This is a genomic window from Mesorhizobium sp. Arg314 (assembly GCF_053714275.1).
On the sequence record NZ_JBSKBP010000017.1, the window covers coordinates 1 to 57671 of the forward strand.

Below are 57671 nucleotides of genomic sequence, written 5' to 3' on the forward strand. Positions count from 1 at the left end.
CTCCCAGCATGAATGTTGAATCAGAACTGCGATGATTTGGGAATCCTACGACTCATATAAATCTCATCCCGCTCTAAAGCCTGGCAGCAGGGTTTGGTCGGATCTAGCGGCGCGGCCGTGACCGGCTCACGGATGTCAGGCGGCTGTGGCGGGTCCAAGCGGATGCTGTGGTTCATGGCAAAGTATGCGAACGGGGTTTCGCAAGAATTGAACCTAGGCATTCGTTTTCAAGCTATTGTGCCGAGACAGATGACTTTGGAGATCGGAACCGGATATGCAGCCGCAGGTGCCTATGCGAGTTCAATGGGTATCACGCCTGAGCAGTTCGTTGCTCGATTTGGAGCGCCTATGCCGCCACGTGAATTCGGCGATCGGGTCATTTCCGTGTCGGCGGACCCGAAGTACGCCGAAGGCATCGTGTTCGGCCTCAACGGCGATGCCGGTGTAACGATTATGGAGCGGGTGGCAGCTTGACCAAAGGCGAGCAGCCTCCGAACGCGAACCGACGGGCTGAGCTTCTCGACCTGGCGGGAGAGTTACGGCCTGAGCTTCATCGCTATTGTTCGCGTCTCATGGGGTCGGTGATCGAGGGCGAGGACGTTGTGCAGGACACACTCGCCAAGGCGCTAGTCGCTCTCGATGGGCTGGTCGAACCTCCCCTCCTTCGCGCCTGGCTGAAATCACGACATCGGTGCCTGCGGGTCGCCGGGCGGCAGCGGCCGCCATACCGCGACGCATCCTGCCTTCGCGGCCGAGGAGAGAAGGAACAAGGTATGCTGGAATTAGGCCGCTTCGCGTTAAGCGCGGCAACGAAGTGCGAAATGCGGCGAGGCTGAGCGGGGGGAAAGGCGGTAGCGCTCTCCCGCTACCAGTCCTCTCTAGGGCATCCAAAAAACCTAATAAAATCAACGACCTTCCATTGGCTCGTGCCCATAAGTCCCAATTCATCCCAGGATGTGGACTCATTTGTGGGTACGAGTCCTTCCGCGCGAGTCCACACTCTTGGATCGTGCTAGCGCAGAGCCCAATAGAGGCGCTTCATTGCCAAATTTGAGTGGGAACACACACGGAGAGATTAGCCGCCCAGCGATTGCAAAAGACGTCAGTTTACCGTAGCTATTGCACTCATTATGGTGCCAGTGACCGCAGATTGCGGTGATGGCGCCCTACCTTCGAACCAGGCGCGGGTAGGACGGCGTGGCGCATAATCCCTTGGTTTCAATCGTGGTTCTTGCGCACAACGCCGAAGTAACGCTGGCGCGCGCACTCGATTGCCTTCTCGATCAGGAAATAGTGGATTGGGAGGCCATCATCGTCGACGACGCCTCCACGGACCGCACCCCCGCGATCGCCGCCCGTTATGCGGAGCACGATAGCCGTTTTCGGGCGTTGAGGTCTTGTGCGTATAGCGCCGCCGGCGCGCGCAATAGCGGGATTTCGACAGCGCGCGGAAACTGGCTCATGTTTCTTGATGCGGACGATTGGGTGGATGCCAGCTTCCTGGCGAAAATGCTGGCCGCACTGGAAACCGCTCCCGATGCAGTGGCCGCCTATTGCGGTTCCCGGCGCGTGATGCCCGATGGCGAACTCACCCCGTCGAGCATCTCAACGCAGGTTGCGATCCAGCCCTTCGAAACATTCGCCCGCCAGTGTGCCATGCCCACCAACGCACTGCTGGTCGATCGGCAGACGATTGTCGAATTGGGCGGTTTCGACGTGTCGCTGCGCACCTGCGAGGACTGGGATATCTGGCAGCGCGTTGCGCGTCTGGGCGAACGTTGGGTGATGGTCGACGAGCCGCTCGCTTTCTACCGGGTCGGCCCGAACGCACTCTCCCGCAATTCGACGCAGATGCTGGTCGACGGGGAAATCGTGATCGCCCGCGGCTTTTCTCCTGATCTCAGGGTCAAACACCCGGCACCAGCTCACGCCAACGGAGCGATCGAGGCAAGCGGCCGCACCGCTTCCGAAGCACTCGCGTGGTTCGCGTTGTGGAACGCCGCGTCTGATTGCGGCAGCGGCTCGCGCTCGATCAACCCGCAGGCCCTGCGCGAGCTCCCGGCAGGACGTAAGTGGGCGCGTGAGATCGCCAAGGTGGTCCTCGATGGCCTTATGGTAGGAAGCCTATCGGTGCCGGCGCAATTGGCTGCCAGGTGGGACAGGTTCGGCGGCTCGCTCACCGAGTTGATCATCGAACTCGGCAAGGTCTGGGGCGATCCCGTAGCCGGTCGCCGCGTCCAGTATCACCTCGAGCAAATGATTCTTGACGTCGACGACCTTGCCGCGCCGCGCAGCCTGGCGCGGACACTCGGAATTCGCGTCGACGCTCGAAAGCCAACCCCGACCGAATTGCCGGACGGAATCGATCAGATTTATGCCTGCCTGATGATGGATGGCCAGATCGAGGCTCGCGTGCAGTTCGGCGCGCTCGGGACAGTGACAAGGCGTCATTGGATTGAATTGATCCTGAATTCCGTGCCCCCTGAGCGACGTGCAAACAGTCTCCCTGGCGATAAGCGCGCGGGCCGCCGGCCTGATCGGGACAGCCACTTCGGCAAACTCGCGCAATTGGCCGCGCAAGCGCGGCGGCTCGCTCGCTCGAGCGCCGAAGCTTCAGGGCCTCTTGCAGCGCCGCGCCGTGCAAAGGCCGCGGATGGGCAAGACAATGATCGCACGTCGTTCTGGAATCGCCATTTCGCGATCGAGGATCCGTGGAACTACGGCTCGGCCTATGAGCAGGAAAAATATCAGCGGCAGCTCGAGATTCTGCCTGCCGCCCCTATCGGACGGGCGCTTGAGCTGGCCTGCGCAGAGGGCCATTTCACGCGGCGACTGGCGCCGCGAGTGGACCATTTGACCGCAACCGACATCTCCGCCGTAGCCGTCGGGCGAGCGCGCGTGCGATGCGGCGATCAGCCGAATATCGAGTTCGGCGTGCTGGATTTCGTCGCGGACACGCTGCCGGGTGAGATGGACCTGATCGTTTGTTCGGAAGTGCTCTATTACCTGGATGATGCCGCCGAGTTGCGGCGCATCGCCAAGAAATTCGCTGACGCCTTGGCGCCTGGCGGCAGTTTCATCAGCGCACACGCATTCGTGTTGCGGGATAATGTTGAGAAGACGGGCTTCGACTGGAATACATTCGGTGCACAAGTGATCTCGGAGACACTGGCGGCGACCGAAGGTCTGGTTTTGGAGCAATCGATCCAGACCGAGCTTTACCGCATAGACCGCTTCCGCCGCGTATCCCCTGACGACGTGACGACGCAACCGACGATTGATCATGTGCCAATCCGCGCGCGCCTCGAATTCGGGGTAGCGCGAAATGTCGTCTGGGGCGGGGCGCGGGCCTTGCGCCGCGACGTCAGACGTAGCGAGCGGCGGCAACGTATCCCTATCCTCATGTATCACAGCGTCGCCGATGATGGTCCGGCCGCGCTCGCCCGTTTTCGGTGCACGCCGGCCGCGTTCGGCAGCCAGATGGCATGGCTGCGCGCCAATGGCTTTCACGCGATCACGTCCGAGCAACTGGAAACTTTCATCGCCAACCGCCAACCGTTCGTTGGCCGGCCAGTGCTCATCACCTTCGACGACGGCTTCCAGAACTTTGCCGACCATGCCTGGCCGGACTTGCGCAGCAACGACCTGACCGCGGAAGTGTTTCTGGTGACGGATCTGGTTGGTGACAGTGCACGGTGGGACGCCGCCATCGGTCCGCCGACGCCACTTATGGACGCCGGGACCGTGCGACGCCTCGCGGGCGAAGGTGCATTCTTCGGAAGCCATCTGGCGACGCATCGCGCGATCGATGGTCTGTCGAGTTCCGACCTGGCCGCCGAGCTCCTGCGCTCTCGTATGTTCATCGAACGGTGGACCGGTCGGCCAACCACTGCGTTCGCGGCACCCTTCTCTGTCACCGACCGACGGCTGGGCCGGCTGGCCAAGGAGTGCGGCTACCGGATCGGCTTCGGCGGCAGACACGGGCCGGCGGACCTCGATTGCGATCCCATCGACCTTCCGCGCATTGAGATTCGTGGGGATCGCTCGCTCGATGACTTTGTTGCCATTGTCGAGGCCGTGCTCGAATGAACCGTGACCCTGTCAGGGTCATTATTCCGCTGACAATGCGCAAGATGCGATCGACGAGACGCTCCGCAGCCGCTCGCAGTGCTATGGGCGCTCGAGATTATTGTTGTTGCTGACGCGACCAGACTGCAGCGATCGCCCGATGTCACGCGGACGCTGGCACGCGCGAGCAGGCAACGCGAAATTCCGCTGATGACTGACCCAGGCCGACATTCAGACGTCTACACCAGTGTGGCGCGGGCCGCCCTAAGTCTCGAGACAGACGACGGATTTCCATCCATTCGCATCCGGCAGGATTTTTTGGTAGGCTGCCGTAAGGCAAATTGGGGTTTCGGCGTGGTAATGGTGGTCGACGATCGTCTCCTCGAAGGCAAGATGACGGAGATCGAGCAAGCGCGAGCCTGGAGCCCGCGCGTCATTTCAAAATTCGAGACACTTATCAGGAGCAGCGACGAACATTCGCTCTATCGTGTCAATCCGTTGGCCTTCGCCCGCGACCGCGCAATCGCCGAGCCTGAAGCAATCGACCTCTTCCTCCACGCGGCCCGTTGCGGCCTGTTCGATATGAGCTGGGACGTGCTCTGTCCGCAATCCGGGATGGTGCTCGACAGTTTCGGCGCCCTGCGCACGCTGCAGACGCATTACGCCTGCGGCCTCTGCGACGTATCGGGCGATACCAACCTCGACGACTTTATCGAGGTCTCCTTCTCTGTATCGCCCCATCTGCGGCGCCTTCCGTTCCACGAGCCCCAGACGCTCTCTGTCGAGGATTTTCACTGGAAGCTACATTTCAGCAATGCCGGGCGGCTACCCGGGCAGGACGTACGCTTTTTGGACGTTCTGCGAGGCTTCGTGCGGGGCATGACGTTCCTGCCGCCAGGCACCACGACAATGCTGTGCGCAGACCTCGATCCCGGCTCCCTGTCGGGCGTCAACGTGCGGACACAGGCGGCATTCGCTGTACCTGTTTCAGGGGATCCGGTATTGGCGCCGACACTTCTTAAGATCAACTATGACGGCAAGCGTTTCTTGCCGGCGTTGCCGGCCGTGCCGCCCGGTCCGGTTGTCATTGAGGTTGCGAATACCGGACCCGGTCGTGGCGCGTTGCTTCTCATCAACTGGCCGCCTGAGCTTGTCGCGTTGACGACCAAACCGACGCTCGATTTCGATCCATATGTTTCCGGCGGGGCGCTACTTGCGCGGCAAACCTTCCGCCAGCTCTTCCGTTCCGAGCGTGTCGACGAAAAGGAGGGGCTCGGCATCCGGCAGATCACCTTCCTGTTCACGGACCTCAAGGGTTCCACCGCCATGTACGAGCGTCTTGGCGACCTCAATGCCTATGCCCTGGTCCGCGAGCATTTCGCTCTTCTCAATGCGGCGGTCCACCAGCATTCCGGCGCTGTCGTAAAGACGATCGGAGATGCAGTGATGGCAGTATTCTCGCGACCGTCGGATGCAATTTCGGCCGCCCTCCATATTTTTGAAGAAATCGATCGCTTCAACGGCGATAGTGTCAGGCCAGGGATTGTCCTCAAGATGGGTGCGCACTGCGGTCCATCGATTGCCGTCACACTCAACGACAACCTCGACTACTTCGGCCAGACTGTGAATGTCGCTGCACGCGTGCAGTCACTGGCGGAAGCCGGACAGGTCTGCATCTCCGAGGCGCTCTATTCCGCGCCCGGTGTGAGTGACCTGCTTGCCGGCCGAGACGTCGTCGCGTTTGATGCGCCACTTCGAGGTGTAGAGGGCGATGCAACGGTCTATCGCATTATGCGGGGATAGATGCGATTGCGTGCCGCAAACTTATCAGCGGTTGCCTCGGCCCAAGTAAAAACAAATACTTACAGCGGGTCCATCTACAAAAAAGCTGAATTGCTCTGGCGTTCCCAGCCAAGCCCCCAACGGCACGCGTACTGCAGTTTCACCACTGCCGTCGACATATTCCGCACGCCAGCCCGTCGGTGCTGATCTCAAGGTGTTTTGCGCGCCCTGATGCGGACGGGCATGAGCAAGCGGCAATATGGCAAGGCGTGAGGGTTCGTCTCGTCGACTAATAATAGAGCGAGTTCTGCGGACATAGCTGCATCGTCGGAACATACTCCCGCAAAGGTGTCTATTGGGCGACTTGGGACACGGCTGACATCAGTTCCTGCGGGTTTGGCGCCAAAAACATGTATCGCCCACCCTCTGGAACCTCCGTGAAGCTCCAGCGGACGACCCCCTGCCGGTCGAGCAGGAACTGACCGATCAGTTGTCCGTGTCCGGTTGCCATCATCTGCTGGTCGGCTTCGGTCACGTCGTAATGGTCCCTCTTGTCGAGGAATTCGCTGGCCGCAAAAGGGTCCATTGGACCGGGCAACTCGCCCGGTACGTCGACCCGCATATCCTTTGCCACTGCCATCGAGACCTTATACGGCCAGTTTGTCTCGTTTTCGGTGAATTCGAGATTGGGCAGACCAAAAGCACGATGCGAAGCGCGTTCAGGATCGGAGGCGGCAAGCAGATTCGGCATCGGGTGGTAGCGGAAGTAGAGACGCGCCCGCTCGATCGGCGTGTTGACCACCGTCAGGCTCCCCACGCCTTTTTCGCGCAGCTCCGGATCAAGCCGCGCCTGGGCAGCGATATGGCGCCGGCAAAACGCACAATGAAGACCTCGAAAAAGGCCGACCAGCACAGGTTTTTGTCCGCGAAAGTCGTCAAGCGCGATCTTGCCTTCCTGGGTAATGGCGTCGAGCACCACGTTCGGCGCACGGTCGCCCGGTTGAAGCGGTACCAAGTCAATACGCGTGGACATTTCCAACCTCCCACCCCGGCTAGTCGAGAAAAGGCAGCACCACAAGCGTTTCCGGGTCGAGCCCGTGCTGGGCGCAAATACCCTGCGCCAAGGAAAAGTAGCGTTCGGCCTCTGCCAGATTGTCGAGGTCGAGATTAAGCGTTGCAAGACCATCATAGCACGGAAACAGCAGTTGGGGTTCGCCCGTTTCGCGGGCTACGTCCAGTGCTTCGTTGAACAAACCAACCGCCAGTTCCGGATGGCCGTTGCACTGGTGGATCTGCCCAAGCACGATCAACGGCACCGGCAGGTGCTCGCGCTGGTCGAGTGCCCGGTCGATCTCGATGGCCTTTTCGGCAGCAGGCACGCCCTCGGTTGGACAGCGATCCGTGAAAGTACAACAAGCGACAGCCAGATTGGCGAGGAGGCGCGCCTGGAAGCCCAAATCACCAATATGGCGCGCCACCTCAAGACCGCGCCGACAGACCTCCATCGCCTTTGCCGGATCGATGGTCGTGTAAAGCACGCCGAGATTGGTGTAGCCGCGGCAGGCCGCGCCCAGTAGGCCGGCGGCTTCGGCCAATTCAATGCTGCGCTCAACCAGACGCACGGCTTCACGGTTTCGCCCAAGGCGAGCCAACGCAACGGCCTTCGTATTGAGTGCCTCGGCGGTCACAAGAGTGGCATCACACCCTACCTCTGAGACATGCTCCGTTGTCAGAGTGCCTACGCAATCCAGCGCCGCATCTGCCCATTTTGTCGCGAGAGCGTGATCTCCGCTACGGAACGCCTGTCGGCCCCGTTCTTGCCAGAGATGCGCCTGCTCTATCGGGGCATCCGCTCCATCGAGGAGCGCTGCTGCTTCAGCATAGCGGGATTCTGCAGTGTCCCGCTTGCCGACATCCCAGAGCAGCCGACCGATCTTACGCAAAACGCGTGCCGAAGCGACACGATTGCCTGACTCGCGATATGCCTGCAGCACCGTCTCGTAATGGTGGTGCGCAATCTCGCGGCGGCCTGCCGGGCCGCTCAAATCGGCAATGCGCTCTGCAATTGCCAGTTTGAGCGGTGTTTGCCCGATCGTGCCCAACGCAGTCAGTGCTCGCTCGTAGAAACGAAGGGCGTCGTCGTTGGCGTATATCATGCGAGCGCGATCGCCCGCCGCCTGCAGGTAATGCGCGCCCTTCTCCCGCTCGGCGCTCTGCGCGAAATGATGTCCGAGCACGGCCAAATCCTCGAGCCGTTCCGGCTTGTCGCCGCACAGTTGCTCCAAGGCGGCACCGACCCGCCCGTGGATGTCGGTCCGGCGCTGCAGGAGCAGATTCTGGTAGATCACGTCCTGCAGCAATGTTTGCGTAAAGCGGTAGCTTTGCGACGAGACCGAACCTGATCCGGCCACTTCCTCGATGATTTCCGCATCGCAAAGCAGTTCGCAGCCGGCTTCTAGCCGGCCGGGGTCGGCTGTCACGGTTTTCAGAAGTGTGGCATCGAAGCGCGGGCCGATTACCGCGGCTTCCTGGGCCAACCGGCGCACCTCTTGGGGCAGCCGGTCGACGCGAGCAAGCAACATTGCCTGGATCGTGGCGGGAATGCCGGTTGCGACTTCGCCTGCCACAGCCCGCCATCGCTGGCCCTCGCGCATCAGGACACCGCGATCGATAAGGCCGCGAACGATCTCCTCTACAAAAAGGGGGTTGCCGCCCGCGCGCTCGAGAATCTGGTCGACAATCCCTCCTGAGGAATTTACCCAGCTCTCGCCGAAAAGCGCCGCCAGCATGCTGCGTCCTTCGTCGCTGTTGAGCGGCGAAAGCCTGAGCGCAGTGTGACTGACCCGACTTGAGTCGAGCTGGTCGTTGTCCGGCGCCGGACGATGCGTGACCAGCAACATCAATCGCGTGCGTTCCAACCTGTCCATCACGAAACGCAGTGCCTCGAGCGACACGGCGTCGGCCCAGTGCAGGTCTTCGACGACAATCAACAGCGGCGACAACGCAAGCCGCCGTTCGATGATTGAGCGGACTGCGTAGAGAATTTGCCGCCGCAGCTGCTCGGGCTCGACATGTCGCAAGGTGGCATCGGGGTCGCCAAGGCCAAGCACATGGTAGAGCAAAGGCATCAGCCGCTTCGCCTCCTCGCCCTGCAGGCCGAGATCGGCAAGCAAGGCTGCGAGCTTCCCCCGCATTTCGTCCACATTGTCGTTTTGCATCATCCCGGCGGCGCTGCGCACCACCGCGCCCAAGGCGCCAAATGATTGTTCGCCCAGCGGGGAGCACGTGGCCTGCCGCACGGCGACGTTGCGAAAACGATCCTCGTCGCCGACGCGGGCGACGAACTCCTTCACCAGCCGTGATTTCCCGATACCGGCTTCTCCGACGAGGCGGACAAGTTGGGCCGAGCCGCTGCACGCCTGGTCAAGGCTCGCCAGCATTCTATTGAGCTCCGCGCCACGACCTATCATCGGCGCGCTGAGGCCGAGCGCCTCGAGCCCACGCGCTGCACGCGGCGCCGCAAGCGGTGCATCCAGTCGATGGACGAGCACACTGCCAGCCTTGCCGCGAAGCACGACATCGCCCAGCGACTCGTAAGAGAAGGCATGCCGGGTCAGCCTGTGAGTGAGCTCGCCGACCAGCACCTGACCCGGTGCGGCCAACGATTGCAGGCGTTGCGCCGTATTTACTGTATCGCCGGTCACCGAATAGGATTTGGCAGTGCCGATGCCCAATCTGCCAGTGACGACCGGACCAGTGTTTATGCCGATGTGGAGTAACAGAGGCGAGCCGGAGTGGGGGGCGCTTTCGCCGAGCCGGGCCGTCCGGGCGATCATGTCGAGTGCGGCGCGAAGCGCACGTTCCGGATCGTCCTCATGCGCGACCGGCGCACCGAACAAAGCGAGCAGTGCATCGCCGATGAATTTGTCGACAAAACCACCAAAGTTTCGCACCGCCGCCGTCAATTCCTTGAACAGTTCGTTCTGCAGCGCTTGCATCACCTCGGGGTCGAGCTGCTCGCTGAGTGTCGTAAAGCCGCAAAGGTCGGCGAACAGGACCGTTACCGTCCGGCGGTCGGCATCTGAGACCGGATGCGACCCATCGCCTTCGATGTGCGGACCCAGCGGCGGAGTTCGAGAAAGCGGCACAATGGTCCGGCTTGGCGTCGGAGCAGGCCGTTCGACGGCCTTTGCGGGCGCACCGACGCTTGCCCCACATTTCGGACAGAACTCGAAATCGGGTGCGCAGAGGTAGCCGCAACTGGCGCATGGCACGGGCTGGCGCCGGCCACACCTTGGACAGAAGGCGTAACCGGCCTCAACCTCGAAACCACAGCCCGCGCAGTCCATCGAACAAGACCTCACCAGGGGCCGTCACGGCGTGATCTCGCTACGCACTTCACGGCCGGGTATTCACACAAGGATGAACCGATAGTCGTCGACCAGCAAGCGGCAACGCAAATGGACATAGAGCGATCGGCGTGGGTCCGGTGGCAGAGCGCTGCCGATTCGGGCCGCTGCGTGGCCGTCGATTGCGAAAGTTCCCTCTTACCCTCCGTCTTCCTGCTATCCTGGAGATGAGGAGACGACCCATGAGCGAGAATCGTAAGCTAGCGGCAATCCTGGCTGCAGATGTGGTCGGATACAGCCGGCTCGCGAGCGCGGACGAAGATCTTACTTTGGCGAGGTTGCGGGCACTGCGCAGCGACTTGATCGATCCGACCATCGCCGTGCACCACGGGCGGGTGATCAAGCGCACTGGGGATGGAGCGCTGGTTGAGTTCCGCAGTGTGGTGGATGCCGTGCGATGCGCCGTTGAGGTTCAAAATGGCATGGTTGAGCGCAATGCCGGCGTGCCGCAGGACCGCCGCATCGAGTTCAGGATCGGCATCCATCTGGGGGATGTGGTCGAAGAGAGCGACGGCGACCTGATGGGCGACGGCGTCAACATCGCTTCGCGATTGGAGGGCGTCGCGGCCCCCGGCGCCATCTGCCTGTCCGAGGATGCCTATCGCCAGGTCAAGGCGAGACTCGACCTCTCTGTCAGCGATCTCGGCAGCACGCAGCTCAAGAACATCGCCGAGCCGATCCGGGTCTATTCGCTGCAAGTCGGCAGCGCCGGGACCAAAGCGGCCGCGACCTCGGAAACCGCGACGAGCCGGTCGTCAGCGCCGCCGAAGCTGTCGATCGCCGTCCTGCCGTTCGCCAATATGAGCGGTGACGCCGAACAGGACTACTTCGCCGACGGCATCTCTGAAGACATCATCACAGCGCTGTCCAAGCTGTCGCAGCTTTTCGTCATCGCGCGCAATTCGTCGTTCACCTTCAAGGGCCAGAACGTCCATGTGCAGGAGGTGGGCACGAAGCTCGGCGTGCGGCATGTACTTGAGGGCAGCGTACGCAAGTCGGGGAACAGGGTGCGCATCACCGCGCAGCTCATCGATGCAACCTCGGGCGGCCATCTTTGGGCGGAGCGGTTCGATCGCGACCTGACCGACATATTCGCCGTCCAGGACGACGTGACGCAGCAGATCGTCGGTGCGCTGGCGCTCAATCTGACCGAGGGTGAGCGTCAGCGGCTGGCGCCCGAGCACCCGCGCAACACGGAGGCGTATGACTGTTTCCTGCGGGGCCGGGAGTTGTGGCACCGGCTGACGAAGGAGACGAACGTCGCAGCCCGCGACCTCTTGCAACGTGCCATCGAACTGGACCCGAAGTTTGCCTCCGCCCACGCTTTCCTCGCCCTCACGCACGGACTCGATTACCTGAACCGGTGGAGCGCATCGCCGCCGGAATCGATGGCGCAAGCGGAAGAGGCCGCAACGCGAGCGGTAACGCTGGATGACAGCGATCCCTGGGCGCACTGGGCGCTGGCTATAGTCAAGTTGTACACACGACGACACGATGAGGCCATCAACGAGGCCGAGCGCGCGATAGTCCTCAATCCGAACTTCGCCGAAGGGCACGTCATCCTCGGCGAGGCGCTGCACTATTCGGGCAGATCCGAGGAGGCTCTCGAGAGTTTCGCCCGGGCGAAAACCTTGAATCCATATTTTCCCGACGTGCTTCTGCACTTCCAGGCTTCGGCATTGTTCCAACTAGGAAGGTACGAAGAGGCCGTTGACCTCTTGACGCAACGGCTGGCTCGCAACGCTGTCACCGACGTCTCGCGCGCGCTCCTGGCCGCCAGCTACGGCCGCCTGGGCCGTTTCGCCGAAGCCCGCGCGGCATGGCAGGAGGTGCTTCGCGTCAATCCCGACTATTCGCTGGAATACCGTCGCAAAGTCTTGCCCTACAAGAACCCTGCCGATTTCGAACTCATGGTGGACGGGCTCCGCAAGGCCGGTGTCGTGCAATGACAGTTGAGGCCATGTCAGGTCAGGCTTGAATTGCAGCCGATCGCGATGGACCCTCCGCGAATAAGGCCTGAAGTGAGGCTCAGGTCGCCTTGATCTCTGCCTGGCTGATCTTGCGCCATCGGGCGTTTTCGCGAACCAGTTTCAGGTCTTCGGTCGTCTCGGCAAATGTTCGCAATCGGTATTTCCGGAGCAAGTCCGGGAAGAGCGCGCCTTCCGACAGGCCGGCAAGCTGCTCACGGACCGAGACCTTTTCATCGATGACCCGCGTGCCCCAGGCATTTTCCCGAACCTGCAGTTCCGCAGCAAGATCGCGCTCTTCGGGCGCGTTTTCGTCTAGCACAGCCAGCAGGATCGAGTGGAAAAGCGCTACATAGCCAATCTGTCTCAGGCCGCCCACGACCCGCACCCGCGGCAATATGGCGAGAACGAGAAACATCAGGAACAAGTTCGGCAACAGCACGCCGTCCAGCAGTGCTTGCCTGAGATGCAGCCGCTCGAACGGGATGGAAAGACCATGCGGCCTGTCAGGCTCGATCAGGTGCCCGTTCTCGAGGACGAGCTTGCGCACGCGCTCCTCACGGATACCCCAGAAATAGTCCGTGGCATTGGGCAGGAATCTGCCAAACGGACTCGATACGGCCTCTTGCAAGGCACTGTCGAGACGCTGGCGTCTTGCGGGCTCGATGAGCAGCCTGGAAAGAAGGCTGCCGTCATGTTCTAGATGGCGCGCCATGGCAGCAGCGACGAGCCGATCATCAATAAAAACCGGCAGGGCCATGCCGGATCGATCCCAATTGGCGATCAGATCCTCGTTGAGGGCTGTCAGCGCATCGGCGGCGGTTCCAAACACCTTGTCCTGGTTGGCAAGCAGTGTGCCCAGCCAGCGGCTGACATCCGTCTCATCGCCCACCGCTTCGAGCGCCCGCGTGTTGAGCGAGACGGGACCGGCCGCGCAGGCGCTTTTGCGGCACAGTTTGTGGCGCCCCATGCCGAACAGGTTGACCTTGTCGTCGCCGACATCGAGCCATCCCGGCCCCTCGCGGCCAACAGTCTCCATGGTCATCGTCGTTCCCATGAAGCCGAAAAAGGCCGACAGGCCGTTTTCGACCGCGCCGAGCCAGGCAAGCAGGACGGCATCGAAGGTAATCCGGTCCATCAGAAGCAGGCAGTGCAGGCCGGACTGAATCACCGGTCTGCGCTCGAACTCTTCGAGGGCCTTGCCGATTTCCTCAGGCTGCATAATCACACCGAGGCGCTCATGCAGGGCTTCGCGCAGGATCGAGCGGGCGGCGATCGCCGGGCCGGATGCAGGCCTTGCCACCGGGCGCCACAGATGGCGGGCATAATCGGAAACCGATGCGTTCCAGTTCTGCTCGATGTCACGCACGACTTCAGGGCAGAGCAACGACAGCACGGCCAGAATTTCCACCGGAGGCGTAGCTGCTGGATCAAAGACGGCGGTCATTGGTACCGTCTAGCCGCTTGCGCCGCACACGCCAAGGGCGACCAGACTTGCTTGATGCGACCAGCCCAACACATGGATCCTCAACTCGATCAAAACCAGGATCTTAGAACCGCAGCCGGGCCATGCTCAGCAGGTCGTGGTACTGCCCGTCAGTAAAACCGGCCTTCACATGCCGACCTTCAACCTCGAAGCCGTGGCTTGTGTAGAGACGGATCGCCGGTTCGTTGTCGGCATAGACGGTCAATTCGACGCGCTTCAGGGCGCGCCAGTTGTCAGCCACGTCAAGCAGCGCGCCAAGTATGGCAGAGCCGATGCCCTTGCCGACAAAGGCATCGTCAAGGCCGATATTGATCTCGCCGATATGCGAACGACGCGGCGAGCCTTGCACGACCAGGCTGCCATGGCCGACGACCTTGCCGTCCAACTCCGCGACGATCCAGGTGGTTTCCTGGCCGGACTTGGCGATGCGCCGCTCCACCTGCTCCACCATTTCGAAGGGCATCCTGAGCGTGCCCCAGCGAAATCCCGGCATGTTGAAGATGGCGCAAAGCGCCTCCGCATCGCTTGGCCGGACGGATCGGAGCTGCGGCTGGATTTTCTCGGAGGATGGCGAGGTCGTGCTGGTCATGGCGTTCCCGGCGAAGGCAACTAGCCCGGCACGATGCACCGGACGTCACCTGAAAATCCAGCCGTGTCTGCAAGCTATGATGCCGATTGCGAGCGAAAATACCGGGACGCGGCGTAGAGCTTGAAGACGCCGCTGATGCCAATCCAGCCGAAAAGGGCGAGCCAGCTCAATGTCTTGGTCGCCGCCCAGTCGATCCGGTGCACCGCAGCGTCGGTGATGATGAGGCCAAGGATGGCAAGCAGGCCAACCAGAAACTGCGCCAGGCCGAGCACCAGCAGTTCCTCGCGCGGCGCGCTTCTCCAGACGACATATATGCCGCCAGCGCCGGCGAGGAAGATGGCGCTGTAGACCTGGGCGTGGAAGGGATCGACCCGCCATGGCCAGGTGCTGCTGACTATCAGGGGAAACAGCAACATGCAGACGCCATAGAGCCCAAGGATCGCCGTTTCCAACAACATGTAGCCGCGCCAAGCGGGGTTCAGTGGCACGCCTTTTGCTGAAGGACGGGACCTGGCCCGCCATAGGAACAGCCCGGATACCGCAGCCGAAGCAAGATAGACCAGGAACCAGAGCCAGGTCGCTTTGCGCCCGAAGTTGAAATAGCCGAGATTGACGAACGAAGCCGCCGAGACGATGACGGTAAAGATGAAGGCCATCACCAGCACGAGCCTGCCGGGCGACCAACGATTCCAGAACAGCAGCGCCGCCATCACCGCGATTTCGGCGGTGTAGAAGCCGCCGAGGAAGCGGGCACTGAACGGCGTGACGGCCCAAGGCCAACGCGGCTTGACCAACTCAGGCGCGAAAAACAGGCCGGCGCCTACGATCAGGACCGTGATGACCCCCGCGGAGAAAAGGCGCAGGGCCGCGGGAAATGGCGGGTTGTCGGATGTCGGCATGGGAGAGAACCCCGATGATGAACGCCCATGGATCATCATAGTGCCGCTTGCGGCCGGTGAAAATCCGCCGAATGGAAATTGAACTTTTACCAGGTCTATTCGAATGGCCGTACGGCTCGTTTTGACGTAAAATGCAGAACTCGGGCCAAAAGACCGACCCGGTCAACACGCCTCGGGGCGCATTTTCCGGAGCCTGCACGATGAGCGACGCTCAGGATCTCTTCTCGCTTCTGCGGCAATCGACCGATGTCGACCCACAGGCAATCGACGCGATCAAGCGAACCATTGCGGAGGGCGAGGACCGCGAACTTTGCCGCATCAATGCTCCAGCCTTCGCCAGCAAGCATGGCCTCGACGAGGAGCGCGCCATAGGCGCCTTTCTCCATGCCGCGCGTGTCGGCATCTTCGACATTTCCTGGAATGTTCTGTGCCCCGGCTGTGGCGGCGTGCTCGACACCAACGCCACGCTTAAAACGGTGCAGAAGGACGAATACACCTGCACGCTGTGCGCCGAGGGTTATTCACCGACTCTCGACGAGATGGTCGAGGTGACATTCACAGTCAGTCCCCGCATGCGCAGGATCGCCGCCCACAATCCGCACGAGCTGCCGTTGGTGGAGTATTTCCGGCAGATCTACTGGGCGTCCGGCGTCGATCTGCCGGATGAGGACTTCGCGAAAACGATGGAAGAGATCTCGCTGGAGGACATCGAGCTGGCGCCCGCCGAAAAGGCGGTTCTGCCTGTACAGCTTCCATCCGAATTCGTCATCGTCTTCGAGCCGGTCACCCATTCAGTGCAGTTCATCGACGTGAAGGGCGAACCAACAAAGGAGCGCCGAAGCCTCTCTTTGGTCTTCGACCGCGACCATGTCCAGAGCCAGACGCTGGCGATGCAACCCGGCCCGTTGCGCATTTCGCTGGAAAACAGGACAGACACCCGGGTGCTGCCGACGGTCTTCATCGCCGGCCATGGCTTGCATGATTTGCTGCGCAAACGCCGGCCCTTCCTCACCGCCAAGCGCCTGCTCACCAACCAGACGTTCCGCGATCTCTATCGCACGGATACGCTCGACATCAACCAGCGCCTGAAGATCACCAGCCTGACGTTCCTGTTCACCGACCTGCGCGGATCGACCGCGCTTTACGAGCGGGTGGGCGACCTTTCGGCCTTCGATCTCGTGCGCGCGCATTTCCAGGTTCTGCACGAGATCGTCGCGGCGGAAGCAGGCGCAGTGGTGAAGACGATCGGTGATGCGGTGATGGCGACCTTTGCGACGCCTGATCGTGCGATTGCCGCGGCCCTCAGGATGCGCGATGCCATGCGCGCGCTCAACGACAAGAGCGGGCGCGAGGACCTGCTGCTCAAGATCGGAGTCCACACCGGCCCCTGCATTGCCGTGTCGATGAACGAGCGACAGGACTATTTCGGCCAGACGGTCAACATTGCTTCGCGGGTCCAGAACCTTGCCAACGCACAGGCGATCTTCGCCACTCGTGCGGTGGTCGACGACAATCTCACCGCCGATCTGTTGCACAGGAACGCGCTGACTCCCGTGCCCCACGAGGTCTCGCTGCGCGGCATCGAGCGCGAGATCGCAGTCTACACGATCCCCTGAAGACTTGGCCCCTGAAGATTTGGCCCCTGAAGATTTGGGTAGTCTCGGCCCCTCACACGCGCCTACAGATAAAATAACGATCGCCGGGCACCGAAGGCGGCGGCGGGAGGCGTTGCAACTGCGGGTGATCGAGCGGCGTGCCGCTGACCGCGATCCCGCCGACGCGAAGCAGGCGCGCGGTCAGATCGGGAAGCCAGGTGGAGGTCACTGCATCGCGATCTTCATAGCCGGTGCCGATGTCGGCATGGACAAGAGCGGCGTCGATGCCGATGAACCTGCGAGCCGTCTCGCGTATTTCGCCGAGCACGAGGTTTTCAGCTTCGGGAATTGAACTGGCATGTGCGGCAAGCGCGCGGTCGAACGCCACGATCCGGCGTCCGGGCAGGCGCTCGCGCAGATGGTGGAACGTCCGGCCGTTGCCGAGGCCGAGCTCGAGCACGGGGCCTTCAATCTTCGCCACCTCCGCGCAGACTTGATCGAGAATGTCGCGCTGTGCCGTCATCCTGCGGATGAAACTGTCGAGGCGACTCATATGCGATCGTATGTCCTGAACCAGTCCGCGAAATTGGCGATGACGTGTTAAACGCGATCGAGCGTCGCCGCATATAGAGGCGAACGATGAACGCTGCAACAACCGAACAGGCTGCCGGCAAGGATCATACCGGGTAGAGTCGGCCTCCCGGCGCGCGGCGCAATAGCGATGTCACTTGTAAGGGTCTGCGGCGTCCCGCAAGCCGTCGCCGAGGAAGTTGAACGCCAAGATGACGAGAATGACGGGAAGCATCGGCAAAAGCAGCCACGGATAGAACGCGATCACGCTGACGCTGCGCGCCTCGGTGAGCAGGATGCCCCAGCTGGTTGTCGGTGGCCTCAGGCCCAGCCCAAGGAAGCTCAGCGCCGTCTCGCCCAGGATCATGCCGGGTATGGAGATCGTCGCCGTCGCGATCAGATGCGACATGAAACCGGGGATGAGGTGCCGCCGGATAATGCGGCTGCTGCTGGCGCCCATCAATTGCGCGGCCAGAACGTAATCCTCCTCGCGCAAGGCCAGAAGCTTTGAACGCACGGCCCGCGCCAGTCCGGTCCAGTGGAGCAGCCCGAGGATGACGGTGATGCCGAAATAGATCAGGATCGGACTCCAGGTTATAGGCATGATCGCCGCCAGAGCCAGCCATAGCGGAATGCTGGGGATCGATTGCAGAACTTCGATTATCCGTTGAACGATCAGGTCGAAGACACCGCCGTGATAACCGGCCAATCCGCCGATGACGATGCCGAGCAGGAAGCTGAAACTGACGCCGACGAGGCCGATCGTCAGTGAAATGCGCGCGCCATAGATGATGCGCGAGAACACATCGCGCCCCAACCTGTCGGTGCCGGCCAGAAAGAGCTGGCCGTTTTCGGCGGGGCAGACGAGATGCCTGTCACCTTCGATCAGGCCCCAGAACCGGTAACTGTCGCCCCTGCAGAAGAAACGGATGCGCTGAACATCATCCTGTTTGTCGATGTAGTCCCGCTTGAGCGTGTCCATGTCCAGCGTCATCTGGCGGCCATAGACGAACGGCCCGATGAACTGGCCGTTGTGGAACAGGTGCACCCGCTGCGGCGGCGAATAGATGTAGTCCATGTTGCGCGTGTGCAGATTGTACGGCGCCAGGAACTCGCAGATCAGTATCCCGAAATAGAGCGCTGCCAGGAATATGCCGGATATGAGGGCAAGCCGGTGCCGTCGGAATTTCCACCACATCAGCCGCAACTGCGACGCCTGAAATACCTTCGACTGCTCAGGCGTCATCGCCTCGACCGACTGCAGGTCAAAGGGCGCGATGGAAACGTAGTGTTGCAGTGGAGCACCCGGAGCGGGCAGCGGCGATTGCGTGTTCATTTGGTGCTGCCGCCCTGCAAACGAATTCGCGGATCAAGCAGCGCCAGCGCCAGGTCGGAAATCAGGACACCGATGACCGTCAGGAAGGCGAGGAACATCAGGAACGACCCTGCCAGATACATATCCTGGCTTTGCAGCGCCCTGATCAGCATCGGTCCGGTCGTTTCCAAGGACAACACTATCGCGGTGATTTCGGCGCCGGAGATGATGGCCGGCAGGATGGAGCCGATGTCGGAAATGAAGAAATTGAGCGCCATGCGCAGCGGATATTTGACCAGCGCTTTGAAGGGATGAAGGCCCTTGGCGCGTGCGGTCACGACATATTGCTTGTGAAGCTCATCGAGCAGATTGGCGCGCAGCCGCCGGATCATGCTTGCCGTGCCCCCGGTGCCGATGATCAAGACCGGGATCCAGAGATGGGCCAGGATCGACTTCGCCTTGGCCCAGCTCATCGGCTCGCTGAGATATTGCTGGTCCATGAGATGGCCGATTGACGTGCCGAACCAGATGTTGGCGAAATACATCAGGATCAGCGCCAGCATGAAATTCGGAATGGCAAGGCCGAGAAGGCCGAAGAAAGTCAGGCCGTAGTCGCCCCAGCTGTATTGATGGGTGGCTGAGTACATGCCGATCGGAAAGGCGATGAGCCAGGTGACGATGATCGTGACGAAGGAAACCAGCACGGTCAGCCACATTCGGTCCCCGATGACGTCGCGAACCGGCAGCTCATACTCGAACGAATAGCCGAAATCGCCATGCAGCATCCCGCCGACCCAGTAGAAGTAGCGAATGACGGGCGGCTTGTCGAAACCATACTCCTTGCGCATCATCTCGATGCGATCGGAATCCACCGCTTCGCCCTGAGCCCGCAGCTCGGAAACATAGCTGTCGAAATAGTCGCCTGGGGGAAGTTCGATGATCGTGAACACCAGCGCCGATATGATCAGCAGCGTTGGAACCATCACGGCGATGCGCCAGACAATGTATCGAAGCACGCTCAGGACTCTCCAAGCCAGAATGTATCAGGCATGTAGACACCGAAATAGGCGGTCGGGTCGTAGCCGTAGAGCGCCTTGTCAGGCAGATTGCGCAGCCGCGAGGATGCCAGAACCGGCTGATGCGTTCCATTCACCGTGCCGATCGAAAACACCTGATCGGTGTAGATCGACAGCATTGAATTCCAGATTTCGGCGCGCTCCGTGGCCTCGGTCGATGCGTTCCAGCGCTTGAGCAAAGCCATCAACTCGACCACAGGCGGAAGATCGGGCGCCTCACCGGCCGTACCATGAGACAGATAGTGAGCACCCCAGAGCGGCCATTGCAGTTGGTCGTCGATGGTGGGGGCCAACTGGTACGGATTCATGTCGGCGGTCGGCACGCCATTGTCGATGCCCGACCATATCGACATCATGATCTCGCCGCCAAGCGCGCGGCTGCGGAAGATGTCGCGCTGCGACGTCCGGACGAACAGGGCGATGCCGATCTGGCGCCAGTGATCGGTGATGAGTTCGAGCGCGTCGGTTTCCAGTGTGCTTTCGCCGGCCGTTTCCACTATGATTTGCGCCGGGCGTCCGTCGGAAAGTATCCGCAGGCCGTCATCGTCACGCGTCCGAAGCCCGACCTCGTCGAGCAGGGCGTTGGCTTGGTCGGGATCATGGGCGACCCAGGCTTTCGCGAATTCCGGCCGGTAGAGCGGGCTCTCCGCCAGGACCGTATCGGCACTTTCCTGCGCCAATCCGTAGAACACGGCCAAATTGATCTCGCGCCTGTCCACAGCGAGCGAAAGTGCGCGACGCACGCGCACGTCACGAAAAAGGCCACGCCACACCTGGTCGGCACAATTCAGATTGGGCAGCAGCGCCAGCCGCGAACCCTGTGTGCGTTTCCAGAGATGCATCTTCACCGGGTAACGCTTCTCCGCATCCTTCAGGAACGAGTAATCGGCAAAGTCAATTCCCATGCATTGCAGATCGCTCTCACCTGCACCGGTCTTGGCGGAAATGATCGCCGACGAGCTGACATTCATGACTACCCGGTCAACATAGGGCAGTTGCCGGCCATTCTCGTCTATTCGATGAAAGAACGGGTTCCGCTCGAAGACGAACTGCTCGGCCGGCGGCTTGGTCCGGTTCTGCCAGGGATCGAGCGTCGGCAGTTCCGGGTTCTCCGGGCGATACTGCCGCGACATGCGGATATGCAGGAGCGTCCATTTCTTGGCCCGGTTCTCCTCCATTAGGCCGGCGAGCCGGAACGGATCCTGGTATTTCTTGTGGAACTGCTTGAGGTAGGCGGCCGGCAGAACAAGCGATAGCGGCGAAGCGGCAGCGAGCTTGGGCAGGAAGTCGGGATTGGGCGCATCCCAACTATACCGGACCGTCAACGGATCGACGATCTCGAAGCGTGGCGGCTTGCCATCCGCCAGCAAGGTCGGGGCGAGCCCGCCTTGCGAAAGCTCATCGTTCAGCCAGACATCTTCCCAGCAATAGCGAAAATCCTCCGGCGTCAGCAGGCTACCGTCAGACCATTTATGTCCTTCCCGTATCTTGAAAGTGAAGACGCGATCATTCGCCACGTCGAAACTTTCGAGAATGTCGGGTCGCAGGTTAAGCTTTTCGTCATAGCCGACTAGGCGAGCATATCCGTAGATCGTCATCATTCGGATATCTTTTTGGCTGCCGATGATCGTGCGCAGCGTGCCGCCATACTGGCCGGGCTGCCGGCCCATCGCGGCGAGATTGAGCACCCGCGGGCTCTTGGGCAAGCGTTCGGCGAGTGGCGGCAGCGCCAGGGCCTTCAACCGCGGCTGAAGAAATTCCGGCTCCAGACCGCTGGCGCGCAACGTGCTCGGCAGAAATGCCGAAGCCATGAGCCCAAGGACGGTGCGCCGGCTGATCAATGGCGTAGCTCGCTGACATTGGCCGAGCGTCGGGCCAGAACGAGGTGGCCGCCGCCAAGATCGAGCGGCGACAGCATATCCTCGTCGCCCTCGTCGCGGAATTGCGGTCCCCATGCGCTGGTGTCCGAAGCGCCGCTGAGCTTCAATGTCTTGAAATCCATCGGCCTGTCGAGATCTGGGAAAGGTACTGCGGCGACCAGTGAGCGCGTGTAGGGGTGGACCGGTTTCCTTAGCAGAATTTCGCGCGGCGCAAGCTCGACGATCCGCCCGCCGCACATCACCGCGATGCGGTCTGCCATGTAGTCCACCACCGCCAGGTTGTGCGATATGAACAGGTAGGTCAGGCCCAGCTCCTTCTGCAGGTCCTTCAGAAGGTTCAGGATCTGCGCCTGGACAGAAACATCGAGCGCTGAAACCGGCTCGTCGCAGATCAGGAGTTCAGGCCCCAGCGCCAACGCGCGCGCGATGCCGATACGCTGACGCTGCCCGCCGGAGAAACTGTGCGGATAACGCTTGATGAAGCGCGGATCGAGCCCGATTGCCTGCATCAGGCTCTTGACAGTGGCGAGCCTGGATGCGGCATTGCCACGTTGATGGATTTCCAGCGGCTCGCTTATAATGTTCTCCACCGTCATGCGAGGTGAAAGCGACGAAACCGGATCCTGGAAGACCATCTGGACTTTCGCGCGCAGCATGCGCAGGGCGTCTCCCTCGCCTTCCAAGACGTCGATCGGTCCATCGCGGCCGTTGAAGATCACAGAGCCACCGCTAGGTGTGACAGCCCGCATGAGGATCTTGCTGACGGTGGTTTTGCCGGAGCCGCTTTCGCCGACCAGACCCAGGCACTCACCCCGCCTGATATCGAAGCTCACGCCGTCCACGGCGCGAACAGAGGTCTGATGATCGCCGCCGAACCATCCGGACTTGCGGATGGTGAAGGTCTTTTTCAGATCCCTGACCGACAGCAGGATGTCGTCCGGCCCCTTCGACGCCGGCGCCGTCTGCTTGCCGAGCAGATTCTCGACATTCACCGGCACCTCGCGGAGCGCCTTTAGCCTTTCGCCAGGCTTCAGCTCGAAATGCGGAACGGCTGCCATCAGGCCCTTCAGGTAGGGATGACCTGGCCGGCGGAATATCGCCTCGACAGGTCCCGCTTCCATGATCTCGCCGTGGTAGATGACCACCACTTCGTCAGCGACATTGGCGACCACGCCGAGGTCGTGGGTGATCAGCAGCATCGCCATGTTCAGCTTGGTCTGTAGCCCGCGCAGCAATTGCAGGATTTGCGCCTGGATGGTGACGTCCAGCGCCGTCGTCGGCTCGTCGGCGATCAACAGGGCAGGCCGGCAGATAAGCGCCATGGCGATCATGGCGCGCTGACGCAATCCTCCTGAAAGTTCAAAGGGATACATATCATAGGCGCGCTTGGGATTGGGAAAGCCGACAAGGCTGAGCATCTCCTCGGTCCGTGCCTTGCGCTCCGCCCGAGCCATGGGCGTATGAATCTGCAGGGATTCGCTGACCTGGTTGCCGATCGTGTGCAGCGGCGACAGCGATGTCATCGGCTCCTGAAATATCTTGCCGATGCGGCTGCCTCTCAGCGCCCGGATTTCGGGTCCATCGCGCGGCATCTTCAGGATATCCTGCGTCGTGCCGGGCTTTTCAGGATCGGAAAACAGGATACGGCCGCGAACATGGGCTGAGCCCGGCAAAATGCCCATCACTGCCTGGCTGAGAACCGATTTTCCGGAACCTGACTCGCCCACAAGCGCGGTAACCCTGCCCGGCAGGACTCGAAGATTTGCGCGCCTGACGGCATGCAACGGTCCGCCGATGATGGCAAAAGAGATGCCAACATCTTCGATCCGCAGCAGATCAACACCCGAATTCATTCCACACCAGCCCCACTCTGGCAGTCCAGAACGTGAGACTAGCGCATTGCCAGTTTAGAGCAACTTGGATTCGAAACGGTCGCCAGTGGCGGAACCGGCGACCGGACTGCCTACCGAAGGCGTTCGGATTTTACTGGAGCTTCCTCGGGTCGCCGGCCGACAGCCGCGCGGTATCGCGGTGAAGCAGCATGACCTGCTCGGCGTCGGATCTTCGGTCATAAATCGGCTCCAGGGCACCGTCTTCATCGAGTGCGAGAGCACCCGACAGATCGGGTGAAAGCACCGTCAGCTTCTTGATGCCCGCCAGTTCCTCGTTGCCGAGCGTCAGCCAGCTGTTAGCGCCGCAGTAGCTGGCGAAGTCTTTGCTGGCCAGAACGCTGTGCGGATATTTCTTGGTCAGGGTCTGGAGGCGCTGGACCTCGTTTACAGCCGATCCGAAGACAGAGAATGTGAGCCGGTCGGTAAGCCCGACATTTCCGAACATCACGTTGCCGACATGCAGGCCGATCCCGAATTTTATGTCGGACAACCCCTTTTCCTTTCTTCGCACATTGAGTTCCGTCATGCGCGCGGTGGCCTTGTGCGCTGCCGCAAGAGCGGCTTGACATGCGACCTCGGACTGCGAGCGGTGCCTTTCGCAAGGGTAGACGGCAATGAAGCCATCTCCTATGAAACTCATGATCTGCCCGCCTTTGCGATTGAAAGGTGCGGCAACGGCGTCGAAAAACTGGTTCAGCGTATCGATATAGGTTTCTCGGCCGGCGGTTTCGGCAAGCTTTGACGACCCGCGCATATCGCCCATGACCAATGCGGCCCGGATTGTATCGCCCTCGCCACGCTTGATCTGACCGTCAAGCACGCGCCTGCCGGCGTCGCCGCCGAGATAAGTGGTCATCATGTTGTCGGCGAGCTTGGTGAGCACCGCCATCTTGGTGGCGATGGCGAGATGGTTCTGGAGGCGCAGCAGCGCCGAAATCATGCTGTCGCTGAAGCCTGCGGCACTGTCGGTGGACCAGGATCCCATCATGCCCTGACTGGTGTTGCCGCTGAAGGGAAGAACGAAAGCCATGTAGTCGGTGACGCCCATAAGTCGGAGTTCATCGAAAACAGGAAACTCCGACGGCACCGACGGGTCGAGCCGGCGTCGCAGATGGTCGAGCTGATTGCTGAGCAGATGGTAATATGGGCTGGTCAGGAATCTGTCAGACGGAACGCCGGCCTTTTTGCGGAAGCCTTCCACTTCCATGCCCTGGCCGCGGAACCAGGTGAAGCCAAGCGCGTCATAAAGCGGATGAAGCATCGAAAAGCTCAGATGCACCCGCTTCAGCGGCAGGCCGGCAGCAGCCAGCCGTTCGCAAAAGCCTTTTATTAATGTCTCCAGGTCGTTGCCCGCCAGCGCCGATTGGTTCAGCCAATCGGCAACCTTATCCATGAGAATGGTGGAAATTTCTGCTTGCGCTGTGCTCATATTATCTCGAAACCCATCAAAGACGGAGCCGTTATCCTTTGATCCGCCATAACACAGTCCGCCAACGACCCGAAGGTAAGACCGCCGAAGTCAACAAGGCTCGCTTCGGCGGCAAAAGCGGCGAAGAATTTCCCGGTTGACTATCCTTGCGGCCAAGGAACAGGCGTAACCGCATCCATGTCCTGCGGCACTATGTGGCGAGGCTGCCGGCGAAGTGCAATCTCGATCCTGACATCGGGCAAGAAATTCGCCGGCTCAGACGCCGTCACGCTTTCACCACCGTCTCGCGGGCTAGCCCGAGGCGGCCAAAAACATTGCGTGTGTCGACGATCAGAAGAGCGTGATCAGCGATCGCCTGATAGTCGATCGCGTCGTGGTCGGTTGCAACGAGGACAGCATCGAAATCCTTCAAGGCCGCCTCGGTCAATTCGACCGAGCGACGCCCCTTGATCGCCATGTGCTCCCGTGTGGTCGGGATCTCGGTAACATGCGGATCGTGGAATTCCGCCTTGCCGCCCCATTCCTCGATGAGTTCAATGAGCCGCAATGAAGGGCTTTCGCGGATGTCGGGCACATTTTTCTTGTAGGCGAGCCCGATGATGAGAATACGCGAGCGGCTGAGCGCCTTGCCGCAGCGCCGGTCCAGCGCCTTCGCCAGTTCATCGACCACATGACGCGGCATAGCCGTATTGATCTCTGCCGCCAGCTCGATGAAGCGGGTCGGCAGTTCGTATTCGCGCGCCTTCCAGGTCAGGTAGAAGGGATCGATCGGAACGCAGTGCCCGCCAAGTCCGGGGCCAGGATAGAAAGGCATGTAGCCGAAAGGCTTGCTCTTTGCCGCCTCGATCACCTCCCAGATGTCGATGCCCATCGCACCGAGCACGACCTTCAACTCGTTGACCAGGGCTATGTTGACCGAGCGGAAGATGTTTTCCGTCAGCTTGACCGCCTCGGCGGTCGCCGTGGTGGAGACCGGAACGACGGTGTTGACCACGCCCTGGTAGAAGGCCTGCACGAGCGTCGCCGCTTCAATGCCGTTGCCTGCCACAACCTTGGGGATCGTCGCGACTTCAAAGCTGCGGTTCCCGGGATCCTCGCGTTCGGGCGAGAAGCCGAGGAAGAAGTCTATCTTCGATTGCAAGCCGGTTTCTTCCAGTATGGGCTTGATCACGTCGTCGGTGGTGCCTGGATAGGTGGTCGATTCCAGCACGATCAGCTGGCCGAGACGAAGATGCTTCGCGATGGTGCCTGCCGTGTTCCTGACAAAGGAGAGGTCCGGCTCACGGTTTTTCGTCAGCGGCGTCGGAACGCAGATGATGATGACATCGCAGACGGCCAGTTCGGCAAAATCCGCAGTGGCGCGGAACCGTCCGCTCGCCACCTGGACGGCAAGAGCTGTCGACGTCACCGCCTCAATGTAGGATTGGCCGCTGTTCAGGCTCTCGACCTTCTGCGCTTCGATGTCGAAGCCCAAAACCGGGAATCCGGCGCGTGCGATCGCAACCGCCAGCGGCAACCCGACATAGCCCAGTCCGATCACGCCGACTTGCGCGGCGCGCGTCGAAATCCGGTTCAGAAGACGGTCATACATCGATTGTGGGGCGTCCAAAAATCCGCTTTCCCGTCAATTCGGACAGGCCGTCCGTTCCCATGGCTAGGCTCACCTGTCCCAAGAACCATGGCCGAGGCATATTGCGGAAGAACGATTTCCGCAAGCCGTCATCAAACCGGTAGCTTGGCCTTCAGGCTTGCGGCAGCCATCGCATAGCCGCCGGCCGCGCCGTCGATGAAATGAACGTGATCGCGCTGCAGCGGCGAGGCGACGAGGCATGTCATCAAGGCCGATTTCTGACGGTGCAGGCCATAGTTGCAGATGCCTGCCTCTTCCGCCTGTTTCAGGCGGTTCTCGATCCGTTGCAACACATCCGCGTCAACGTCGATGGTCATCTTCAAGCCGTCGTCGAACTTCCGGAAATCGGAATTGCTGGCCACATCGCGTTTGTAGACCTTCGGGTCGAAACTGCCGATCGTCCAGCCAAATTTATCGGTGACAGCCGTAAGCGTCATCAGGAAAACTACCCACAGCTTCGACAGCCACCGCCGTCCTGCCGGCGCCGTGGCCCGCGCCTCGATATCGAGGCCGGCGGGCAGCAAGCTGTAGCTCGGACCGTCCACCGGCACCGGGTGGCCATCACGTTCCTGCCTGCTGGCAAGGGCGATGATGTCGGAAACCAGAATCTGAAAACCGCGCAAGTCGCGCGAGGCACCCGGTATGGCTATAATCGAGACGATTTCGCCATGCCGGGCTTCGATCGGGTTCCAGCGGCAGGAGAGGCCGGTCAGATCCGGCCGCGCGCCAGCCGGCGCAGGATCGATGCGGTAGCGCCCCGCTTTCATCTCGGCTTCCGCCCAACTGCCGCCACCGCCGGCGAACATGGCATAGAAGACCGCTTCGGAGGCTTGGAACCTCGCCACGCGAACGTCGAGGCCTTGCGCTCTTATATCCTTTATCGGCACGATTGCGGCACGCAAGGTCAGGTCCAGTTCATCCGCCACCCATCTCTGGACAGCCGCCAGCGCATTGCGCGTGATCTCCAGCGCCGAGCCTGGAAACGCCACTAGCGCGCCGTCGCCGCCGAACACAAAGGGGAGATCTTGCCGACCCAGCGCATTCAGCAGCGCCGAAATGACGCTGGCGCCGGCCATATTGACGGTTTTATAGCGCCCAGCCTCGATCGCCTTGGTCGAGCCGACAATGTCTGCGGCGGCCAGCGCCCAGTTATCGGGGAGCGGTCGATAATTGTCGATATCGGCAACGCTTTCGAACTTTGCGAAGACCGGCAGAGAAGCGACAAACGTGTCGGACGCGGCAGCTGTTTCCATGACCATGAGATAGCACATTCCACTGCTTGAAGGTGAAGTCGATCGTGCGTCGAAATTGACTTGCCCTGGCTTTCCGATGATAGGGTCCAGCGATGCGAATTGCCTTCTACGCGCCGCTGAAGTCACCCAATCATCCCGTTGCCTCCGGCGACCGCCAGATGGCACGGGCGCTGGTCAAGGCACTGAAGCACGGAGGACATAGCGTCGAACTGGCATCCGAATTACGCTTCTATTTACGCCAACCGGAGTCGAAAAGTTTCGATGCGCTCAAGATCGAGGCCCGAGAGGAAGCCGCGCGGCTTACAAGGCTTTGGGATCGTGACGGCAAGCCCGATATCTGGTTCTCCTATCATCCCTATTACAAGGCGCCCGACCTGATCGGGCCCGACCTCGCGTCGGCCTTTGCTGTCCCCTATGTGACAGCGGAAGCTTCATATTCGAGGCGGCGCAACGCCGGTTTGTGGGCTGATACACAAGCGTTGGTGGCGCGAGCCGTCGAACAGGCGGCGCTGAACATCTGCTTCACGCAACGGGATCGTCAGGGACTGACAAACGCAATTCCCGATGCCGCTCTCGGCATGCTCTCACCCTTCATCGACACATCGGTATTCCGGGAAATGCCGGCACGCGGTTGCCCGACGCGCCTCGTTACCGTCGCGATGATGCGCCCGGGCGACAAAGTCGACAGCTATCGCATGCTGGCGCAAGCGCTCGGTCCGATCGGCCACCTGCCCTGGACCTTGTCGGTCGTGGGGGACGGGCCTGCTCGTGAAGAGGTCAAGGCGCAATTCGCCGGCTTGCCCGCCGACCGTATCGAATGGCTTGGCGCGATTGAGCCAGCCGCAGTGCCGGATGTCCTCTACAGTGGGGGAATTTACGTCTGGCCGGGTTTCGGCGAGGCCTATGGCGTTGCCTATCTTGAAGCACAGGCCGCCGGCCTTCCGGTGGTTGCTCAGGACATCGCCGGCGTGCCGGAGGTCGTGCGGGACGGCCAGACCGGGTTTCTCACCCCGCCGGGCGATGTGGCGGCGTTCGCTTCTGCCATTGAAAGGCTTCTGGCCCGTAACGACGAAAGAACCTTCATGGCCGCAGAAGCCAGACGTTTCATCCTCGAAGAACGTTCCCTGGGTGCTGCAGCAGGTCGTCTGGCCGAACTTCTTGGGAAGATCCCGCCTTCATGACATCCGATCAGATCTGGCAGCCTTTGGTGGAAGAACTGGCCTGCTGGCAACGGGCGGACCGTAAGGCAGAGTTCTGGCTGCGCGATGATGACGCCGTGGGTCCGACGCCCGCGCTTGATCGGCTGCTCGACCTCACCGGTGAATTCGGGGTTCCGGTCACTCTGGCCGTCATTCCGGCCCTGACCGATGAGAAGCTTGTCGTCCGGCTTGACGAGGCGCCGCATGCCACGGTCGCCATCCATGGCTGGGCGCACCGAAATCATGCGCCCGAGGACCAGAAAAAGCAGGAACTCGGCGCGCATCGGCCACGCGAGGCGGTGCTCGATGATCTGGCTCGCGGGCTGTCGCGCATAACCGGCTTGCACGGCGCACGTACCGTTCCGATGCTGGTGCCACCCTGGAACAGGATCGACGCCGGCTTGGTATCCGACCTTGGGCCGATAGGATTTGCGGCACTGTCGGTCTATGGGCCGCCGAAGCCGGCTTCGCTGGCTGCCATCAACAGCAATGTCGACATCATGGATTGGCATGGCACGCGCGGCTGCCGCGACCATGGCCTGTTGGTTCAGGCTATCGTCGCGCAATTGCGGCATGCATTCGACGGCGGCGAACCGGTCGGCCTGCTCACCCACCATCTCGTACATGATGAATCGGCGTGGCTTTTCCTCGACCGGCTGTTCACAGTCACCGCGCAGAGTGAGGTCTGCGCATGGCTTCCGATCAGGACATTGATCGAGCGCGGCGCCGGTGGAAGAAATAGCTCAGCGCTTTTTGTGCAATGAGACTGGAAATTTGAGCATCTGGCCATCCCGCGCGGCAAAAGCGCCGGCAAACCGGTCCTTGGCCAGTTTCTCCATCGCGTCCAGTTGCTCGTCGGTGCGTGTCGGATCGTGGTGAAACAGCGCGAGCCCCCGCGCACCGGCCGCCTCACAGAGCTTGACGCCCTGCTGCCATGTCGAGTGCCCGTTACCGCGGCGTCGCTCCATTTCCTTCTCGGTGTAGGTGCAATCGTAAATGACGAGGTCGGCATCTTCGATCAGGCCGAGCACCGACTGATCGAGTTTGTCCGGCTCGTGCTCGGTGTCCGTGATCACCGCCACGACGCGGCCGCCCCATTCGACGCGGTAGCCTATGCAGCCGCCCGGATGGGTAAGACTGCCGGTCCGAACCACCACCCCTTCGCGCGGCCGAAGCACGTCTCCGGACACGAAATCGCGGCAGTCGAGCTTTGCTTTGCAGACGTCCATTTTCACCGGAAACCACGGCGGCCGTATGAACTCATCGATCATCTGCCGGGTCGTCATGAGTCCTGCAAGATGCCCGGACCAAACCGTAAGTTTGACGCTCGGGTCAAAGATCGGCACAAAAGCCGGCAGCCCGATGATGTGATCGTAATGGCAATGGGTGAAAAGCAGATCGAAATCGGTCATATCCGCCGCCTGAAACGCCCTGCCGGCAGGCCGCAGGCCCGATCCTGCGTCGAACAGAAGCGTATGCTTGCCGCATCGCATCTCGATGCAGTTTGTGTTGCCGCCATAGCGAACGAATTCTGGCCCGGATACCGCAATGCTGCCGCGCACGCCCCAAAATCTGATCTGGAAAAAATCGTCGTCCATACTACTTTTCGCCCATCGTAGCTCTAGGCGGTTCGTGCGTCGATCAGATCCGCGGTCGTATGGCTTAGCCGATCGGCAAGAACCCGCACCATCTCGATGGTCATTTCCGGGAACTCCTTCATAAGCCTCAGGAAATGATCCTTCCGGATTCTCAAGGCCTCCAGATCACTTGCCGCACTGACGGTGGCAGTGCGTGAGCTGTTGCACAATATGGCGATCTCGCCGACGATCGAATTTGGCAACAGTTCGGCAACTTTTATCGGCCCGCTGTCGGAATCGACCAGAATATCCGCCCTGCCAGAAAGGATGACATAGGCAGCGTCTGCCTCGTCGCCCTGCCGGAAAAGAATCTGGCCGGCGCTGTAGTTCACGCGATCGGATGTGAACGCGAGCAGCTTGAGCTTTGCCGGCTCAATGCCAGCGAACAAGGGAACGCGTTGCAGCATTCCAACTTCATCCTTGAGCAGCATTATCGCAAACCTTCCTAAATTCGCGTCTGCCAGACTATGACAGAAGTTCCTTGAAGATACCGTTCTCTGCCAAAAGTGTCTCGTGTGTACCGTCCTCCACCAATTGACCCGAGTCAAAGACGATAACGCGATCGAACATCATCGCCATTGCCGGAGTCGTCACCACCCACACAATTGCCGGCGAATGGTCGTCGCGTTCGGCTTGCTCGAGCACGTTTCGCAGCACCTTGTCCTGAATGCGCTGGTCGAGCGCTGACAGCGGCCGGTTGAGAATGAGAAAATCGGGACGCTTGAGCAAGGCCCGGGCAACATCGAGCTTCTGTCGCTGTCCACCGGTCAGCCGCCTGCCGCCGGCGCCGACGTTGAAGTCCAGGCCGACATCCAGAAGCTCGGCATAAAGCCCCAGCTCGTCAAGAATGTCATAAACGATGGAGCGTATCCGGTCCGGCGCGTCGGGATGGTTGTTGCCCACACGCCCGAACAGGACATTGTCCATGACGGTGGCCGCGGCAATGTATTTGGCAGGATCATACCGTTCGATCGCGTTTTGCAGCTCGGGCGGCAGGTTTTCATAGAACTGGTTGCGTGCGGCAACGATCTTGCTCATCAGCTCGTCGCTCAGCAGGCCGAAGCGGTGCCGGGGCTCGATATAGGCAAAGCTCAAGGTGATGATCATGGCGCGGTCGGCCTCCGAAACCGTTTCGTAGGGACGGTTCTTGAGCCGCTGCAGCAAGGTCTCGTAGGCGGGGATCTCCTCGGCGCTCATGAAGGCGAGCTGCTGGAAGAACTGGTGATCGGGCGGCAGGTCGGCAAACAGCTCGATCGCCTGTTCGGCGATTTCCATGCCCATTTCGTAGAGCGTACGGTCGAGGCCGGCCTGCTTCAGTACAGACGCGAAATAGGGATTGGCTGCCAGTGCCTTGTCGGCCAGTTCGGGGCCGGCGGCAGCGCCGAAAAGCAGGTTCTGGCCGATCGTCGCTTCCGTGTTGTAGGCGCCCGGCTCGAAAGGAACCACCAGTTCGCGCAGCCCTTCCTGTTCCAGCCGGGTTCGCAGCGCTGCACGCAGTTCGACGATCCGCCCGGCAAGCTTCGTGTGACGCGTAAGGTCGGCCGAAGAGCGCAAGCCAAGATCCAGAATGTCGCGCGACAGAAGAACCGCGTCGAGCACCCGGCGCACGGCTTCAAAGAGGTCGTGCGGGCCGGTGGCGCCGGCGGAAGCATAGTCGATCCAGTCGCTGTGGATATCGAGATCCGGATTGCCCGACCGGCGCGCTTCGTCGATGTTCCAGCGCTGCTGGTCTGCCGCGGCGCCGTCGTAAGTCACCGATGTGAGCGGCGCATGCTTCAACCCGTAGAGCAGGTTATCGCGCAGGCTGGCCTGGAACAGGAAAACATCCGACGAGGCGTAGGACATGCGCCGGCCGGTCACTGCTTCGGGGAGTTCAAGCAGGTCATCGGCGCCCGAAGCGACCTTTCCGCTTTCCGGCCAGTTCAGCCGCGCGAAGGCTTCTGCTAGCGCCTCCGCTCCGCCTGTTGCGGTGCTGACCAGCGCCACCGTCTCACCCGGCTGGACCTGCAGGGAGATACGGTTGAGGAGCATTGCGCCGCCATCGTCTGCTATGGACAGACCGATCGCTGACAGCGGGTTTGTCATCGGACCGGGATCGTCGATCGTCAGTGCCCCGATGCTCGGCGCAATGATATCCTCGACGGTGAACTGTTCAACGACCTGCTGATATTTGACCTGGACATCCTGCCGATCCTGATCCCAGTCGATCAGTTCCTTCATCGGTCCGGGCAGGTCCTTGTAGGCGCCGATCACGGCCACCAGCTGGCCGACGTCCAGCCGTCCTCCGATGACCAGGTACCCGCCGATCATGTAGAACAGAAAGGGCGTGAGCTGCGCGAGAAAATTGTTGAGGAACTTCACCATGAATTTCCATTGGTAAAGATCGAAGCGGATCTTGAAGATGAGCCCGAGCCGGGATGCTATGTCGGCGCGCTCGTAGTTTGACGTATCGTGGACGTGAACCGCGCCGATGCCGTCGACGATTTCGCCAACCCGGCCCGAAAGCGCGCGCGCCGTCAACTGCCGTTGGCGCCCAAGCACGAGCAGCCGCCGCCGCATTCGCGGGATGAGCACGATCTGGATCACCACGATCACGACCGCTATCATTCCGAGCCAGACGTTCTGGACCATGATAAACAGCATGGCCGTCAGCGCCTGGCCGCCGAGCAGCACCGGCTGCAGGAAGGCATCGCCGATGAAGCCGCCCAGCGGCTCTACCTCGTCCTTCACCATGGTCGCCACTTCGGCGGATTTCACCCGCTTGAAGTAAATCGGCGGAAACCGCAGCACACGATCGACCAGATCGAAGCGGATACGGCGCAGCATGCGCTCGCCGAGGCGGCCCTTGTAGGTGTTGATGTAGAGTTTGAACAGGCCGTTGATGACGACCAGCAAGAGGAACACAATGCTCAGAGCAAGTAGCGTCGCCTTGCGGCCGAGCTGAAAACCGGAGAACAACAGGACCTCGCCAATGAACGGCAGGTTATAGTGCAACCTCATGAATGGCTGGGCCGCGCCCGGTTGCTCGAAGCCCCTGCCCTGGATCGGGCCGTTGACGATCAGCTTCGGCAGGTCGAAAGACATGAAATACGGGATCATCGACAGCAGGACGATCATCAATATCCAGATCTGCTGCTTCTTGGTGTGCGTCCAGATATATCTGGCTAGGCTGGGTTCCATATGCGGCTGTGGACCCTTCAGTTGGAAGGATGCAGAATGTAAAAGCACCTGCTGGCGAATGGCGTATCGGGAATTTCTTCGTCGCCAATGACAAGCTCGAAGCTGCAGTGCACTGAGGTAGTGCTGCGCTCAGCAAGATTGCGTTGTGTCGCCCGAAATCCCAACATAAGAAGGCGACTATGATGGATGTCACGCAACCGCGCAATGGCGGCCTGGACGGGCACGAGCAAGCCTTGGACCTCACCCGAGGAATTGCTGCCTATGTCAAAAGCCCTCTCGTGACTGGGCTGGCGCGGGTCATCGCCAAGCACCCGAAGGCCGATATCGCCAACGCCTTCAACCACAAGCAGGTCGCCTGCAAGATGTGGGCGCTCGACAGGCTGTTCGAAAGCTGCGGCGGCCGGTTCGGGCGCCTATGGGTTCTGGGTGGATGGTACGGCGTATTGCCGGCAATGCTTTTCAACGACGGCCGCTTCGACATCGCGGCGGTCGATAGCATCGACATCGATCCCGACGTCGCGCCGGTCGCCCGGACCCTCAACCGGGAAGCCGGCGACAGGTTCCGGGCGCTGACAGCGGATATGTACGCACTCGACTATGCGGCCGGGCGGCCCGACCTGGTGGTCAATACGAGTTGCGAACACATTGCCGATCTGCGCGCCTGGCTTGCTCTGCTTCCGCGGGGCACGAATGTACTGCTGCAATCGAACGATTATTTCAGCGAGCCGACACACATCAACTGCGTGGCTTCACTTGCGGCCTTCGAAGCAATGGCGGCGCTACGGGAGGTGCGGTTCTCCGGCGAACTGCCGACAAAGAATTATACGCGCTTCATGCTGATTGGAACTGTTTGACGCATTTCGCCCAACAGTCCGTAGCGTTTTTGGGACAACGACCTGCATGAAACAACGACTTGAAGCGCGTCGCATGAATCTCACCAGACTCGACGCCCGTTAGCATCTATCGTCTGTTTGATCATGAACGTTTCCGAAACCGGACCCCACTTTTAGGGACCATGTTCGATACCGCTCGCGCAGGATTTGCGCCGAGCGACGCGCGCCTTCCAGATCCAGACGATGCGCGGATGGCGTCGGACGTACAAGCGCCTGTTGGATCGTTCGCGCCAAACCTTCAGGCGTTAGGTCCTTTTCCATCAGCACCGTTGCAAGACCGAGTTCTTCGAGCATCAGGGCGCGTACCGTCTGTTCGGTTTCCCCGCCGGCTGCAAACGGAACGAGCAAGGAGCGACAACCCGCGCGCAGGACATCGCAGACCGTGTTGTAACCCGCCTGCGAGACTGACAGGCGGGCGCCGGTCAGTAGGCTGGCGAAATCCTCGCGGAACCGGAAGATGGACAAGCACGACGTGGCATCACGTGCGATCACGTCAAACTCGTCTTTCGGCAGATTTGGGCCGGTGATCAAACACCATTTCAAGGCGTTGTTGGCATTCTGCGCCGCCGCGATGGTGGCGCTGACAAGGCTCCTTCCGGCAGCCCCGCCGCCAACCGACACCAGAACGTCGAAGCGCTCGGAGGTCGCGGGCGACGGGGGGGCGGCAACGAGCCCTGTGTAGGCAACTTCGGCCCTGATCGCACCAGCCAATGGAAATGTCTTGTCGATGGTTGCGAAAGCCGGATCGCCATGGACCATGACAAGGTCGAAATGCCTGTTGATGAGATCGACCGTTTCTTCGTTTCGGCCCGGCTTGACGCGCTCCTGAAGAATATCACGCACGGACGTCGCCAGCAGCGGTCTGGGCGACGACGCGTCGATGGCCTCGATCAGCGGCAGGAGTTCGAAACGCATCTGCCGGCGTCCAAATGGAAATGCCTCGACAATGACGAAATCGGGCCTGCTATCCCGGAATGCCTGCAACAGCATCCCCGAACGCCGGTTCTTGAAAGCATCGTCGATGGGTTTGCCCTGCAGGTCGACAAGTCCGGAAAATCCTTCATCGCCGGAGGTGACGGGTGGCAAGGCCACAGATTTTACGCCCAGTCCTGGAAACCCCGCGATCGGCGCTCCGCCGGTCACCACGGTTACGTCAAACCCATCATCGACCAGAGCCGCCGCAATGCGGCTGGCGCGCGCGAGATGGCCGATACCGAGGAGGTGCTGGACATAGAAGAAAGCGCGCAGTCGCTTCATTCGGAGGCCCGCCACTCCCGCTCGAACAGTTCCTTGAGCTGTCCAATGCTTGCCATATGATCGAAATTGCCGCGCACGCGCCGCTCTGCGGCGTCGCCGAGGCGGGCGCGCAGCACGGGATCACGGATCAGGAGCTCCAGCGCCTCTGCCAGGGCAATTGGGTTTTCCGTCGGAACCAGCAGCCCGGTTTCATCCGGCGATAAAAGCTCCGGCACGCCGGAAATATCGGTCGACACGCAGGCAAGCCGCTGGCTCGCCGCCTCCACCAGAACGTTCGGCAGACCGTCCCGGTCGCCATTGGCGGTGATCCTGCAGGCCAGGGCGAAGATGTCGGCGCAGCGGTAGTGCTCAAGCACCTCCTGCTGCGCAAGCGCGCCTTTCCAAGAGACGCGACCATCCAGTCCGAGCTTTTGCGCCAGCGCCTTGAACCGTTCCAGCTCCTCGCCGCCGCCGATATGCTCGAAACGCCACGCCAAATCACCGGGCAAGAGGGCGAGCGCCTCCAACAAGATATCGTAACCTTTCTTTTCGACGGCGCGCCCGACGCTCAGCACGATGACCGGTTCGTCCGGCGCCGAGCCATCATTTTGTTTCCGCGCCTCGCCGAAACTGCCGAAGCGATCAAGGTCGAGCCCATGATAGCTCAGATGCACAGCCGAGTTGCCGCTAGCGAGTTTTTTCAGACGGTCGAAGCCGGTCTTCGTGCAAGTGACCGTCCATCGCGCCGAGGAAAGCTTGCCGGCCAGATCCCAGTCCGCCGAAGTCCAGATATCCTTGGCATGGGCTGAGCAGCTCCAGGGCAGGCCACGAAGCAGGCTGGCATAGCGCGTCACCGATGCCGGTGTGTGCGCGAAATGCGCATGCAGCCAGCCCGCGCCTTCCGGCCATTCGGCCGCCAGCACGAGCGCTTGCCCGAAGCGGCGCACGCGATTGCGCGTAAAGTCGCGGCGGATGTCGGCAGCCAGCGATCCGAGCGCGCGCCAGAAGCCCGGCCGCAGCAGATAGGCAAACAGCGAGCGAACCACGCGCAGCGGCTCCTCATGCAGATATTCCGGCAGATAATGGACGGGCGCTTTGATCTCGTCATGCACGGGGTGGCGTTTTGCGTCGGTCGGCCGCCTGAGCGCGACAAGTATCAGGTCGAACCCCGCGCGCTCCAGACCGAGCAGTTCCTGCGCGATGAAGGTTTCCGACAGCCGTGGATAGCCCTTCAGAACCACGACGATCGTGCGACGTTGCAACTCAGTTCATTCCTTCAATGACCGAAAGGTGAGGACTGGCCCGCCGGTCGAGCAGTTCCGCGACGATTTCGGAAATATGGGGCAGCCCTTCCAGCCTCAGATGCGGATTGCTCTGGGATGGGCGGAGCCGGTCCGGCAGCACCACCAGTGCATCGGCAAACCGCTGGGAATCCTTGGCTTCTTCTGGCAAAAGCATCTCGATGAGTCCGAGTTCGGCTGCGCGCCGAGCGCGGATCAGTTGTTCCTCCCGAGGCTCGGTGCGCGGCACGATCAGCGCCGGCTTGTCGAAAGACAGTATCTCGCAATAGGTGTTGTAACCGCCCATCGCCACCACCGCCTTGGCCCCGGCAATCAGGTCTTCCATACGGTTGTCGAACTCGATGATCTTGATGTAGGGGATCTTGGCCCCCTTCTTGAGCAGCTTGTTGCGCTTGCGCGCCGGCATGTAAGGCCCGAGCACGATCAGCGCCCTATGCTGCAATTGCGGATCCTGCTGATAGGCATCGATGACATCGTGGATCAGTTCCGCGCCGTCACCGCCGCCCCCGGTGGTGACGAGGATATAGTCGCCCTCGGGCCGGTGGCCGGGCAACTCGATCCGCTGCAGGCTCCGTTGCAGGAAACCGACGAACCTCATCTTTGCCCTGACAGCCGGCGGCACATCCAGACCGGTCAACGGATCGTAGAAATCCGGCGGGCCATAGGCCCAGACCCTGTCGTAGAACAGGCCTATCTTGCGCATCACATCCCTGCGTGCCCACTCTGCTTCGAGCAGATGCGGCGCATCCATCACCTCGCGCAGGCCAAGCACGAGCGTGGTACCCCGCGTCTTGAGGTAGGACAGCGTGTCCTCGATCTCACCGCGCAGGCCGAGCGGTTCCTTGTCGACGATGAAGATATCCGGCCGGAAGGTCTCGGCCGTGTGGCGGATGATCGACTGGCGCATCCTGAGCGTCTCGTGCAGATCGATATCCTTTTCCAGCGAGGTGTACTCGCCGTTGCGCAACTTGATGACGCTGGGGATCTTCACGAAGTCGACACGGGCGCGATAGTCGAAGGCGCCGGCGATAGGCGCGCCTGAAATGATCAGCACCTGAAGTCCGCGGAAATCCTCGACCAGCGAATGCGCGATCGTCCGGCAGCGCTGCAGGTGGCCGAGCCCGAACGTGTCGTGGCTATACATGAGAATTCGAGCGTCTTGTACGTGCTGCGTCATTGTTGAACGTCTTTTAGAATTCTCGTTTTGAGGACCGTGGACGACCCACTGGATTCGAAACCACCCTCGCGGGCCACCCACCTGTTGTGAAACATGAGGGCGCAATTTTCAATTTGTATTACTCAAGAGGTCCATATGCTGAAGCGGGAGGCCGCGTCCACTCAGTTGCCCGCTTGCCACTGGTCATGAAGCACCTGCACCATTCACTGGTATTGATCATCCCCGATTCTCCATCTTTGGCTGCCGACCCTGAGCGCTGCCGCCGACGTTATTCGGTTGATCGCCTTGCGGTTGAACGCCCGTGAGCGCAGAGATTGCGGACCGTCACTGCTTCGACGACCCCGTGCTTGCCGGATTGATCGCAGATAAGTCGCGGCCGCTTTTAAGATGGCATCGCCCCACTTCCGTTGCCACGTCGGTGACGTAGCGCTCGGCTGCCTCACGAATTGGGTCAAACCAACGGGTTTCCGGCTTGCGAGTCGGATATTTGTCTGACATAATTTAACATTTACTAATTTTGCGTCAGGCGCACGTGGGATGAGTATGGCCAAGGAACCTTCGAATGCCGCTTCGTCGGCAAGTAAAGCAGACGGAAATCTGTTAGGCAATCCAGCCGAAAACGGGCTGAACTTTATGGCCGCCCACGCTCGCGAGGGCGGGGCCACCAGCGACGCTCCAGGTGTCGACAAGATACGCGATCTGCTGTTCGGCAACCAGATGCAGGACTATGACCGCCGCTTCTCCAAGCTTGAAGAACGGTTCTTGCAGCGCTTCAAGGATGTCGAATCCGAGGCCAAGCGTAATCTTGAAACTTACGAGTCAAATGCGAAGAAGCAGGTTGACTCGCTTGCGACGCAGTTGCGCCACGAGAAAGATGCGCGAGCTGAGGCCGACAAAGAGATTGACCGCAATCTTCGCGAGCAAAATCAGGCACTTGAAAAGCAGGTGCGCGCGTTGTCGGATCAATTGAGCGAGCTCGAGCGCGACGTTTCGGACCGGATAAATCGAAACGATCATTTACTGCGTGAGGAAATCAAGCAGAAGAATGAAGGCGTTCAGATGCTGATAGAGAAAATGTTTGCCGATCTCAGCAACGTCAAGACCGACCGAAATCTTTTGGCTGGCCTGTTTGTCGAGGTTGCAAAATGTCTGAATCAGGATCCCGTCGGCAGCAAGAGCAACTCGGACCGTAGTTGGAAAGTGAGTTGATGGGACCTTGACGTCAACCGTCGACCCAATCAACCTTCCGCAAAGAACAGCCTCGAACGATACAGAGATTGATCGCGAGGCTCTGGCTCGTCTTTTAATCGAAATTGCCCGGAACGTTGATCCGGACTACCGTGCGCGTTTCGACGGAGTTCCAACCGCTGATCCTCGCATGGAAACGCTGCGCCAGTTGCTGGTCAGCCGCGAAATTTCAGAGCTTTCACGAGTCACGCACCTGCTCGACGAACCCGAGCAGCTTGCGGCTGCGGTGGGGAACGTTCTCCCGGACGCGGCCGCACGTTCTTCTCATGCGCAACTCGGCGAGGCCCTTGCGCCGGCTGTCGAAATGGCTGCGCAACGGTCCATCCAGAAGAACCCCCACACGCTGACGGATATATTATACCCGGTGTTTCTGCCGGCTATCCGCAAGTCGATCGGCGAAAAAATCGACCAGACCTTTCAGTCGCTGAATGAGTCTTTAAGACATATATTCACCTGGCATGGGCTCAAGTGGAGATTTGAAGCCTGGCGAACGGGCACAAGCTTCTCGGAAGTCGTTCTTAATCATTCTCTTGTTTATCGTGTCGAACATGTCTTTCTCATCAGCCGCAGTTCCGGGCTTTTGATCGCACATGTAACTGCCGAAAACGCCACCAGCGAAGACCCTCAGCTGATTTCCTCGATGCTGAGCGCAATCCAGGATTTTGTGAAGGATTCATTCAACGAGAAAGAACAGAGCGGACTGGACACGATCCGTTTCGGGGAGCTTCGCCTCTGGTCGGAGGTTGGACCGTTTGCGACCCTGGTTGCTGTGATCCGGGGAAATCCGCCGGAGGAATTACACGAAGTAATTCGCGATGTATTGCTTCGCATCCACGATGAATCCTCACAGGCTTTGGAGCGGTTCGACGGCGACAGTTCGAAAGTGCTCGGCGTAGAGACGCAGTTGCAGACCTGCGTTGAACTGCAGCACGCGGATTCAAATCAGGGATTTCCGTGGCTGGTGGTATCGGCAATCCTGCTGGTTTTGATCGCGGCCGGCGGCTGGTTCTTTCTTTCCTGGCAATCCGGGCAGCGCTGGCAGGCTTACCTGTCGCGACTGGCGACCCAGCCGGGCATCGTCGTCGCCGAACAAAAGATTAGCGGTGGCCAATTCTATATTGCCGGCCTGAGAGATCCGCTCGCCGCCGACCCGCAGTCGCTGTTGTCCGGAACGCAGGTCGATCCCGCTCGCGTTCATGCACAGTGGCAATTCTATCAGAGCCTTGAGCCGGAGTTCGTCTTGAAGCGGCTGACGGCGTCGCTGGCGCCGCCCGCGTCGGTACTTCTTTCAGTCGTCGACAATCGCATCGTTGCCGAGGGCGAGGCTACTGCCGCGTGGATCGACCGGGCGCGGGCCGCCGCCCAGCAGCTTTCGGCGGGCGGGCCGGTATTCGATTTCGCCGGGGTCCGTGAAGAACGCGCGGAGGAACGCTGGCAGGCCTATGTGTCGCGACTGGAGACCCAGCCGGGCATCATCGTTACCGAACAAAATGTGCGCGACGGCCAATTCTATGTTGCCGGCCTGAGAGACCCACTTGGCGCCGACCCGCAGTCGCTGTTGTCTGGAACGCAGGTCGATCCCGCTCGGGTTCATGCGCAGTGGCAGTTCTATCAGAGCCTTGAGCCGGAGTTCGTGTTGAAGCGGCTGACGGCGTCGCTGTATCCGCCCGATACAGTACGACTTTCGATCGTCAATGATCGCATCGTTGCCGAGGGTGAGGCTCCCGACACCTGGATAGATCGGGCGCGCGCCGCGGCCCGACAGCTTTCGGCAGGCGGACCGGAATTCGACATCTCCAGGGTTCGCGATGTGAGCCCTGAAGCGCGCGCGGCGGAGCACTGGCAGTATTACGTGTCGCGACTTGAGGCCCAACCGGGAATCATCGTCGCTCAACAAACGGCGAGGGGCGGACATTTCTACATTTCCGGCCTGAGAGATCCGCTTGCCGCCGACCCGCGAGCTTTGCTGTCCGGGACGGAGGTTGATCCGGCCCGCGTTCATGCACAGTGGCAATTCTATCAGAGTCTTGATCCGAAGTTCGTGGTGAAGCGGCTGACGGCGTCGCTGACCCCGCCGAAATCGGTTCGGCTTTCGATCGTCCAGGGTCGCATCGTTGTCGTGGGTGAGGCACCTGCCGGCTGGATCAGCCGGGCGCAGGCCGCCGCCGAACAACTTTCGGCGGACGGAGTGGTTCTGGATGTCTCGCAGCTGCGTGAGCTGAACCTTGCAGAACTTAATTATTTGCGAGAGGCTATCCAGACGACCGATATTTTCTTCTCTTCCGGCAAAGTTGTGCCGGGACCAGAGCAAACACCGCTTCTCGACAGGTTGGCGGATCAAATAAAGGAATTCGCCCAAAATGCCCGCAAGTCAGGCGTAACAGCGCGGTTCATGTTGACCGGGCATTCGGACACCACGGGCCGTGAGACAGCCAACGCGTCGATCAGCGCCGCCCGCGCCGAGACAGTTCGTGCGCTTCTCAACAAGCGCGGCGTCGCTCCGGAACTGCTGCAGGTTCGGGGGGCAGGCACCTTTGAGCCGGCGGTGCCTGAAAACAGTCAAACTGGGAGCTCCACCAATCGCCGGGTCTCGATTACTGTGAACCTGGAGTAGCGCGGGGCCCAGGATGCTGCAAAAAAAGATCTGCATGTTGGGCGGCTTCGCAGTTGGAAAGACGAGCCTGGTGCGCAGGTTTGTGCAAAGCATCTTCTCGGAAAACTACCTGACCACGGTGGGCGTGAAAATCGACAAGAAGAGTGTCGTACTCCCGGACAAAGCCGTGGATCTGATTTTATGGGATTTGGCCGGCGAAGACGATATCGGCTCATTCCGCGTCAGCTACGTGCGAGGTGCGACCGGGCTCGTGCTTGTCGTCGATGGAACCCGGCCCGCTACTCTCGCTGTGGCGCTCTCCCTGCGCGAGCTGGCCGAGGCTGAATTCGGCGCCATGCCGTTCGTAGTGCTGTTCAACAAATCCGATCTGACCGACCGGTGGGCGATATCGGATGGTGAGATAGACGAATTGAGGCAACGGGGATGGCAAATCTATCTGACAAGCGCGCTTTCGGGCGAACGTGTTGACGATGCGTTTCGTCAGCTTGCATCGATGGTCGCCAAGTAGACCATGCCCGGCTTGCCGAAAGAAGTCAGAAGCTGGTTATACGATTTCTTCTATAATGAGCGCTCTGCCGCATATCTGAAAATCGACGCCAGGCAATGCATAGCCGCGAAGGGCGGCAACATTGAACATTACGGACTCGCGTCGCTTCGCACCGGCAAGCCGGTTGCCGATCAGCTTGAATTCATGGAAGGTCTGCTGCCCTGCCCTGAGCTTCCCTATCATATGCCCATGGTGGAACTGCCCGGCGGGCGTGTCGCGGACCTTCATCTCTTTGGCGACGGCGGCTCGGTCTGGTTGCTCTTTCTCGACGCCACTGCCGAACGCTACAGCCAACAGCGGCTTCAACAGAAGGCTTATGAAATGACGCTTCTGCAAGAGAGGGAGCGTCAACTCAATGCCAAGCTGCAATCGACGAACGACGCGTTGAGGGAGAGCCAGGAGGGATTGTCGCGCGAATACCGCCGCGCCGAATCCCTGCTCCTCAACATTCTTCCGGCGTCGATCGCGGAGCGACTGAAAGCGGACGAGCAGATTGCGGACAACCACGCGGAGGTCAGTGTGCTTTTTGCCGACATCGTCGGTTTTACGGAAAGAGCGCGGAGCGTCGGAGCCGTGATGACGCTCGCTATTCTAAATTACTTCTTCAAGTCGGCGGATCTGCTCTCGGAACAATATGGTTGCGAAAAGATCAAGACCATCGGCGATTGTGTGATGGCGGTCGCCGGCCTGCCCGTCGCACGGTCCGATCATGCTGAAGCCCTTGCGCACTATGCCCTCGAACTGCGGGAGGCGGCCAGGCGCGAGCGCTTCGCGGGAGAACCGCTAAGCCTCAGGATCGGAATTCACTCCGGACCGATCGTGGCGGGCGTCATAGGCAAAAGGCGGTTTGTCTATGACCTGTGGGGCGACACCGTCAATCTCGCCGCGCGCATCCAAAAGGCTGCGGAGCCCGATGAGATCCGTATCTCGGATGCGACTCATCAATTGCTTGGGCCGGAATTTGCTTGCGAGCCGCTCGGGGAAACGGAATTGCGAGGTACAGGTCGAGTGCGAATGTGGCGGCTCTAGGCTTGATTTGCCCTCGGCAGTGCCGACCCGTAAATCATTGAAAAATACGATAATGGTGAGCCCGGAGGACATATTAAGATTGTTGATTTCGGCGTGCTTTTCGTGGTTCGAAATCGAAAAGCTCCCCGTATCGCTCCGTTTTGTTCCGCGACAATCGGCACCAATGAAGAACGCGCTCTTTCAGTTAGGAATAGCTTTGTCCAGTTCACTGCCACGAAGGCGATTTCGGCGCAGAATGGCTGGAGGCCGGCGCCGCCAGGTACCCGGCGCAAACTCGGAACGATGACGTCTTGCACCGCAACTTTGGTTTCTTCAAGGTAGGAGCAACGGCGGACATAGATGTCGTTGCTTGCCGATTTGACCGGAAGGTTGCAGCACGATGCCACTCATGAATCTAAGATTGGGAGCCAAGAATCAGGCGCGCCCGGCACGACGTCCCGGAGAGTTGGCTGCGATGTTTGTCCTGATTGCCAGGCCGCTCATCCTTGGGATCGCCTTCTTTTTGGCTTGCCCGGCACAGGCGCAGGCGCCGGCGGCCGTCCCGCCTGAAAAAGTCAAACAGCTATTCGAGCTTCTCGGCGATCCCTCAGTGAAGGCCTGGGTGGCCGAACAAAGAAACGCCGGGTCAACCGGAGTGCCTGCCAAGACAGGACCTTCGCCGGCCGAGGCATCGTCCGACCCCCCGGCCGCACCAGGCCAGATGAATACGATGGCCTCCTCGACGCTCGACCGGATCAGGCATCATATCGAAAGAATCGCGCGAACATTGCCCTCGCTGCCAGGCCAGTTCGCGCGCGTTCGGGCGGCGACCATGGAGGATATGTCCAGCAAGGGATCTGCCGGCGTGCTTTTGTTGATCGCGATGTTCATCGCTGCCGGCCTGGCGCTCACCTGGGCAACGTACAAGCTCACCCGTCCATTTCGTCTTTGGATCATCTCGCAGCCGAAGGACACGCCTATCGGGCGGGCCAAGAAGATCGGCGGCCGCACGCTTTATTCCAGCCTGCTGATCGTCTCGTTCGCGTTGGGCAGCGCCGGCGCGTTCATGTTGTTCGACTGGCCAATGCTCATCCGTGAGATCGTGCTGACATTTCTGATGGCTGCAGTCGCGACGTGGGGTGTTCGCACGTACGCCATCGCCATGCTCGTCCCTGCCTTCATGCATGTCGACAACGCCGTCGAGGTTCGTGCTTTGCCGATCACCAACGAAACGGCTGACCATTGGTCCTATTGGATAGCCCGGATCGCCGGCGTCTTCGCCTTCTTCGCCGCCGCGTTCGTCCTCTTGCCGGGTCTCGGCATCGATCGGGACGGGATGATGGTCCTGTCGGTTGGCGCCGATTTCGTGCTGCTGCTGCTCTTGTTGCTTGCGGTCTGGCGCCGGCCAAGAACGCAGCGAGAGGGTGAGCACCAAAGCGGCCACACGGCAGCGACATGGTTGTTGACTTCCTATTTCGTCGTTCTGTTCCTGCAGCGCATTGCCGGCCTTTATGTATTCTTCTGGTTCACCTTCGCCGCATTCTTCCTGCCCCTGGCAATCGTGCTGACGCAGCGTGGAGTCAATTTCGTCCTGCGGCCGGGTTCGGAGGAAGCTGGCCGGCCTACGATCCCAGCGGTGACGATCGCTGTCATCGATCGCGGAGTCCGGATGATTTTGATCCTGGCGGCGGCTTACTTTCTCGCGCGTGTCTGGGGTCTGGACATGCAGTCCATGCGGGACAGCGATACGACGACGACGTTCATATTGCGCGGCTTGATCGATGTCGTGGTCATTACCCTCGCAGCCGATTTCGGCTGGTCGATCATCAAGGCCTTGATCGAGCGAAAGCTGGGCATCGAAATACCGCACCCGGTGATCGGCGACGAGGACGTCCCGACGCTTGATCCGCATCAGGCGCGGCTGCACACGCTGTTGCCGATCCTTCAGAATATTCTGCTCGCAGTGATCGTGGTGATGGCGGTGCTGATGATGCTCGCCTCGATGGGTATCCAGATCGGCCCACTGATCGCCGGCGCTGGCGTCGTTGGTGTCGCTGTGGGGTTTGGGGCACAAACCATAGTCAAGGACGTCATTTCAGGCGTGTTTTTTCTGCTCGACGATGCGTTTCGTGTCGGCGAATATATTTCCTCGGGCAACTACAAGGGTACTGTGGAAAGCTTTTCGCTGCGCTCGGTGAAGCTGCGCCACCATCGTGGCCCGCTGTTCACAATACCTTTCGGTGAACTCGGAGCAGTCCAGAACCAGAGCCGTGACTGGGTCACCGACAAATTCAACATCACCGTCGGCTATGACACCGATATCGACTTCGCTCGCAAGCTGATCAAGCAAATCGGCCTCGAACTGGCGGAAGATCCCGAATTCAAACACTGGGTGATCTCACCGATCAAAATGCAGGGCGTGCAGGAATTCGGCGAGTACGGCATCGTACTGAGGGTCAAGGTCACGACCAGGCCGGGAGGCGCCTTCAGTATGAAACGCAAATTCTACGTACGCCTCCGCCAAGTCTTCAAGGAGCAGGGCATCGAACTGCCATTTCCGACCGTCCACGTCGAAGGGCTACAAAACCCACATGGGGCAGAGAATGCGCCTGTGGAGGCCACACCCGAGTTGAAAATGGCCGTCGCGCAGTCGCACACCAATCGGCGCAGAAAAAAAGCTAGCATGACGGAGTAGGAAAGCTGTGGCACCTAATGCCCGAGATCGGGGATCTGGCCGCCACCGAGATCTACGCTCAAGGCGAAAAAGCCGGCGCCCTTACCAGGTCGAATTCGGGGCCGTCCGCATCTATCGCCTGCTTGCCGATGACCGCAGGCAGATCAGCGCGTTCCATCTGGCGGGAGAAACTTTCGGCTTCGAAGGCGACACCACCCACCACTTCTTCGCCGAGGCGATCAACGCAACCGGCGTGCGGGTCTTTCGCACTCCCTCGGGCATGGACATGTCCCGCCAGATGCACACCTAGTACCGTCAAGCCATCGGCGCCGCGCCGCGCCGCTCGAGCGCGGTCTTGCGGATGATTTCCGCGATCTCCGGGCTGCTGCTGCACAGCATCTGGAAATCCGCCGAGTGCAGCGACAGCAGTGAGACCGCCGTTGCGGCGCTGACGGTCGCCATACGCGGTTCGCCGCTGATCAGCGCCATCTCGCCGAAGAAGGCGCCAGGGCCAAGCTCCACCGGATTCGGCGTCGCGACGCTGACGCGCCCCTCCACGACGAAGAACATCTGATCACCGATCTCGCCATTGCGGCAGATCACGGCGCCCGCCGGCACAATGCGAGGTCTTAACGCGCGCACGATCTCGATCAGCACGGCCGGGCCGAGCTTCTGAAACAACGGCACGGCGGCGACCAATTGCCAGTTACGGACGAAATCCCCGCGACGGACTTCTTGATAGAAGCCGGTGGCAAGAATGCCAGCCCAGAGCCCGAAGATGCCGATGCCACTCATCATGACAGCCCCGGCAAGGACGCGGCCGGCGAAGCTTTTCGGAATGGCGTCGCCATAGCCGGTCGTGGACAGCGTGACCACCGCCCACCACATTGCCTGGGGGATGCTGCCGAACTTTTCCGGTTGGATATCGCGCTCGATGACATAGCCCGCGAGCGCGACAGCGAACAGAACGACGCCGAAGAGCGTGGTGACGCCGATCAGGTTGCGCGCTTCGTTGGCCAGCACCCTGCCCAGCACCGGGAAGAAGGTCGAGTCGCGCAGCGGTTTCAGCAGCCAGACAGCACAGTAGAGGCTCCGGTCGGGCGTGCCGACGAGCAGAAATGCGGCGAGTGGAACCAAGACCGCGAGCACATCGATGGCGATTGCCGGCGTCCTGTCCCTAACGTCTCCCGCCCGCCGCTTGAGCAGCGTCGCGGCCATTTGCAGGAGATAGGCGCCCCAAATGACAGCGAGCACGGCAACCAAAGCCAGTCTGCTTCGTCCGGACATGTCCGGTATCGTGAGCGCAGCCACCGCCAGAAGCCCAGGCGCAGCCAGCACCGCGTTGGGCGGCGCGTAGATTCTTAGGAAAGGCAGTACCGACATTCTATGCCCACGAGCGGTTACTACCCTCCAAAATAGGATGCCTTCAAGGCAAACGTAAAGGTGCCTGCCGTCGCTGTGAAATGCATCAACAACGGTAAACTCAGATGTCCGGGATTGCTTCGTGACCTGACGTGAACAGATAGGCCACAACCGACGAGAATGACCCGATCCGGACAATTGTAACAAGGTTCCGCGAAGGTCAGCTTCGGAGAAAAGGCGCCATGGGATCGCGACGGAGAACTGAAATATCGGACCGTCGTTTTCACTCGAGCCCGATCCACACAAAGGTATGTGGGCAAGCCGAAGCTTCGCTGGAATATCAACCGCGATTGCCTGCTCAATGACATGTGTCCCCACCGGGCAGATGGGAAAGAAAATTCATCGGCTCCTTGTGCGGCAACAATTTAATTTTCGCGATCCTGGCGTGGCACCTCGACCCTGCGTTTATCTTCGTCGACAGCAGCCGCATGCAATCTCTGCCGGCTTGGCACCGGCGGAAAACGAAACTATCCCGGGTTCTTAAGTTCCCACCAAAAGGCTCGCCGGGGTCGACTGCAACACGCCGGGGAACGGCCCAATCCTGGCCGGGCGATGCCCGGACTGGAACAGGTTGCTGTGGAGGTTGGCTATCCACTGCTTGCCTTCGGTCGTCAGTTCCAAATATCGGATAGCGTCGCCGATATAGGGCTCAACCTGCAGCGTGAAGAAATCGGTGAAGATGGCGCCGAGATCGGCGGCGGTCTTGCAACCGAGCTTTTCCACCATCCCGATCTCAGAGAACTCGGCAAACAGCGCCGGCAGCTTGCGGTGGTAGAAGGGATCAGCGAGCTGGCCGATCAGGTCCGCGGCCCTGACCAGCGCAGGCTCGGTGTCGGTGACCTGGTAGGCCGGATCGTTCGGTACCGGAAAGCGCGTCATCTCGATCGCCTCGACAATGCGCTCCTCGTTGACGAACTTCGAGGAACCAAAACGTTGGCGCGCATAGATCTTGGCGCGCTCGATATGATAGGGCGCAAGCACCGCGTCGGAGGCGCCGCGGGGTGGCGTGTGGCGTTCGCCGGCCTCGTTAATGACGAAGCTATCCTCGGTGTCGCCCTGGCACACGCCGTGCACCATCCCAATGTCGTGGACAAGCAGCGCGCAGGTATAATGCAGCCAGTCATCGGGGGTCAGGGATTCCGAAAGCAGCCGGCCGCGGATGATCTGCTGGCCAGCGAGCGTAACCATCAGCGTGTGCTCGATGTTGTGATAGAGGGCGTTCGAATTGCCGATCCGCTCCAGGACAAGGCGGGCCGCCCCGCCTATGTAGCTCGCATATTCCGGATTGCGATGCGAGAAATACTGGAGATAGAGTTCTGACAGATAGTCGCCGAGCCTGTCGGCCATGATGGAGATTGGATTGAGCATGACGATCGTTCCTGAGCGCTTTGAAGTTCGACAAGTCGCGCCGCGGCGGCCATCCTAGCACGGTTCTGGCGCCGCCCGTCCCAGTCGATGCCGACCGCAATCAGCACCGCCTGGCTCGTGACGATGCCGGCTTCGCGCACCTTCTGGTAGCGAGCGTCGAGGATGAGATAGGCAAAGGGCGGCCGCTCGGCAAAGGCCTTCAGGCTCTCGTCCAGCCGCTTGTTGATGGCCGAGATCGACGAGGCGGAGAAGGCATGACCGCACAGCTCCTCGGTGATCGCCTTGGCCTTTCGGGTCGATACGCCCTGCACGTACATCTCCGCAAGGGTGGCCACCAAAGCGCGCTCGGAACGCTGATAGCGCTCGAACAATTCGGTGGAGAAGCGGCCCGCCCGATCCTGCGGAACCCGCAGCTCAAGCTTGCCGACCCGCGTGACAAGGGTGCGGCCGTAATAGCCACAGCGATAGCCAAGACGCTCCGGCGTGCGCTCGCTCTTCGAAGCACCCAGCGCCTCATCCATCTCGGCCTCGAGCACCTCCTGCATCACCGCGCGGATAACCTCGTGCAATCCATCCGGGTTCGAAAGCAGAATGTCTTTGACGGCGGCTATGGCGGATTTATCTTCAGTCTTGGTCATGGTGGCGTTCCTTCGCGGAATCGGTGACGTGAACAATCACCAGCCTGCCATGACCGCCCTCTCTCAGCGAATTTGCAGAACTCTCAGCACACAACCCGGAATCGCGTAGCAACGCACTTGGCTAGCCCTGTCTGAAGTTGCTCCTCGCTGAGTGCCCTTGCCATCATCCGCCTCGTTAAAGTGGACGTCGAATCAGCTCAGCAAGCCTGTGTCACATCACTATCGATTCATCGATCGCTGGGTGTAGCTGCGAAGGTACAGCACGCGCGAAGGGTGCTTCTTGAAACGAGGCGACAGCCTGGCCGACGTAGCCCTTGCCAGCGGATTTGCCGGTCGCTGCCACTTTACACGCGCATTCCGAATGGTCGCGGAAGTATCGCCCGGCGCCTGGAGAAGGAACCACGTAATCCAAGACCGGTTGGTAGCCAGCCATGTCATTGTCGATAACAGCTTACACCTCGTCCGAAGAGCTAGTTTCGGCCGCTCGCCTGAGCTGCAACGGCGTCTTTCCCGTGCGGCTGCGCACCACTCGCGCGAAATGGGAGGCACTCGAGAAGCCGGCGCGCCTTCCAATCTCTCCAGTCGTCACTCGCCTAAACAACCGTGAGGTCAGCATCCGCAATGCAACCTGGGCTCTTGCGTCGATCAGCCTTCGTCCGAACGTCTCGTTCGCTGCCGCCAGCGCACGGTGGAGAGTCCGCACGGAAATGTTCAAGGCGCTTGCCACATCGGCCGCGGTCAGCTGCCATTCGGTGCAACGCTGGGCGAGACAATCGTCGATGCGTTTATGCAGTGACCGTGTGGCCGGCGTGCTCTCCTCGGTCAACTGCATCAGACCGCTTGCTGTAAGGGCAAGCAAGGAGCCTACCTGATCTGCGATTACCGACAGCGGCAAAGGCGGTGCGGCGGCCAATTCGGGGGACAACTCGCTCAGGAAAGACGATAGGGCGTGTCCCCAAAGCGAGTTGCCGGGAATTCGCTTGGCGGCGACCAGATGGGGATTTGGAAGCCACTGCCGCACCCAGGAATCCGGAGCAACCACATTGATTGCGACGAACGCCTCGTCAATGTCGACCTTGAGCGGATGCTCCGAATCGATAATCAGGACGTCGCGCTGCAACATGCGGAGCGAACCGCGATGATGCGCGGTCCAGGGTGACTGCAGCGTCATCAGGAGATTGAAGCGGTGATCCCCGGTGCGGGCTAGTTCCTGTCGGCCACGGGCGCCAGCATGCGGTGACCCAGTCGCTTTGCAAACGTCGACACTGCCCAGCCGCGCCAAACTTGCTTCCGCGCGAAAAGATTGCGGATCCCCATGCGTCAGGGCAACCGGATATATGGCCTCGCTGAGCGCCGCGGCGAAATAGTCCAGCCGTTTCGGTTGCGGCACACTCCCGGTCGACCAGCGTTTGATCGGGTCGTGATCCTCGTCTTGCACTGGAACCCTCTCCGGACGAGTGCATGGGAGCCCATGCCCAGCCCTTGTCCGACTGTAAGCCTGTAACCGGACCATCCGCAACGGTGATCCTTCCCACTTGGCGCGCACAGGTTCAACTAAGGGGCCTTATGGCGCACACAGGCCCAGGCTACCTGAGGCGGCATCAGTCTGTTTGCCGGCAATCAATCTGAGGTCCTTCTCGCTTTGCCGGCCAATTGTTGCTGGTGATTTAAGTGTTCCATTCGAGGCACCGGCGGGCTTCGTGACGCTGCATGTCGCCTTGATGGTGCACTTCGCGCAAGCGGCTAAGACACAGCGCTATGGAAGCTACGCCCCGACGCGGTGAGCACGGTGCCAAGACGCGCCTGCGGGCAAAGATCTTGGACGTTGGCGCATGGGGGTTCAAATTGGCCTGGCGGCGGCGCATATGAGTTCTTTCCGCCCGATCTGGGACGTAGACTGCGTTGACGATCTCCCGGACAGTCGTACATGATGGACGCTGAAACAGCACCTGGAAATCATAGCTACTGGGACGCGCCGCTTCCCCCCGGTGGACAAGAGAAAACTGGCCAATGGGCGATTCAGGTCGCTGCATCGGGTGGCCAAACCAGTCCGGAAGTTCGAATGGCCGCATACCCTGTCCTGGCTCGTTTCGCTCGACGCAGTGCTGCCTTACAGGACGGAGCGATTGGACGTGTGGCGGTTTCATCGTCGGAGTCGTCGGGTCGCGAGGTAGCATTCGGGCCCTTCCGGCTCCTGCTTGAGGGGAAGTTGCTCTTCGAGGGAGAGCGACCCGTCCGCTTGGGGAGTCGCGCGATCGACATCCTGATCGCCCTGGTATCGCGCCCCGGTCAGATTGTCGCCAAAAGCGAACTCTTGAACCTCGTTTGGCCAGGCACCTTCGTTGACGAGGCCAATTTGCGGGTTCATATCGCGGCGCTACGCCGGGTTCTCGGCGAGGGACAGGGGGACGCCCGCTACATCGTCAACCGGGCCGGCCAAGGCTACAGCTTCATCGCAGCGCTGAAGGCCAACGATAACTTCGAGAGCGTCACGCCGGAAATCCCCACATCTCGGCCTGGTCGAAACCTGCCCATCATGCTCACCCGCATTGTCGGCCGGGATGAAACACTCCGCGCCGTTTCTGCTCTCCTCTACCACCATCGCCTGGTGTCCATTATCGGACCGGGCGGCATCGGCAAAACCACCACCGCCGTCGCGGTCGCCGAGCGCGTCGCCCAGAGCTACTCGAACGGTGTTTATTTCGTGGATCTTTCTTCGGTCTCGGAGCCCACGCTTGTCGCCAGCACGATCGCGTGCGCCATCGGAGTGCCTGTCTCCTCCGAGGAGCCCATGGCAGATCTGATCGCCTTCCTGCACGATCAAGACGCCTTGTTGATCATCGATACCTGCGAACATTTGATTGAGGCATGCGCGACGTTCGCCGAGGAGGTATTGACGAATACGCCCGGCGTCAGTGTTCTGACGACAAGTCGCGAGCCGCTACGTGCCGCGGGCGAACGGGTGCACCGTCTGCCGTCGCTCGCCACGCCTCCAAGCATGGAAAAGCTTACCACGGCCCAGGCACTTCAATTCGCGTCGGTTCGGCTTTTTGCGGAGAGGGCCGCCTCCAATTACGATTTGTTCGAGTTGAGCGACAGCGACGCACCGGTTGTAGGCGAGATATGCAGCCGGCTTGACGGAATCCCGCTCGCTATAGAAATGGCTGCCGCATATGTCGACGTCTTCGGAGTTCAGGGCATCGCCCAGCGCCTTGGCGAGACGTTCAGGCTGGCCGCGCAAGGTCGAAGAACGGCATTGCCCCGACATCGGACGCTGAGGGCGATGCTTGACTGGAGTTACGAGCTGCTTTCGAACGATGAGCAGGCGATGCTACGGCGGCTGGCGGTTTTCTCCGGCAGCTTCACCCTCCGGGAAGCTGTCGCCGTGGCAGCTGGGCAGGATGCGGATTCGGCCTCGTCGATCGCCAAACTGGCCAACCTGGTGGCCAAGTCGCTGGTGTCGACCGAGGTTGGCGACCAGGAAGTATTCTATCGCCTGCTTGACACCACTCGCGCCTACGCACTTGAGAAGGAAGCTTGAGAAGAGTGGCGAACACCAGCCAATATCGCATCGTTTTTGCAACATTTTGGCAACCCGCTCGAACGAGCCGAAATTAATGGGTCCGATCCATCCGACAGTGCGATGGCTCCCCCGGACTGGGCACGACATGCTGGGGCCTTCGATGGTCGTGGACCGGATGTTTGGATAGCCCGTCGAATTATCGAGAAGGTCGCTGCTGCCTTTGCTGGGACGCCTCGGTTCAACGCCCAATTCACCGAGAAGTTGACGGAGCTTGATCACTCCAGCCTGATCAGATCGAGATTCGACAACGGTCCTCCGGGAACTTGCTGCAGTCGTCCGCCCTCCGCCAGCTTTCCCAAATCCACGCCGGCAAAGCCCATGCGGCCGATGAGCCGTCCGACCTCCGCTTTGGAGGGGGCGTGGTCGCCAGAGAAGAAGATCACTCGCCGTCCCAAGCCATGTCGCGGACCCAGGGCGAGAACATCCGCGCGCAAAGTATTGAACGCCTTGACCACACGTGCGCCGGACGCAAGATCCGTCACGACTTCACTTGAGGTGCGCGCCTCCAGCTCGCCCCTTCGGCCCGCCGACGGTTCAAGCGGGTTGGTGGCATCGATAAGAATCCGACCCTCGAAGTCCGGAATGTCGGTCAGCACGATTGGCACCTGTGACCATGGCACCGCAAGGAAGATGATTTCCGGTTGAACGACCTGCTCCAACGTTCCCGCTGTCGCCCCCGGTCCCAATCGGTGTACCACATCGGCCACCGAGTCTGGGCCGCGGCTGTTACACATCACCACTCGGATGCCGACTCCCAGGAGAAGGCCGGTAACCGCCTTGCCAACCGCGCCCGCGCCGATAATACCGACGATCATGCTCAGCCTCGCTCCCGTGGGCCGGACAAGGCGCAGATTGGCCTTGATTGATGTTTGCCGACCGATGTCGCCATGACTCGATCAACGACATTTTCCTCGGAGCTGCCTTGGGTCAACAGCATGTCCACATAACAATGTCAGACGGCTAAAGTCGTATAGCATCATTGATGATGCGCTTCATGGGCAGGTGTTTCGAGTAAATGTTCGTAAAACCTTGCAAATGATCGCCGACGTCAGGCAGCCCAATCTCCATTCATCTGCGCTGAACCGCAAACATCTCTTTTACTGGTAGGCCAGAATGGCGATTTTCCGGCCAGTTCGCCATGGAGTTGATGGCATTGCAGATCGGCGCATACGACTTTTGTCTAAAACCCAAGCGGTGCGCCCCTTGTAAAGATCAAGAAAGAGCCAACCAGTATGAATCGCTGCTTTTCAAGAAATTACTAGGTAAATCCACCCCTGCGGGAACAGAATTTCCGTCACGCAAGGCCGAGGCTTCCCGACTACATCACGAGGCCCGTGCGCTCAAGAAAGAATGCCGTCAGGCACAGGAGGTCCGAATTGTTCGCGATACAGGCAGACGCTGTTGGCGCAAACGGGAGCTGGTTGCCGTCGCAATGCCGACCTCAGAATCCGACCGGCCGGCAGCCCAGGCGTCAGGAGATTATCGTAAGCCTTGTCGAGGCCGACTGCGGCAGCTCCGCGGCACCGATATCGCTCTCACGCGCTGACGCGTTCATCGTGGCCGTTTCACTGCCGGAGCACCTTGAAGGCCGGGCAGAGCTCGGGACTGTCAGATTTGTGGATCTTCGTCTGACGCAGCCGCACCACCACAACGTGCCTCGCAGCATCCAATTCTACTTCCCTCGCCCGGCGCTGACGGCCGTGGCGGAGGAAAATGGCTACTGCCCAGTAGAGAGCCTCGGCTGTGAGCCGTCCTTCGACGCCGCCGATGATACGCTTTGCCGTCTCGCGATCGCCCTGGAGCCGGCGCTGCTGCGTCCGCGCGAGGCAAGTTTGCTGTTTGTCGGCAACGTCGCCCGGGCCGCCGTGGTTCACTTCATCGCGCGCTTTGCCGACAGGAAAACGGCAGAGATTCGCCGCGGCGGGCTCGCCCCCTGGCAGCTGAAACGCGCTCGCGAAATGCTCGAGTGCAATCTCGAACGCGAGATTTCGCTGCCCGAGATCGCCGCGCAATGCAGGTTGTCCACCCGTCATTTCTCGCGCGCCTTTTCGCAGTCGACGGGGATCCCGCCGCAGCGCTGGCTGATGAGGCACAGGGTGGAAACCGCCAAGGGGTTGCTGCTCGAGCCGCAGCTTACCATTGCCGAGGTCGCCAAGAATGTGGGCTTCGCCGATCAGAGCCACATGACGCGTGTTTTCTCCGAATGGGTCGGCGAAAGCCCCGGCTCGTGGCGGCGAGGCAACTACACCGGGCCCAGCGAATTGGGCGCCCATTTCTGAACCGAGAGCGAACATAGCGGTCATGACACAAGGAGGCGAGAGAACATGTCCCAGAGCGAAGCTTACGGCGACAAGTTCGGCGACAAGTTCGGACTTGAAGCTGCCCCTGCGTTCGTCACGCGAACCCTTAGAAACGCCGAGATAGCCGCCACCGAGATACGATGCGACAGCCCACGCATTGGCCCCACGGACCCTATCCCGCGCGAGGATGGGTATACGATCGGACTGATGCTGCGCGATTACCCGAATCATGAATACTGGGAGGACGGCAAGCACGCGCCACGGTCATGGCTGCGCACGGGTGACACGGTCCTTTATGATCTGAAACGCAGTCCGATTGTCTTCATCGACAAGCCTCACCATTCGATTCATTTCTACCTGCCGCGTGCCGCGCTCAATGCGATTGCCGACGACGCCAATGCTCCACGCATCGGCGAGCTGGTGTATAATCCAGGGGAAGGCGTTGCAGACACGACCATGCAGTGCCTCGGCAATTCGCTGCTGGCAGCATTCGCGCAGCCGGAACAGGTCAGCCGTGTCTTTGTCGATCACGTGACACTGGCCGTGGGCATTCATCTTGCGCAAGCCTACGGCAACATGCAGCCTGCGGCACGCCGGGCTCAGGGCGGTCTGGCATCGTGGCAGGAGAGACGCGCCCGAGATCTCATCGAGGCGAATCTGAGCAGCGACATCTCGTTGCGTGCTCTTGCCACCGAGTGCGGGTTGTCGCGAAGCCATTTCGTCCGGGCCTTTCGGGCATCGATGGGACTGGCGCCACACCAATGGCTGCTGCAGCGGCGTATCGAGAACGCGAAGACCTTGCTTCAGGACGCGGCTCATACCATCGCCGACGTCGCGCTTGCATGCGGCTTTGCCGATCAAGCCCACTTTACGCGCGTCTTCACGCGAATGGTCGGCACCAGCCCTGGCGCCTGGCGTCGATCCCTTACCAGCTAAGGCCGCTGCTCTCGCGCCCGGCGCCGGCACTAGAAACCGGTGGGCGGAGTCACTGGTTTCGCCCGCCCGGCCGGTCAGATTTCCGCTCCTACTCAGCTGCCAACGGATGTCGAACGAGCGGCAGGTCCAGTCGACGCCAGACGTCGACCATCGCCCTGGTAAGAGCAGCCGCGAGCCTGTCGTCATGGAATGGAGAGGGCGTGATCCTCAGCCGTTCGGTCCCTCTCGGCACCGTGGGGTAATTTATCGGCTGAATGTAGATTCCGTGATCCTGCAACAACAGGTCACTTGCCATTTTGCACCGCTCGGGATCACCCACCAGCACCGGGATGATGTGCGTGTCGGTGGCAATGAGAGGCAGGCCGGCGCCGGCCAGGGACGACCTGACCCGTTCGACGCGGTCGCGGTGACGTTGTCGCTCCACCTCGGAAGTCTTCAAATGCCGGATCGCGGCGGTCGCCGCTTCCGAGATCGACGGTGGCAGCGCCGTCGTGAAGATGAAGCCGGGCGCATACGATCGAACGGCGTCGATGACGTTGCTGGCACCGGCAATGTATCCGCCGAGGCAGCCAAAAGCCTTTGCCAGTGTTCCTTCGATTATGTCGACCTGGTTCATGACGCCATCGCGAGCCGCGATCCCCGCGCCCCGTGGGCCATACAGCCCTACCGCGTGCACTTCATCGCAATAGGTTATTGCGTCATAGCGCTGTGCAAGCGCGCAGATCTCGGCGATCGGCGCGACGTCGCCATCCATGGAGTAGAGGCTTTCGAACACAATCAGCTTGGGGCGATGCCGGTCAGCTGACGCCAGGTGCCGCTCGAGGTCGGCCACGTCATTGTGACGCCAGATCTTCCGCTCCGCGCCGGAGT

40 protein-coding genes and 4 pseudogenes (1 of these 44 running past the window's edge) are annotated in these 57671 nt (G+C 60.6%); 19 read left to right on the forward strand and 25 right to left on the reverse strand.

From position 1 onward, the window contains the following. Positions 1 to 73: 73 nt before the first annotated feature. The 4 genes and pseudogenes from ACWGS9_RS19265 to ACWGS9_RS19280 all read left to right on the forward strand — a co-directional run. Positions 74 to 474, forward strand: a pseudogene (locus ACWGS9_RS19265) (short-chain dehydrogenase); the annotation flags it as partial. Further along, positions 471 to 836 (forward strand): sigma factor, encoded by a 366-nt coding sequence (locus ACWGS9_RS19270; RefSeq protein ID WP_454506732.1) that lies wholly within the window; start codon positions 471 to 473, stop codon positions 834 to 836. The pseudogene ACWGS9_RS19265 and the gene ACWGS9_RS19270, both read left to right, overlap by 4 nt. Before the next feature lie 361 nt (positions 837 to 1197). Next, positions 1198 to 4089 carry a glycosyltransferase gene (locus ACWGS9_RS19275; RefSeq protein ID WP_454506733.1) on the forward strand — a complete coding sequence of 964 codons (2892 nt, stop codon included), beginning with the start codon at positions 1198 to 1200 and terminating at the stop codon, positions 4087 to 4089. A gap of 339 nt (positions 4090 to 4428) precedes the next feature. Beyond that, complete coding sequence (locus tag ACWGS9_RS19280) at positions 4429 to 5871, forward strand: adenylate/guanylate cyclase domain-containing protein (RefSeq protein ID WP_454506807.1); 1443 nt, start codon at positions 4429 to 4431, stop codon at positions 5869 to 5871. Positions 5872 to 6202: 331 nt separating this feature from the next. On the opposite strand, the gene ACWGS9_RS19285 is transcribed toward ACWGS9_RS19280, so the two are convergent. After that, the gene (locus ACWGS9_RS19285; protein WP_454506734.1) at positions 6203 to 6883 is read right to left on the reverse strand and encodes a redoxin family protein; all 681 of its coding nucleotides are present in this window, start codon (positions 6881 to 6883) and stop codon (positions 6203 to 6205) included. 19 nt (positions 6884 to 6902) lie between these two features. Then, positions 6903 to 10199 carry an adenylate/guanylate cyclase domain-containing protein gene (locus ACWGS9_RS19290; protein ID WP_454506735.1) on the reverse strand — a complete coding sequence of 1099 codons (3297 nt, stop codon included), beginning with the start codon at positions 10197 to 10199 and terminating at the stop codon, positions 6903 to 6905. Between the two features lie 242 nt (positions 10200 to 10441). Here ACWGS9_RS19290 and ACWGS9_RS19295 point away from each other — a divergent pair, with 242 nt between their 5' ends. Further along, positions 10442 to 12208, forward strand: a complete 1767-nt coding sequence (locus ACWGS9_RS19295; protein ID WP_454506736.1) for an adenylate/guanylate cyclase domain-containing protein — start codon at positions 10442 to 10444, stop codon at positions 12206 to 12208. A gap of 79 nt (positions 12209 to 12287) precedes the next feature. On the opposite strand, the gene ACWGS9_RS19300 is transcribed toward ACWGS9_RS19295, so the two are convergent. The 3 genes from ACWGS9_RS19300 to ACWGS9_RS19310 form a co-directional block, all read right to left on the reverse strand. Beyond that, positions 12288 to 13673 (reverse strand): hypothetical protein, encoded by a 1386-nt coding sequence (locus ACWGS9_RS19300; RefSeq protein WP_454506737.1) that lies wholly within the window; start codon positions 13671 to 13673, stop codon positions 12288 to 12290. A 103-nt stretch (positions 13674 to 13776) separates the two neighbouring features. Continuing rightward, positions 13777 to 14301, reverse strand: a complete 525-nt coding sequence (locus tag ACWGS9_RS19305) for a GNAT family N-acetyltransferase (RefSeq protein WP_258121221.1) — start codon at positions 14299 to 14301, stop codon at positions 13777 to 13779. 74 nt (positions 14302 to 14375) lie between these two features. After that, the gene (locus tag ACWGS9_RS19310; protein WP_454506738.1) at positions 14376 to 15200 is read right to left on the reverse strand and encodes a hypothetical protein; all 825 of its coding nucleotides are present in this window, start codon (positions 15198 to 15200) and stop codon (positions 14376 to 14378) included. Between the two features lie 200 nt (positions 15201 to 15400). Here ACWGS9_RS19310 and ACWGS9_RS19315 point away from each other — a divergent pair, with 200 nt between their 5' ends. Continuing rightward, the gene (locus ACWGS9_RS19315; RefSeq protein WP_454506739.1) at positions 15401 to 16816 is read left to right on the forward strand and encodes an adenylate/guanylate cyclase domain-containing protein; all 1416 of its coding nucleotides are present in this window, start codon (positions 15401 to 15403) and stop codon (positions 16814 to 16816) included. Between the two features lie 52 nt (positions 16817 to 16868). On the opposite strand, the gene ACWGS9_RS19320 is transcribed toward ACWGS9_RS19315, so the two are convergent. The 8 genes from ACWGS9_RS19320 to ACWGS9_RS19355 form a co-directional block, all read right to left on the reverse strand. Beyond that, positions 16869 to 17348: a class I SAM-dependent methyltransferase gene (locus ACWGS9_RS19320; RefSeq protein ID WP_454506740.1), complete on the reverse strand. Its 480-nt coding sequence runs from the start codon at positions 17346 to 17348 to the stop codon at positions 16869 to 16871. 171 nt (positions 17349 to 17519) lie between these two features. Then, positions 17520 to 18701: an ABC transporter permease gene (locus ACWGS9_RS19325; protein WP_454506741.1), complete on the reverse strand. Its 1182-nt coding sequence runs from the start codon at positions 18699 to 18701 to the stop codon at positions 17520 to 17522. Continuing rightward, positions 18698 to 19696, reverse strand: a complete 999-nt coding sequence (locus tag ACWGS9_RS19330; protein WP_320309827.1) for an ABC transporter permease — start codon at positions 19694 to 19696, stop codon at positions 18698 to 18700. Before ACWGS9_RS19330 ends, ACWGS9_RS19325 begins: the two co-directional genes overlap by 4 nt. Before the next feature lie 2 nt (positions 19697 to 19698). Next, the gene (locus ACWGS9_RS19335; protein ID WP_454506742.1) at positions 19699 to 21597 is read right to left on the reverse strand and encodes an ABC transporter substrate-binding protein; all 1899 of its coding nucleotides are present in this window, start codon (positions 21595 to 21597) and stop codon (positions 19699 to 19701) included. Continuing rightward, positions 21594 to 23489 (reverse strand): ABC transporter ATP-binding protein, encoded by a 1896-nt coding sequence (locus ACWGS9_RS19340; protein WP_454506743.1) that lies wholly within the window; start codon positions 23487 to 23489, stop codon positions 21594 to 21596. The genes ACWGS9_RS19335 and ACWGS9_RS19340 overlap by 4 nt, the downstream gene beginning before the upstream one ends. A 130-nt stretch (positions 23490 to 23619) precedes the next feature. Continuing rightward, positions 23620 to 24957: an adenylate/guanylate cyclase domain-containing protein gene (locus ACWGS9_RS19345; RefSeq protein ID WP_454506744.1), complete on the reverse strand. Its 1338-nt coding sequence runs from the start codon at positions 24955 to 24957 to the stop codon at positions 23620 to 23622. Between the two features lie 265 nt (positions 24958 to 25222). Beyond that, positions 25223 to 26548, reverse strand: coding sequence for a nucleotide sugar dehydrogenase (locus ACWGS9_RS19350; RefSeq protein ID WP_454506745.1), 1326 nt, complete (start codon positions 26546 to 26548; stop codon positions 25223 to 25225). Positions 26549 to 26679: 131 nt separating this feature from the next. Then, positions 26680 to 27840: a DUF3095 domain-containing protein gene (locus ACWGS9_RS19355; RefSeq protein ID WP_454506808.1), complete on the reverse strand. Its 1161-nt coding sequence runs from the start codon at positions 27838 to 27840 to the stop codon at positions 26680 to 26682. 92 nt (positions 27841 to 27932) lie between these two features. Here ACWGS9_RS19355 and ACWGS9_RS19360 point away from each other — a divergent pair, with 92 nt between their 5' ends. Further along, positions 27933 to 29021, forward strand: a complete 1089-nt coding sequence (locus ACWGS9_RS19360) for a glycosyltransferase family 4 protein (RefSeq protein ID WP_454506746.1) — start codon at positions 27933 to 27935, stop codon at positions 29019 to 29021. After that, the gene (locus ACWGS9_RS19365; protein ID WP_454506747.1) at positions 29018 to 29803 is read left to right on the forward strand and encodes a polysaccharide deacetylase family protein; all 786 of its coding nucleotides are present in this window, start codon (positions 29018 to 29020) and stop codon (positions 29801 to 29803) included. The genes ACWGS9_RS19360 and ACWGS9_RS19365 overlap by 4 nt, the downstream gene beginning before the upstream one ends. Here ACWGS9_RS19365 and ACWGS9_RS19370 read toward each other — a convergent pair. Genes ACWGS9_RS19370 through ACWGS9_RS19380 form a run of 3 tightly spaced genes read right to left on the reverse strand, consistent with a single transcriptional unit; the run spans position 29783 to position 33856 of the window. Next, positions 29783 to 30637 carry an MBL fold metallo-hydrolase gene (locus ACWGS9_RS19370; protein WP_454506748.1) on the reverse strand — a complete coding sequence of 285 codons (855 nt, stop codon included), beginning with the start codon at positions 30635 to 30637 and terminating at the stop codon, positions 29783 to 29785. The two genes, ACWGS9_RS19365 and ACWGS9_RS19370, sit on opposite strands and share 21 nt — an antisense overlap. A 23-nt stretch (positions 30638 to 30660) precedes the next feature. Next, positions 30661 to 31107, reverse strand: coding sequence for a cyclic nucleotide-binding domain-containing protein (locus ACWGS9_RS19375; protein ID WP_454506749.1), 447 nt, complete (start codon positions 31105 to 31107; stop codon positions 30661 to 30663). A gap of 34 nt (positions 31108 to 31141) precedes the next feature. Continuing rightward, the gene (locus tag ACWGS9_RS19380) at positions 31142 to 33856 is read right to left on the reverse strand and encodes an ABC transporter transmembrane domain-containing protein (RefSeq protein WP_454506750.1); all 2715 of its coding nucleotides are present in this window, start codon (positions 33854 to 33856) and stop codon (positions 31142 to 31144) included. A gap of 182 nt (positions 33857 to 34038) precedes the next feature. On the opposite strand from ACWGS9_RS19380, the gene ACWGS9_RS19385 reads away from it, so the two are divergent. Beyond that, a complete protein-coding gene (locus ACWGS9_RS19385) occupies positions 34039 to 34710 on the forward strand; it encodes a methyltransferase domain-containing protein (protein ID WP_454506809.1) in 672 nt (223 codons plus the stop codon). Between the two features lie 99 nt (positions 34711 to 34809). Here ACWGS9_RS19385 and ACWGS9_RS19390 read toward each other — a convergent pair whose 3' ends face one another. From ACWGS9_RS19390 to ACWGS9_RS19400, 3 genes are read right to left on the reverse strand one after another with little or no spacing between them, the layout of a single operon-like run. After that, entirely contained in the window at positions 34810 to 36006 is a 1197-nt protein-coding gene (locus tag ACWGS9_RS19390) for a glycosyltransferase family protein (protein ID WP_454506751.1), read from the reverse strand. Next, positions 36003 to 37247 carry a glycosyltransferase gene (locus ACWGS9_RS19395; protein WP_454506752.1) on the reverse strand — a complete coding sequence of 415 codons (1245 nt, stop codon included), beginning with the start codon at positions 37245 to 37247 and terminating at the stop codon, positions 36003 to 36005. The genes ACWGS9_RS19390 and ACWGS9_RS19395 overlap by 4 nt, the downstream gene beginning before the upstream one ends. 1 nt (position 37248) lies before the next feature. Continuing rightward, positions 37249 to 38463: a glycosyltransferase family protein gene (locus ACWGS9_RS19400; RefSeq protein ID WP_454506753.1), complete on the reverse strand. Its 1215-nt coding sequence runs from the start codon at positions 38461 to 38463 to the stop codon at positions 37249 to 37251. Positions 38464 to 39000: 537 nt separating this feature from the next. Here ACWGS9_RS19400 and ACWGS9_RS19405 point away from each other — a divergent pair. The 6 genes and pseudogenes from ACWGS9_RS19405 to ACWGS9_RS19430 form a co-directional block, all read left to right on the forward strand. Continuing rightward, entirely contained in the window at positions 39001 to 39672 is a 672-nt protein-coding gene (locus ACWGS9_RS19405) for a hypothetical protein (protein ID WP_454506754.1), read from the forward strand. A gap of 7 nt (positions 39673 to 39679) precedes the next feature. Then, entirely contained in the window at positions 39680 to 42325 is a 2646-nt protein-coding gene (locus ACWGS9_RS19410) for an OmpA family protein (protein ID WP_454506755.1), read from the forward strand. Positions 42326 to 42338: 13 nt separating this feature from the next. Next, positions 42339 to 42833 carry a Rab family GTPase gene (locus ACWGS9_RS19415; protein WP_454506756.1) on the forward strand — a complete coding sequence of 165 codons (495 nt, stop codon included), beginning with the start codon at positions 42339 to 42341 and terminating at the stop codon, positions 42831 to 42833. 3 nt (positions 42834 to 42836) lie between these two features. Continuing rightward, positions 42837 to 43901, forward strand: a complete 1065-nt coding sequence (locus ACWGS9_RS19420) for an adenylate/guanylate cyclase domain-containing protein (protein ID WP_454506757.1) — start codon at positions 42837 to 42839, stop codon at positions 43899 to 43901. Positions 43902 to 44355: 454 nt separating this feature from the next. After that, entirely contained in the window at positions 44356 to 46575 is a 2220-nt protein-coding gene (locus ACWGS9_RS19425; RefSeq protein ID WP_454506758.1) for a mechanosensitive ion channel family protein, read from the forward strand. A gap of 38 nt (positions 46576 to 46613) precedes the next feature. Further along, a pseudogene (locus tag ACWGS9_RS19430) lies at positions 46614 to 46855 on the forward strand (cyclic nucleotide-binding domain-containing protein); the annotation flags it as partial. A 14-nt stretch (positions 46856 to 46869) separates the two neighbouring features. Here ACWGS9_RS19430 and ACWGS9_RS19435 read toward each other — a convergent pair. The 3 genes and pseudogenes from ACWGS9_RS19435 to ACWGS9_RS19445 all read right to left on the reverse strand — a co-directional run. Next, positions 46870 to 47937 (reverse strand): cyclic nucleotide-gated potassium channel, encoded by a 1068-nt coding sequence (locus tag ACWGS9_RS19435; RefSeq protein WP_454506810.1) that lies wholly within the window; start codon positions 47935 to 47937, stop codon positions 46870 to 46872. Positions 47938 to 48456: 519 nt separating this feature from the next. Continuing rightward, on the reverse strand, positions 48457 to 49344 hold the full coding sequence (locus ACWGS9_RS19440) for a metal-dependent phosphohydrolase (protein ID WP_454506759.1): 888 nt from the start codon (positions 49342 to 49344) through the stop codon (positions 48457 to 48459). Between the two features lie 65 nt (positions 49345 to 49409). Further along, positions 49410 to 49982 (reverse strand): annotated as a pseudogene (locus tag ACWGS9_RS19445) (IS256 family transposase); the annotation flags it as partial. A 280-nt stretch (positions 49983 to 50262) separates the two neighbouring features. Here ACWGS9_RS19445 and ACWGS9_RS19450 point away from each other — a divergent pair. Further along, positions 50263 to 50367 (forward strand): annotated as a pseudogene (locus ACWGS9_RS19450) (AraC family transcriptional regulator); the annotation flags it as partial. A gap of 66 nt (positions 50368 to 50433) precedes the next feature. Here ACWGS9_RS19450 and ACWGS9_RS19455 read toward each other — a convergent pair. Further along, positions 50434 to 51420, reverse strand: a complete 987-nt coding sequence (locus tag ACWGS9_RS19455) for a helix-turn-helix transcriptional regulator (RefSeq protein WP_454506760.1) — start codon at positions 51418 to 51420, stop codon at positions 50434 to 50436. A gap of 771 nt (positions 51421 to 52191) precedes the next feature. On the opposite strand from ACWGS9_RS19455, the gene ACWGS9_RS19460 reads away from it, so the two are divergent. After that, complete coding sequence (locus ACWGS9_RS19460; RefSeq protein WP_454506761.1) at positions 52192 to 53523, forward strand: ATP-binding protein; 1332 nt, start codon at positions 52192 to 52194, stop codon at positions 53521 to 53523. Positions 53524 to 53780: 257 nt separating this feature from the next. Here ACWGS9_RS19460 and ACWGS9_RS19465 read toward each other — a convergent pair whose 3' ends face one another. Continuing rightward, entirely contained in the window at positions 53781 to 54380 is a 600-nt protein-coding gene (locus ACWGS9_RS19465) for an NADPH-dependent F420 reductase (RefSeq protein WP_454506762.1), read from the reverse strand. Positions 54381 to 54941: 561 nt separating this feature from the next. On the opposite strand from ACWGS9_RS19465, the gene ACWGS9_RS19470 reads away from it, so the two are divergent. Further along, entirely contained in the window at positions 54942 to 55844 is a 903-nt protein-coding gene (locus ACWGS9_RS19470) for a helix-turn-helix domain-containing protein (protein WP_454506763.1), read from the forward strand. Between the two features lie 45 nt (positions 55845 to 55889). Then, entirely contained in the window at positions 55890 to 56801 is a 912-nt protein-coding gene (locus ACWGS9_RS19475; RefSeq protein WP_454506764.1) for a helix-turn-helix domain-containing protein, read from the forward strand. An 88-nt stretch (positions 56802 to 56889) separates the two neighbouring features. Here the strand turns inward: ACWGS9_RS19475 and hemA are convergent, their stop codons facing one another. Continuing rightward, positions 56890 to 57671: the 3' portion of a 5-aminolevulinate synthase gene (gene hemA, locus ACWGS9_RS19480; protein ID WP_454506811.1), read on the reverse strand. It continues 448 nt past the right edge of the window; the window shows 782 of its 1230 coding nt (coding positions 449-1230); its start codon lies beyond the right edge, outside the window — the gene reads right to left on this strand; the stop codon is at positions 56890 to 56892.

Coding starts and splice junctions, on each gene's coding strand:
- ACWGS9_RS19280 (WP_454506807.1), top strand. CDS start 4,429: ATGGTGGTCGACGATCGTCTCCTCGAAGGCAAGATGACGGAGATCGAG.
- ACWGS9_RS19285 (WP_454506734.1), bottom strand. CDS start 6,883: ATGTCCACGCGTATTGACTTGGTACCGCTTCAACCGGGCGACCGTGCG.
- ACWGS9_RS19290 (WP_454506735.1), bottom strand. CDS start 10,199: ATGGACTGCGCGGGCTGTGGTTTCGAGGTTGAGGCCGGTTACGCCTTC.
- ACWGS9_RS19295 (WP_454506736.1), top strand. CDS start 10,442: ATGAGCGAGAATCGTAAGCTAGCGGCAATCCTGGCTGCAGATGTGGTC.
- ACWGS9_RS19300 (WP_454506737.1), bottom strand. CDS start 13,673: ATGACCGCCGTCTTTGATCCAGCAGCTACGCCTCCGGTGGAAATTCTG.
- ACWGS9_RS19305 (WP_258121221.1), bottom strand. CDS start 14,301: ATGACCAGCACGACCTCGCCATCCTCCGAGAAAATCCAGCCGCAGCTC.
- ACWGS9_RS19310 (WP_454506738.1), bottom strand. CDS start 15,200: ATGCCGACATCCGACAACCCGCCATTTCCCGCGGCCCTGCGCCTTTTC.
- ACWGS9_RS19315 (WP_454506739.1), top strand. CDS start 15,401: ATGAGCGACGCTCAGGATCTCTTCTCGCTTCTGCGGCAATCGACCGAT.
- ACWGS9_RS19320 (WP_454506740.1), bottom strand. CDS start 17,348: ATGAGTCGCCTCGACAGTTTCATCCGCAGGATGACGGCACAGCGCGAC.
- ACWGS9_RS19325 (WP_454506741.1), bottom strand. CDS start 18,701: ATGAACACGCAATCGCCGCTGCCCGCTCCGGGTGCTCCACTGCAACAC.
- ACWGS9_RS19340 (WP_454506743.1), bottom strand. CDS start 23,489: ATGAATTCGGGTGTTGATCTGCTGCGGATCGAAGATGTTGGCATCTCT.
- ACWGS9_RS19345 (WP_454506744.1), bottom strand. CDS start 24,957: ATGAGCACAGCGCAAGCAGAAATTTCCACCATTCTCATGGATAAGGTT.
- ACWGS9_RS19350 (WP_454506745.1), bottom strand. CDS start 26,548: ATGTATGACCGTCTTCTGAACCGGATTTCGACGCGCGCCGCGCAAGTC.
- ACWGS9_RS19355 (WP_454506808.1), bottom strand. CDS start 27,840: ATGGAAACAGCTGCCGCGTCCGACACGTTTGTCGCTTCTCTGCCGGTC.
- ACWGS9_RS19360 (WP_454506746.1), top strand. CDS start 27,933: ATGCGAATTGCCTTCTACGCGCCGCTGAAGTCACCCAATCATCCCGTT.
- ACWGS9_RS19365 (WP_454506747.1), top strand. CDS start 29,018: ATGACATCCGATCAGATCTGGCAGCCTTTGGTGGAAGAACTGGCCTGC.
- ACWGS9_RS19370 (WP_454506748.1), bottom strand. CDS start 30,637: ATGGACGACGATTTTTTCCAGATCAGATTTTGGGGCGTGCGCGGCAGC.
- ACWGS9_RS19375 (WP_454506749.1), bottom strand. CDS start 31,107: ATGCTGCTCAAGGATGAAGTTGGAATGCTGCAACGCGTTCCCTTGTTC.
- ACWGS9_RS19380 (WP_454506750.1), bottom strand. CDS start 33,856: ATGGAACCCAGCCTAGCCAGATATATCTGGACGCACACCAAGAAGCAG.
- ACWGS9_RS19385 (WP_454506809.1), top strand. CDS start 34,039: ATGGATGTCACGCAACCGCGCAATGGCGGCCTGGACGGGCACGAGCAA.
- ACWGS9_RS19390 (WP_454506751.1), bottom strand. CDS start 36,006: ATGAAGCGACTGCGCGCTTTCTTCTATGTCCAGCACCTCCTCGGTATC.
- ACWGS9_RS19400 (WP_454506753.1), bottom strand. CDS start 38,463: ATGACGCAGCACGTACAAGACGCTCGAATTCTCATGTATAGCCACGAC.
- ACWGS9_RS19405 (WP_454506754.1), top strand. CDS start 39,001: ATGAGTATGGCCAAGGAACCTTCGAATGCCGCTTCGTCGGCAAGTAAA.
- ACWGS9_RS19415 (WP_454506756.1), top strand. CDS start 42,339: ATGCTGCAAAAAAAGATCTGCATGTTGGGCGGCTTCGCAGTTGGAAAG.
- ACWGS9_RS19420 (WP_454506757.1), top strand. CDS start 42,837: ATGCCCGGCTTGCCGAAAGAAGTCAGAAGCTGGTTATACGATTTCTTC.
- ACWGS9_RS19425 (WP_454506758.1), top strand. CDS start 44,356: ATGTTTGTCCTGATTGCCAGGCCGCTCATCCTTGGGATCGCCTTCTTT.
- ACWGS9_RS19435 (WP_454506810.1), bottom strand. CDS start 47,937: ATGTCGGTACTGCCTTTCCTAAGAATCTACGCGCCGCCCAACGCGGTG.
- ACWGS9_RS19440 (WP_454506759.1), bottom strand. CDS start 49,344: ATGCTCAATCCAATCTCCATCATGGCCGACAGGCTCGGCGACTATCTG.
- ACWGS9_RS19465 (WP_454506762.1), bottom strand. CDS start 54,380: ATGATCGTCGGTATTATCGGCGCGGGCGCGGTTGGCAAGGCGGTTACC.
- ACWGS9_RS19475 (WP_454506764.1), top strand. CDS start 55,890: ATGTCCCAGAGCGAAGCTTACGGCGACAAGTTCGGCGACAAGTTCGGA.